The 57,671-nt window shown below is 35.3% G+C and carries 52 protein-coding genes, 1 pseudogene and 2 riboswitches (2 of these 55 running past the window's edge); of the genes and pseudogenes, 34 read left to right on the top strand and 19 right to left on the bottom strand.

The genetic code is table 11. The features are described from left to right. Positions 1-544, bottom strand: the beginning of a protein-coding gene (locus tag A6J74_RS15055) for a polysaccharide deacetylase family protein (RefSeq protein ID WP_000760986.1). Its footprint begins 566 nt before the window's first position; the window shows 544 of its 1,110 coding nt (coding positions 1-544); the start codon lies at positions 542-544; the stop codon falls past the left edge of the window. A gap of 202 nt (positions 545-746) precedes the next feature. Next, positions 747-1,943, bottom strand: a complete 1,197-nt coding sequence (locus tag A6J74_RS15050) for a NupC/NupG family nucleoside CNT transporter (RefSeq protein WP_001200495.1) — start codon at positions 1,941-1,943, stop codon at positions 747-749. 202 nt (positions 1,944-2,145) lie between these two features. Next, positions 2,146-2,247, bottom strand: a riboswitch (purine riboswitch). Positions 2,248-2,368: 121 nt separating this feature from the next. Between A6J74_RS15050 and rlmD the strand changes: the two genes are divergently transcribed. The 3 genes from rlmD to A6J74_RS15035 all read left to right on the top strand — a co-directional run bounded on the left by rlmD (position 2,369) and on the right by A6J74_RS15035 (position 7,125). Beyond that, positions 2,369-3,745: a 23S rRNA (uracil(1939)-C(5))-methyltransferase RlmD gene (rlmD, locus tag A6J74_RS15045; RefSeq protein WP_000105007.1), complete on the top strand. Its 1,377-nt coding sequence runs from the start codon at positions 2,369-2,371 to the stop codon at positions 3,743-3,745. 161 nt (positions 3,746-3,906) lie between these two features. Continuing rightward, the gene (locus tag A6J74_RS15040) at positions 3,907-4,896 is read left to right on the top strand and encodes a tRNA dihydrouridine synthase (protein ID WP_000566715.1); all 990 of its coding nucleotides are present in this window, start codon (positions 3,907-3,909) and stop codon (positions 4,894-4,896) included. 213 nt (positions 4,897-5,109) lie between these two features. After that, positions 5,110-7,125, top strand: a complete 2,016-nt coding sequence (locus A6J74_RS15035) for a GAF domain-containing sensor histidine kinase (protein WP_000947549.1) — start codon at positions 5,110-5,112, stop codon at positions 7,123-7,125. Between the two features lie 157 nt (positions 7,126-7,282). Here A6J74_RS15035 and A6J74_RS15030 read toward each other — a convergent pair whose 3' ends face one another. Further along, positions 7,283-7,510, bottom strand: a complete 228-nt coding sequence (locus A6J74_RS15030) for a hypothetical protein (RefSeq protein WP_225893358.1) — start codon at positions 7,508-7,510, stop codon at positions 7,283-7,285. Between the two features lie 126 nt (positions 7,511-7,636). Between A6J74_RS15030 and A6J74_RS15025 the strand changes: the two genes are divergently transcribed. Further along, the gene (locus A6J74_RS15025) at positions 7,637-8,155 is read left to right on the top strand and encodes a YehS family protein (RefSeq protein ID WP_001251732.1); all 519 of its coding nucleotides are present in this window, start codon (positions 7,637-7,639) and stop codon (positions 8,153-8,155) included. A 94-nt stretch (positions 8,156-8,249) separates the two neighbouring features. Further along, positions 8,250-8,957, top strand: coding sequence for a M48 family metallopeptidase (locus A6J74_RS15020; protein WP_000582098.1), 708 nt, complete (start codon positions 8,250-8,252; stop codon positions 8,955-8,957). 215 nt (positions 8,958-9,172) lie between these two features. Here the strand turns inward: A6J74_RS15020 and A6J74_RS15015 are convergent, their stop codons facing one another. Beyond that, positions 9,173-9,868, bottom strand: a complete 696-nt coding sequence (locus A6J74_RS15015) for a hypothetical protein (RefSeq protein ID WP_000217535.1) — start codon at positions 9,866-9,868, stop codon at positions 9,173-9,175. Between the two features lie 14 nt (positions 9,869-9,882). Then, a complete protein-coding gene (locus tag A6J74_RS15010) occupies positions 9,883-10,992 on the bottom strand; it encodes a mandelate racemase/muconate lactonizing enzyme family protein (RefSeq protein ID WP_000704469.1) in 1,110 nt (369 codons plus the stop codon). Between the two features lie 93 nt (positions 10,993-11,085). Here A6J74_RS15010 and A6J74_RS15005 point away from each other — a divergent pair, with 93 nt between their 5' ends. Next, positions 11,086-12,357 (top strand): hypothetical protein, encoded by a 1,272-nt coding sequence (locus A6J74_RS15005; protein ID WP_000584380.1) that lies wholly within the window; start codon positions 11,086-11,088, stop codon positions 12,355-12,357. Here A6J74_RS15005 and nhaC read toward each other — a convergent pair. Beyond that, positions 12,346-13,767 (bottom strand): Na+/H+ antiporter NhaC, encoded by a 1,422-nt coding sequence (gene nhaC / locus A6J74_RS15000; RefSeq protein WP_000711508.1) that lies wholly within the window; start codon positions 13,765-13,767, stop codon positions 12,346-12,348. The two genes, A6J74_RS15005 and nhaC, sit on opposite strands and share 12 nt — an antisense overlap. Positions 13,768-14,059: 292 nt before the next feature. Here nhaC and A6J74_RS14995 point away from each other — a divergent pair, with 292 nt between their 5' ends. Continuing rightward, complete coding sequence (locus A6J74_RS14995; protein WP_000853539.1) at positions 14,060-15,175, top strand: M20 peptidase aminoacylase family protein; 1,116 nt, start codon at positions 14,060-14,062, stop codon at positions 15,173-15,175. A 234-nt stretch (positions 15,176-15,409) separates the two neighbouring features. Beyond that, complete coding sequence (locus A6J74_RS14990) at positions 15,410-16,015, top strand: SAM-dependent methyltransferase (protein WP_001005641.1); 606 nt, start codon at positions 15,410-15,412, stop codon at positions 16,013-16,015. 35 nt (positions 16,016-16,050) lie between these two features. Here the strand turns inward: A6J74_RS14990 and ahpF are convergent, their stop codons facing one another. Together ahpF and ahpC are read right to left on the bottom strand one after the other, a co-directional pair. Next, positions 16,051-17,577 (bottom strand): alkyl hydroperoxide reductase subunit F, encoded by a 1,527-nt coding sequence (gene ahpF / locus A6J74_RS14985; protein WP_000599520.1) that lies wholly within the window; start codon positions 17,575-17,577, stop codon positions 16,051-16,053. A gap of 14 nt (positions 17,578-17,591) precedes the next feature. After that, positions 17,592-18,155 (bottom strand): alkyl hydroperoxide reductase subunit C, encoded by a 564-nt coding sequence (gene ahpC / locus A6J74_RS14980; RefSeq protein WP_000924420.1) that lies wholly within the window; start codon positions 18,153-18,155, stop codon positions 17,592-17,594. 593 nt (positions 18,156-18,748) lie between these two features. Between ahpC and mtnK the strand changes: the two genes are divergently transcribed. The 3 genes from mtnK to A6J74_RS14965 are packed head-to-tail and all read left to right on the top strand — an operon-like array spanning position 18,749 to position 21,724. Next, a complete protein-coding gene (mtnK, locus tag A6J74_RS14975; protein WP_000033270.1) occupies positions 18,749-19,978 on the top strand; it encodes an S-methyl-5-thioribose kinase in 1,230 nt (409 codons plus the stop codon). Positions 19,979-19,987: 9 nt separating this feature from the next. Beyond that, complete coding sequence (gene mtnA, locus A6J74_RS14970) at positions 19,988-21,031, top strand: S-methyl-5-thioribose-1-phosphate isomerase (RefSeq protein WP_002047071.1); 1,044 nt, start codon at positions 19,988-19,990, stop codon at positions 21,029-21,031. A gap of 51 nt (positions 21,032-21,082) precedes the next feature. After that, complete coding sequence (locus tag A6J74_RS14965; RefSeq protein ID WP_000926574.1) at positions 21,083-21,724, top strand: L-fuculose-phosphate aldolase; 642 nt, start codon at positions 21,083-21,085, stop codon at positions 21,722-21,724. Between the two features lie 45 nt (positions 21,725-21,769). On the opposite strand, the gene A6J74_RS14960 is transcribed toward A6J74_RS14965, so the two are convergent. From A6J74_RS14960 to A6J74_RS14950, 3 genes are read right to left on the bottom strand one after another with little or no spacing between them, the layout of a single operon-like run. Next, the gene (locus A6J74_RS14960; protein WP_000982878.1) at positions 21,770-22,777 is read right to left on the bottom strand and encodes a FecCD family ABC transporter permease; all 1,008 of its coding nucleotides are present in this window, start codon (positions 22,775-22,777) and stop codon (positions 21,770-21,772) included. Beyond that, the gene (locus tag A6J74_RS14955) at positions 22,774-23,814 is read right to left on the bottom strand and encodes a FecCD family ABC transporter permease (RefSeq protein ID WP_002105669.1); all 1,041 of its coding nucleotides are present in this window, start codon (positions 23,812-23,814) and stop codon (positions 22,774-22,776) included. Before A6J74_RS14955 ends, A6J74_RS14960 begins: the two co-directional genes overlap by 4 nt. A gap of 48 nt (positions 23,815-23,862) precedes the next feature. Continuing rightward, on the bottom strand, positions 23,863-24,780 hold the full coding sequence (locus A6J74_RS14950) for an iron-hydroxamate ABC transporter substrate-binding protein (RefSeq protein ID WP_000732581.1): 918 nt from the start codon (positions 24,778-24,780) through the stop codon (positions 23,863-23,865). 331 nt (positions 24,781-25,111) lie between these two features. Between A6J74_RS14950 and A6J74_RS14940 the strand changes: the two genes are divergently transcribed. Further along, a complete protein-coding gene (locus A6J74_RS14940; RefSeq protein ID WP_001078288.1) occupies positions 25,112-26,161 on the top strand; it encodes an NAD(P)/FAD-dependent oxidoreductase in 1,050 nt (349 codons plus the stop codon). A 263-nt stretch (positions 26,162-26,424) separates the two neighbouring features. On the opposite strand, the gene A6J74_RS14935 is transcribed toward A6J74_RS14940, so the two are convergent. Then, positions 26,425-26,793: a hypothetical protein gene (locus tag A6J74_RS14935; RefSeq protein WP_000235486.1), complete on the bottom strand. Its 369-nt coding sequence runs from the start codon at positions 26,791-26,793 to the stop codon at positions 26,425-26,427. A 180-nt stretch (positions 26,794-26,973) separates the two neighbouring features. Here A6J74_RS14935 and A6J74_RS14930 point away from each other — a divergent pair, with 180 nt between their 5' ends. From A6J74_RS14930 to A6J74_RS14900, 7 genes are all read left to right on the top strand, one after another. Beyond that, positions 26,974-27,213 carry a helix-turn-helix domain-containing protein gene (locus tag A6J74_RS14930; protein WP_002037874.1) on the top strand — a complete coding sequence of 80 codons (240 nt, stop codon included), beginning with the start codon at positions 26,974-26,976 and terminating at the stop codon, positions 27,211-27,213. 236 nt (positions 27,214-27,449) lie between these two features. After that, positions 27,450-27,974: an LSm family protein gene (locus A6J74_RS14925; protein ID WP_000051642.1), complete on the top strand. Its 525-nt coding sequence runs from the start codon at positions 27,450-27,452 to the stop codon at positions 27,972-27,974. A gap of 20 nt (positions 27,975-27,994) precedes the next feature. Next, entirely contained in the window at positions 27,995-28,438 is a 444-nt protein-coding gene (locus A6J74_RS14920) for a hypothetical protein (RefSeq protein ID WP_000446700.1), read from the top strand. Positions 28,439-28,616: 178 nt separating this feature from the next. Beyond that, positions 28,617-29,285 (top strand): LSm family protein, encoded by a 669-nt coding sequence (locus A6J74_RS14915; protein ID WP_001003899.1) that lies wholly within the window; start codon positions 28,617-28,619, stop codon positions 29,283-29,285. A gap of 237 nt (positions 29,286-29,522) precedes the next feature. Next, complete coding sequence (locus A6J74_RS14910) at positions 29,523-30,788, top strand: hypothetical protein (protein ID WP_000433167.1); 1,266 nt, start codon at positions 29,523-29,525, stop codon at positions 30,786-30,788. A 142-nt stretch (positions 30,789-30,930) separates the two neighbouring features. Beyond that, on the top strand, positions 30,931-32,157 hold the full coding sequence (locus A6J74_RS14905) for an ATP-binding protein (RefSeq protein ID WP_001046090.1): 1,227 nt from the start codon (positions 30,931-30,933) through the stop codon (positions 32,155-32,157). 230 nt (positions 32,158-32,387) lie between these two features. After that, positions 32,388-32,768, top strand: a complete 381-nt coding sequence (locus tag A6J74_RS14900) for a hypothetical protein (protein WP_000424106.1) — start codon at positions 32,388-32,390, stop codon at positions 32,766-32,768. 28 nt (positions 32,769-32,796) lie between these two features. Here A6J74_RS14900 and A6J74_RS14895 read toward each other — a convergent pair whose 3' ends face one another. Further along, entirely contained in the window at positions 32,797-33,429 is a 633-nt protein-coding gene (locus A6J74_RS14895; protein ID WP_000862990.1) for a cyclase family protein, read from the bottom strand. Between the two features lie 85 nt (positions 33,430-33,514). Beyond that, positions 33,515-33,627: riboswitch (SAM riboswitch) on the bottom strand. 151 nt (positions 33,628-33,778) lie between these two features. Here A6J74_RS14895 and A6J74_RS14890 point away from each other — a divergent pair. Beyond that, on the top strand, positions 33,779-34,888 hold the full coding sequence (locus tag A6J74_RS14890) for a PRK06851 family protein (protein ID WP_000147482.1): 1,110 nt from the start codon (positions 33,779-33,781) through the stop codon (positions 34,886-34,888). Between the two features lie 121 nt (positions 34,889-35,009). Next, entirely contained in the window at positions 35,010-35,792 is a 783-nt protein-coding gene (locus A6J74_RS14885; RefSeq protein ID WP_001208277.1) for a nucleotidyltransferase domain-containing protein, read from the top strand. A 116-nt stretch (positions 35,793-35,908) separates the two neighbouring features. Here the strand turns inward: A6J74_RS14885 and A6J74_RS14880 are convergent, their stop codons facing one another. Together A6J74_RS14880 and A6J74_RS14875 are read right to left on the bottom strand one after the other, a co-directional pair. After that, complete coding sequence (locus A6J74_RS14880; protein ID WP_001183101.1) at positions 35,909-37,210, bottom strand: MFS transporter; 1,302 nt, start codon at positions 37,208-37,210, stop codon at positions 35,909-35,911. A gap of 142 nt (positions 37,211-37,352) precedes the next feature. Then, on the bottom strand, positions 37,353-38,879 hold the full coding sequence (locus tag A6J74_RS14875) for an FAD-dependent oxidoreductase (protein ID WP_000199982.1): 1,527 nt from the start codon (positions 38,877-38,879) through the stop codon (positions 37,353-37,355). A 581-nt stretch (positions 38,880-39,460) separates the two neighbouring features. On the opposite strand from A6J74_RS14875, the gene desB reads away from it, so the two are divergent. Beyond that, entirely contained in the window at positions 39,461-40,546 is a 1,086-nt protein-coding gene (gene desB, locus A6J74_RS14870; RefSeq protein WP_000661221.1) for a Delta(10) desaturase DesB, read from the top strand. 52 nt (positions 40,547-40,598) lie between these two features. On the opposite strand, the gene A6J74_RS14865 is transcribed toward desB, so the two are convergent. The 3 genes from A6J74_RS14865 to A6J74_RS14855 all read right to left on the bottom strand — a co-directional run bounded on the left by A6J74_RS14865 (position 40,599) and on the right by A6J74_RS14855 (position 43,023). After that, positions 40,599-41,291, bottom strand: coding sequence for an amino acid ABC transporter permease (locus A6J74_RS14865; protein ID WP_000461553.1), 693 nt, complete (start codon positions 41,289-41,291; stop codon positions 40,599-40,601). Between the two features lie 93 nt (positions 41,292-41,384). After that, complete coding sequence (locus A6J74_RS14860; RefSeq protein ID WP_000823745.1) at positions 41,385-42,179, bottom strand: ABC transporter substrate-binding protein; 795 nt, start codon at positions 42,177-42,179, stop codon at positions 41,385-41,387. Positions 42,180-42,300: 121 nt separating this feature from the next. Next, on the bottom strand, positions 42,301-43,023 hold the full coding sequence (locus A6J74_RS14855; protein ID WP_000616929.1) for an amino acid ABC transporter ATP-binding protein: 723 nt from the start codon (positions 43,021-43,023) through the stop codon (positions 42,301-42,303). Positions 43,024-43,233: 210 nt separating this feature from the next. Here A6J74_RS14855 and A6J74_RS30795 point away from each other — a divergent pair. The 9 genes and pseudogenes from A6J74_RS30795 to A6J74_RS14815 all read left to right on the top strand — a co-directional run. Further along, a pseudogene (locus A6J74_RS30795) lies at positions 43,234-43,536 on the top strand (HAMP domain-containing protein); the annotation flags it as partial. A 39-nt stretch (positions 43,537-43,575) separates the two neighbouring features. Next, the gene (locus A6J74_RS14850; protein WP_404841222.1) at positions 43,576-44,526 is read left to right on the top strand and encodes a methyl-accepting chemotaxis protein; all 951 of its coding nucleotides are present in this window, start codon (positions 43,576-43,578) and stop codon (positions 44,524-44,526) included. A gap of 146 nt (positions 44,527-44,672) precedes the next feature. Further along, positions 44,673-45,122, top strand: a complete 450-nt coding sequence (argR, locus tag A6J74_RS14845; protein ID WP_000711836.1) for an arginine repressor — start codon at positions 44,673-44,675, stop codon at positions 45,120-45,122. Between the two features lie 269 nt (positions 45,123-45,391). Next, positions 45,392-46,624 (top strand): arginine deiminase, encoded by a 1,233-nt coding sequence (gene arcA, locus A6J74_RS14840; protein WP_000682324.1) that lies wholly within the window; start codon positions 45,392-45,394, stop codon positions 46,622-46,624. 30 nt (positions 46,625-46,654) lie between these two features. Further along, positions 46,655-47,653, top strand: a complete 999-nt coding sequence (gene argF, locus A6J74_RS14835) for an ornithine carbamoyltransferase (RefSeq protein ID WP_000930304.1) — start codon at positions 46,655-46,657, stop codon at positions 47,651-47,653. 99 nt (positions 47,654-47,752) lie between these two features. Further along, on the top strand, positions 47,753-49,168 hold the full coding sequence (gene arcD / locus A6J74_RS14830; protein WP_000503417.1) for an arginine-ornithine antiporter: 1,416 nt from the start codon (positions 47,753-47,755) through the stop codon (positions 49,166-49,168). A gap of 37 nt (positions 49,169-49,205) precedes the next feature. Then, a complete protein-coding gene (arcC, locus tag A6J74_RS14825) occupies positions 49,206-50,168 on the top strand; it encodes a carbamate kinase (RefSeq protein WP_000113957.1) in 963 nt (320 codons plus the stop codon). A gap of 200 nt (positions 50,169-50,368) precedes the next feature. Then, entirely contained in the window at positions 50,369-51,058 is a 690-nt protein-coding gene (locus A6J74_RS14820) for a Crp/Fnr family transcriptional regulator (RefSeq protein WP_001081910.1), read from the top strand. Between the two features lie 157 nt (positions 51,059-51,215). After that, positions 51,216-51,899, top strand: coding sequence for a hypothetical protein (locus tag A6J74_RS14815; protein WP_000251634.1), 684 nt, complete (start codon positions 51,216-51,218; stop codon positions 51,897-51,899). A 122-nt stretch (positions 51,900-52,021) separates the two neighbouring features. Here A6J74_RS14815 and A6J74_RS14810 read toward each other — a convergent pair whose 3' ends face one another. Continuing rightward, positions 52,022-53,356, bottom strand: coding sequence for an FAD-binding oxidoreductase (locus tag A6J74_RS14810; protein WP_000814877.1), 1,335 nt, complete (start codon positions 53,354-53,356; stop codon positions 52,022-52,024). 400 nt (positions 53,357-53,756) lie between these two features. Here A6J74_RS14810 and A6J74_RS14805 point away from each other — a divergent pair, with 400 nt between their 5' ends. The 3 genes from A6J74_RS14805 to A6J74_RS14795 all read left to right on the top strand — a co-directional run. Beyond that, positions 53,757-55,421, top strand: coding sequence for a glycoside hydrolase family 13 protein (locus A6J74_RS14805; RefSeq protein ID WP_001044719.1), 1,665 nt, complete (start codon positions 53,757-53,759; stop codon positions 55,419-55,421). Positions 55,422-55,626: 205 nt separating this feature from the next. Further along, positions 55,627-57,264, top strand: coding sequence for a PTS transporter subunit IIBC (locus A6J74_RS14800; RefSeq protein WP_000705554.1), 1,638 nt, complete (start codon positions 55,627-55,629; stop codon positions 57,262-57,264). Between the two features lie 4 nt (positions 57,265-57,268). Next, positions 57,269-57,671, top strand: the 5' portion of a protein-coding gene (locus A6J74_RS14795; protein ID WP_000772006.1) for an endonuclease/exonuclease/phosphatase family protein. The gene runs 389 nt beyond the window's last position; 403 of the gene's 792 nt are visible here — the first part of the coding sequence; it begins with the start codon at positions 57,269-57,271; its stop codon lies off the right edge, out of view.

The raw sequence follows: 57,671 nt of genomic DNA, 5'->3' as shown, positions 1-57,671 counted from the left end.
GTTTTTCGAATTGTTCAGGCGGTACGTATAAGCCGTAATCACCATCACCTGGTCCAGGGTATTTTTCAATCGCATGATACATCAAAAATGGTACATGTTGCTGGAATGTAATTTTAGATGTTACTAGATTTGTTTCCGTATTATCTTCTTTAATCCCTACTGTTTCAATTTGAAATTCTCCACGTTTTAAATGAAATGTTTTTAAATGAAGTGGGAGGGCAAAATCACGATCTTTTTCTTGTGAAGTAAAAGTTTGTTTGCTTTCAGGTCCATCGGCAGTACGCCAAATATTGTAACGTACTTGTTTAAATGAATCTCTTAAGTTTTTTGTATAAAGCGTGGTGTTTTGTGCGTTATATTCATACGAATCCCATGTGATAGCCCCTTGCGTTAAAGGGATTTCTACTGTTTTTGCTTGTGCTTTTTTTGGTTCAACTGCTTGTTCCGCTGTTGTTTCTTTTATTTGTTTATCACTAGCATTACTAGTGTTACAACCTACGAGAATAGCAGAGGAAAGTAAAGCGATATATGTATATTTCTTCATTCTATCATCCTTCTATTGTGTTTTAATTATAGTCACTTATACCCTTGTCCATCATATCATCATAGAATATATAGGGGAATACATTTTTGGAATAATTCGGAAAGGGGTCTTACGTTTTTTTGGAGTAGTTTATATATAGAAGATAGTAAAAAACTCCACTCACACTTCATTTAGAAAAATAGAAGTAAGGTGGAGTTTTTTATTAGATAAATAATCCAGCGATTGTCGCAGATAAAATAGAAGCAAGTGTTGACGCGAATAGCATTTTCCAACCAAATTTAGATACGACGCTTCCTTGTTTTTCAGAAAGGGCACGGATTGTACCAACAATCGCACCAATTTGGCTAATACTTGCGAAGCTAATTAAGAATACTGTAACGATTCCAACTGTACGTGGAGCTAATGTTGTAACTGTTTCTTTTAAATCAAGGATTGCTACAAACTCGTTTAATACAATCTTCGTACCCATAATACCACCAGCTGGGATAATATCTTGAGTTGGAATACCCATTAAGAATGCGAATGGAGCAAGTATATAACCGAAGATTTGTTGTAACGTAATAGCATGTCCCATTGCACCTGAAGCTGCGCTAATTACGTAGTTTACAACTTCCATAACACCGATGAAAGCAATCATTAATGCAGCAACGATCCCAGCTACTTTTAACCCGTCAAGCGCACCGTTAATCATTGCGCCAATAAAACTGTCTCCAAATAGAGTTCTATCAAATTTTTGAATCACTTCGTCTTCTTTTTTCGTATCAACTGGTGTTAATAACGAACAAACGATTAAGCTTGAGAATAAGTTTAGCGGAAGAGCAGCTAGTACATATTTCGCATCTAACATCATTACGTATGATGCTGTAACAGAAGCAGAAACGGAGCTCATCGCAGAACAACAAATAATAAACATACGGTTTTTGTTAAAATGCTGTAAATCATTTTTAATAACGATTAACGCTTCACTTGAACCGAAGAATACAGAGTTTACTGCGTGGAATGATTCAACGCGTGGTAAACCAGTAATTTTTGAAATTGCACCGCCGACAACGCGAACAATAAATGGTAAAACACCTAAATAACTAAAGATCGAAAGTAGTGCTGAGAAAAATACGATAATTAATAATACATTTAAGAAAAAGACAAAATCTCTTTGAATCCCATTAAAGAGAAAATCGACACCTGTCGTACCAAGTTTAATTAGTTTGTTGAAAACTTTACTAATGAAAATAATGATTTGTTGACCAACCTTTGTAGCAAACATAAACCAACCGATTAAAATTTGGAAACCAATCATAATTGCAATTGCGCGGAAGTTGATTTTACTTTTGTTGTTTGACAAAGCAAAACATAAACCTAAAACGACAAGAATACCGATAATGCTCATTACATATTGCATGTAGTTGCCCCTTTCAGAAGTTCGTATAAAGTTTGTACATAAAACGCTCGTTATATTACTAAAAATAAAACAAAGAGGTTTTATGTCATACGTAAGATGTCTGACCTTTTAGAAAAGTAAAAATAAAAAAAGACCCATATGGATTCACTTTCATCTATGAGAGAAAGCTAATCAATATGAGTCCTTTTTTGCGCATAGGCTAATATTCATTAGTTTTCCCCATAGTCCAGCAATTTAAGGTTGCCGGGTAGAAACTCTCGATCCATATTATCGAGTATATATGAGGTAACATCGTCCGTATTAAATTAGTAGTAGCGTAACATTACTAGAGAACTATCGTCAATAGCTTTTTTTCTTCCAATAGAAATAGACCATATAAGTATGATAAAATGTAACGCAGTGTTATGAAAAAGAGAGGTCGGAAAATGAGTACAAAAATGACGCCACCAGTTGAAAAAAACGAGTTTATAGATGTAGTATTTGAAGATTTAACACACGATGGTGCCGGTGTTGCGAAAATAAAGGGTTATCCTATTTTCGTTAAAAACGGACTACCAGGTGAAGAAGCACAAATTAAAATTATTAAAGTGAAGAAAAACTTCGCGTTTGGTCGTTTGATAAAACTTCATACAGAGAGCCCGTATCGTAAAGATGCAGAATGCCCAGTATACAACCAGTGCGGCGGTTGTCAGCTTCAGCACTTAACATATGAAGGACAATTACAAGCGAAAGAAAAACAAGTACGTGACGTTATGCAGCGTATCGGCGGGTTAAGCGATGTCCCTGTTCATCCTGTACTAGGCATGAAAAACCCATGGGTATACCGTAATAAAGCACAAGTACCGATTGGGGAACGTGAAGGCGGACTTGTAGCTGGCTTCTATCGTCAAGGAACGCATGACATCATTAATATGGAATCATGCTTAATTCAGGCAGAAGAAAACGATGCATTAATTCAAGAAGTGAAACGTATTTGTGAGAAACATGGTATCTCGGCATACAATGAAGAGCGTAACAAAGGAACACTACGCCACGTAATGGCTCGCTACGGACAAGTAACAGGGGAAATTATGCTTGTCTTCATTACACGTACAGCAGAATTACCAAACAAAAAAGCAATCATTGAGGAAATTGCAGCGAAATTCCCAGAAGTAAAATCAATCGTTCAAAACGTAAATACGAAACGAACAAACGTTATTTTCGGTGATACAACGACAGTACTGTACGGATCAGAATATATTTATGACTTTATCGGTGACATTAAATTCGCGATTTCAGCACGTTCATTCTATCAAGTCAACCCAGAACAAACGAAAGTGCTATACGATAAAACGCTAGAATACGCAAAGTTAGATGGTAACGAAACAGTAATTGATGCATATTGCGGAATCGGATCAATCTCTTTATTCCTAGCGCAAAAAGCGAAAAAAGTGTACGGCGTTGAAATCGTCCCAGAAGCAATCGAAGACGCAAACCGTAACGCAGCACTAAACAACATGACAAACGCTGAATTTGGCGTAGGAGAAGCAGAAGTAGTCATTCCAAAATGGTACAAAGAAGGCGTAATCGCCGACACAATGGTCGTAGACCCACCGCGTAAAGGTTGTGACGAAGCGCTATTAAACACAATCATCGACATGAAACCAAAGCGCGTCGTATACGTATCATGTAACCCAGCAACATTAGCACGCGACTTAAAAGTACTAGAAGAAGGCGGATATAAAACACAGGAAGTACAGCCTGTTGATATGTTCCCGCATACGACTCATGTGGAGTGTGTGGCTTGGCTTAAGTTGGTATAATAGAAAAGCAGTTGATATAGGAAAAATCTATACCATCTGCTTTTTGCTTTACAAAAATACCATTCATAAGCGATTTTAGTTAAAATAAATATTGCTGATTTTCACAAATTATAAATTGAGAGTTTGAAATTGCATTCATAATGAGAGGATTTGAATTTGAAATGATAGATAATTTTTGGCGTGAATTACCACGACCATTTTTCGTACTTGCACCAATGGAAGATGTGACAGACGTCGTTTTCCGTCACGTAGTAAGTGAAGCTGGCCGACCGGATGTATTCTTCACAGAGTTTACAAACTCGGATAGCTATTGCCATCCAGAAGGTATGAAAAGTGTACGTGGCCGTTTAATTTTTACAGAAGATGAACAACCAATGGTAGCACATATTTGGGGAGATAATCCTGAATATTTTCGTCAAATGAGTATAGGTATGGCAGAGTTAGGATTTAAAGGTATCGATATTAATATGGGATGCCCAGTACCGAATGTAGCATCGAGAGGAAAAGGTAGCGGCCTTATTCTACGTCCAGACGTTGCAGCAGAATTAATTCAAGCAGCAAAAGCGGGCGGATTACCTGTCAGCGTAAAAACGCGACTTGGCTTTAAAGAGTTAAGTGAGTGGGAAGATTGGTTAACGCATATTTTTAAACAAGATATTGCAAACCTTTCTATTCATTTACGTACAAGAGAAGAAATGAGCCAAGTAGATGCGCACTGGGAACTAATTCCGGAAATTAAAAAATTACGTGACCGCATTGCACCAAATACGTTAATAACAATCAATGGAGACATTCCTGACCGTCAAACTGGAATGGAACTTGCTGAAAAATACGGTATTGATGGCGTTATGATCGGGCGAGGTATTTTTAAAAATCCGTTTGCTTTCGAAAAAGAGCCAAGAGAGCATAGCAGTAAAGAACACTTAGATCTTTTAAGACTACAGCTTGATTTACAAGATCAATATGCAGAAGTACTGCCACGCTCAATCACGGGACTTCATCGCTTCTTCAAAATTTATGTAAAAGGATTCCCTGGAGCTGCGGAACTAAGAAATCAATTGATGAGCACGAAATCGACTGATGAGGTGCGTGCGTTGCTTGATAAGTTTGAGGCAAGTGTTAACACGGCTGGAGATAGTGAAACAGTGTAACTTTTGAAAGTTAGAGCTGCTGGGGTGTATCGATTTTATGAGCGTTTGTTTCAGTTTAATTAAGGTGAGCTGTATCATAAGTAATTGAGGTATTCTATGTAAAACAGGGGGAAGAAAAGAATACAGGAGAAAATCGGAAATGGCAGGTTGATCTTGATTTTCACTGATATTATCATGTTTATTTTATTATGCCTATAATTGGAGGCCATGTGAATGTTAAGTGATCAGGCGAGATATTCTAGGCTCGCGAATATAACAAAAATAATAAATACAAAATTAGAACTACGTGAAGTATTGCAGCGTGTAACAATGGCGATATCAGAGGAGATTGTTAGGTGCAATGCTGTTGGAATTTATTTACCCCAGGAAGATGGAACATTTAGAGGGTTTGCAGGAAAACCAGAGACCATAAATGGTGTAACGCTCGATACGCAAGTAATTGATCCTGAAATAGACTTACTGGCAAAAGAAGTTATTGAAACCAAAAAAACGATCTATATTCCTGATACCTCAAAGGATCATCGGCCGGATCCTAGACCAGTTGATGCGTTCAAAATTAAGTCCTTATTAGCCTTGCCTATCTCATTCGGGCAAGAGTTATTTGGTCTGGTTTTTTTATTTGATTATGGAACTCCAATGAACTTAACAGATTCAGAAATTCAAAGTGTTGAAGCTTATGTAAATATGGCTGCGGTCGCAATTCAAAACGCAAATAATTTAACACAAAAGGAAAACCTTATTGCCGAGAAGCAGTTGTTACTAAATGTTACCCGTGATTTATCAATGTGTTCCTCGATACAGGAGAGTTTTGATAAATGTTTTTTTTACTTAGGACAGATTTTAGAGAGTAAAAACGTGGCTGCCCACCTTTTAGACCCGTTAGACAAAAAAACGATTAAAACAACGAAGTTAAGTAAGGACTGTAATTGGACAGAAGTGGATTGGATGGAAAAAAGCTATGACGCCAAAATCCAAGAGGTTATTCAAACAAAAAATATAGATAGTAAGGGTCTTTTGATGATCCCATTGGTTTCAATGGGAGAAGTATTAGGGGTAATTGTTGTTGGTAAAGAGGGAAAATTTTATAATTACGATAATTCCCAAATTCAATTGGCAAAATCTATCGTTGATGCCACAGCTCCTACGTTTTCAAACTTGTTATATATGGATCAACTTGAAAGCATGGTGGAAGAGCGAACGAGAGAACTAGCTGCTGCTAATGAAAAAGTTACAAGTGTGATCGAAAGTATTACGGATGGATTCTTTACTTTGAATAATAAATGGGAATTTACGTACGTAAATAAGCATCAATATTTTCCACAAAGAAAAACAGCAAAAGATGTATTAGGCAAGAATATACGGGAGGTTTTCCCGAGTAGCGTCGACACAGTTATGTATAAGGAATTTCATAGTGCAATGTCAGAGCGAACTACAGTTCATTTCGAATTTCTTTCTATATCTGATGAATATTGGTACGAAGTTAGTGCATACCCGTATGATGATGGTATTTGTTGTATTTTTAAAAACATAACGGAAAAAAAGCAATATGAGCAGGAATTGAAAAGGTTATCAAACATAGATTTAATAGGGCAAATGGCAGCAGGTATTAGCCATGAGATTAGAAATCCAATGACAACAGTACGAGGATTTTTGCAGTTATTAAAAGAAGAGAACATCTATGAGAAACATAATAAATACTTTAATTTAATGATAGAAGAACTTGACCGCTCCAATTCTATTATTACTGAATTTCTCTCAATGGGTAATACAAAGAAATCGGATTTGCAGATGTTAGATTTAAATTTAATTATCCATGATACGATTCCTTTAATAAAGATTGATACGCATAATCAAAATAAATATATTCAAGTCGATACAAATGACATTCCGGAATTACTTTTAAATCGTAACGAGATACGGCAATTATTAATAAACCTATACCGTAATGGCTTAGAAGCGATGAGCACAGGGCAAGTTCTAACCATCAGTACCTACAAGGAAGGTCAAAATTGTGTGGTGCTTGCAGTGCGTGATCAAGGAAAAGGTATCAGACCTGAAGTATTAGAGAAACTGGGTACTCCATTTTACACGACCAAAGATAATGGAACTGGATTGGGGCTAGGTATATGTTATGCCATTGCTGCCCGTCATAATGCAAAAATAGAAATTCAAACAGGATCGGAAGGCACGACTTTTTTTGCAAAATTTAACTATGCAAATAATAAATAATAACCTCGTTTAGATTAGTTACGGTGAACCGTAACGCAAATAAAAAGTAAAACCTAAGTAAACATAATCAATATATTTCACCTGAATTTTGCGTAACATTCATGTTTGAGTTGCCCACTAAATTAGAGTTGCATAAAAAGAAATGGACTAACCTATATTAGGTTAGTCCATTTTCAAGTGTGTTAATTAATAGTGAATCTCCCTTCTGTACTTTTAGGAGCTTTTCGGTATTAGCTCCTGACTCTCCATATGTATATTCTGTTAGCATTGGGTCCTCATGTCCGAAATTTCGTTCAGCATTTTTATACCCAATTAAATAATTTAATTGGGTATAAATGGATAATACCAAGTGCCTAAACAACATATGTTGCTGTTTTAAAATCATCCCCAAAAGCATTAATCCACCTAAGACTACAAAACCTCCCCCTAAAATGTTAAAGTAGTAACTTGACGACATTAATTTATACATGCTAAAAGCATTACTATAATCAATATTTCAGGAGGCAAAACAATGGCAATGAGCAACAACGATATATTAAAGAGAGTAAGATATGCTTTAGATATAAGAGATATAGATATGGTGGAAATCTTTAAACTTGGCGGGATGGAAGTAACGAAAGAAGACGTAGTTGATATGCTTACAAAAATAAAAAGAGCTCCTCAGCATGAACCTGAAGATGCTGATATAATCGAAGATGAGTACGTAAAAACATGCGATATGATGATGTTAGAGGCATTTTTAAATGGATTTATTACTTTAAAAAGAGGAAAGCAAGATCCGAAACCAGGACAACCGGCACCTGTACAGAGCAAGGAGAGTGCCAATAACCTTCTTCTAAAGAAAATGAAAATTGCACTATCGTTAACGACTGAGGATGTGCTTGATATATTAGATAGCGTAGGAGTTACGGTGACAAAAGGAGAATTAGGCGCCTTATTAAGAAAGAAAGGCCATAAGAATTACAAAGAGTGCGGCGATAGATACGCAAGGAATTTCATTAAAGGATTAGCTGTAAAGTATAGAGGATAATGAGTTTGTTAAAGCAGTAAATGATATAATAAGTAGAGTAGGACGTTTGTATCCTACTCTTTTTTATTTGTAAAATAATACGCTAGGTGATGAAATGATACATACATATTTAGGTGAGACAATTAATTTTCATATAACTTATAAGAAGAAAAAGTCCGTGCGTCTTTTTGTAGATTCGTACGGAAATGTGGAAGTGCAAGCTCCAAAAGGGACACCTGTTGAATACTTAGTCCAGTTGCTAGAGGAGAAGTGGGATTGGATTCAGAGAACCCGTAAGGAAATGCAGGAGCGAGTGCTTGGACCACAGGAAAAAGATTATGATCAAGGAGAGGAATTTCTGTATTTAGGAAGTACGTATCCGATACAGATTTCTCAAGATACAAGTATGGAGCAAGACAATGCAGTGTTTGAAGGGGATAAGCTACATATTTATGTGAAAGAGCTTAAGGATGAGAAAATACAACAAGCTTTAAAACGATTTTATTATAAGCAGTGTAAAGCGCTAGTAGAGAAGAGTATTAAAGCGCATCAAAGTAATTTTAAAACAAAACCGCGATCTATTCGTATTACAGATAGTAGTCGTACGTGGGGAACTTGTGATTCTAATTTACAATTAACATTTAATTGGAAGCTAGCGATGGCACCACAGCGAGTGATTGACTATGTAGTTGTTCATGAAATGTGCCATATGGTTCATTTAAATCATGATCGTTCTTTTTGGCGCCTTGTCGGAAAGATAATGCCTGATTATAAGGAAATGGAGAATTGGTTAGCGTTATCTAGTTGGAAGATGACGATTTAGGAATATCGATTTTTGTCGGTAAATCGATATTCCTTGTCGAATCGTTGATATATTGTGAGTTTTGATAGATATATTTGAAAAACCGTTGATATATTGTAAGTTATGATAGATATATTCGAAAAATCGTTGATATAATTTCATTTACCACAAAATTGTTCAAAGGATCGAAAAAAGGAGATGTCACAAGGGACATCCCCTTTTTTCGAGCATATAGATTATCGCCCAAACTTCACAATGAAAGTATCTGCTGTTTTCTCCATCTCATACCCACGATACCCCTCCGAAAGCAAAGCCTGCTGTCCATTAGCATCACTCATTAGAATACTTTGAACATCTGTCCAATCTCTTTCTTTATCTCTGCGCAATTCCTTCACAAAAACATACCGCATACTACCACCATACTTCTCTTTCAGCGCAGCAATCTCCATCCCTTGCGCAAACTTATCCTTCAAACTTGGAATGTTAAAAGGAGCAACGGTGCAACATACATAATCATATTTGCTATCTTCTTTTTGCAATTCTTCCATAATGACTTTTGCTAATGTTTTTTGCATCCCATTTCCTCGGCAGTTCGGATGAACGTTTGAGATTTCTTGATAGATAACTCTTTGTAGTTCGCTTTCGTGTAATCCGATATCGAGTCCTAAATGTTCATCGTCGATAGGAGGGACGAGTAGAGCACGAAATGCGACGAGTTCATTTTCGATAAAAGCGCCAATCATCATGCCGTTTCCTTCTAGAATATATTGAAATTCTTCTTGTGAGAGTGGTTGTAAACGACTTTTATCTTCCAACGCTTCAACTATAATGTTTTGTAATGATAAAATTTGTTCGATGTGCTTTCTTGATAGTAATGTAACGTGAAATGGTTGTTCGTTTTGTTTTAATGTTCCTTCATATAGAACAGTCATGCGTTAGTCCTCCTTTAGCGTACAACGTCTTGAAAGACGGTTAGTTCTTGTAATGTATCTTCATTTATTTCAATGCCGAGTCCTGGCTTTTCGTTTAAGCGAATAAATGGTACGTCGTAATGTAAGTTTCCGATGTCTTTCGTGAACTTTAATGGACCTGTAAGTTCAACGCTCGTAATGATTTTTTTCGAGAAAGCGACATGGAATCCTGCGGAAGAGGCAACGGATGATTCGACCATGGATCCAACTTGGCATTCAATGCCGGCCATTTCTGCTTGATGAGCGAGTTTTACAGCGGGATATATGCCGCCGCATTTCATTAGTTTTATATTTACTTTATCAGCCGCGTCTAATTTAATGATTTGGCGCATTTCACGAGAACCTTTTAATCCTTCATCAATCATAAGCGGAAGGTCTGTTTTAGAACGAATGTGAGCCATTGCGTCAATATCGTCTGCGACAACAGGCTGTTCAATCCAGTCGATGTTTAAATGACCTAATGAACGAAGTGCCGTTAATGTGTTGGCGCTATTTTTCCATCCTTGGTTTACATCAACGCGAATCGCAATATCACTTCCTACACGTTCACGTACCGCTTCAATACGTTTTACATCTTCTTTTACATTCGTACCGACTTTCATTTTGAAAGATTGGTAACCTTTTTGAATCATGGAAGCAGCTTCAGCAGCCATGTCTTCTGGATCGGCGATACTTAAGACGTGAGTGACAGGGAAGTCTTCATGGTAGCGTCCGCCAATTAATTGATATACAGGTTGATTTAGTTTTTTGCCCATTATATCAAAACAAGCAATATCAATCGCGGCCTTCGCAGTAGGCACACCGTAAATTGTATTGTCCATCATATCGTGTATTTTCTCAATATTCATTGGATTTTGCCCGATGAGCGCAGGAGCAAGTGTATGTTTTAAAGTATGGAAAGTACTTTCCCATGATTCGCCTGTAACGTGATCATCAGCAACGCCCTCACCGTAACCGATAATGCCTTCATCTGTTTCCATTTTGACGATAACAGAAGGCATATCAGAATAAGAACCATAACTAATAACAAACGGATCGCGAAGCGGTAAACGAATTGCGTAAAGATGAATAGCTGTAATTTTCATTGAATAGAAACCCCTTCCTGTTTACAATAGTTTTATACATTCGATATAGTTGACGTTAAATAGTCGTTAATTAATAATAAGGAGTTAGAGAAAATGATAATAAAAATTGCAGTTGTCGGTTCAAAGGAGTTTATGGAGAATCTTTTCCCTATTGCTCATAAATTAGAAGAAATAGAAATTGATCCATATGTTTACCTTAATCCGGCAGAATCTTCTGAACTATTAAAGGGTTTAAAGCCTTGTGATGTTATCTTTTTCTCAGGTGCCTTACCTTATTATATGGCAAAAGAAATAAGAGAACAATTACGAATTCCAAGTACGTACTTACAGCAAGATGAGACAACGGTTGCATCTTCACTTCTTTCTGTCATATATCATCAAGGTATTCAACCACATAAAATTTCAATCGATTTAGTAGACCGTTCGTTTATTACAAATGTATGCCGCGATATCGGTATAAAAGAAAAGCCACAAGTGTTGGATTATGAAAATATGTTGTGGAGTAAAGAGGAAATAAATAGAGTCATTGATTTTCATGTAGCTAAATATCAATCCGGAGAGGCTCATTTAGCTTTAACTAGTATTCACGCTGTTTACGATGAGCTTCAAAAAATAGGTGTTCCTTCAGAGCGTATGATTGATCCAACACAGTCCATTATACATGGGCTAAAAGATGCAAAAATAAAAGCTGAGTTAGCAAAAAGCTATTCAGCTACTGTTGGTGCTTGTATTATTTCTTCCTTAGAATTACGAACGAGTTTGCTTGAAAAACTAGATGTCATTTCAAAAGAACTACGTGGTTCATTTAAACAAGTGGATGAAATGACATGCATTTTGTATACAACTCGTGGTGATATCGAATCGATTATTAAGACAAATGCGATACATAACTTGTTTGCGAGCGTAGAAGGAACGATAGCTATTGGATTTGGTTATGGAAAAACCGTGAAAGAGGCGGAGAAAAATGCAAAAATTGCTCAAAGTTTTGCAAAGAATAATCCAATAGATCGTTGTTTTTATATACTAACAAGTGATAAAGATTTATTTGGTCCGTTCCCGAAAGAACAGAGAGTACAAAGTTTGAAAAATGATCATCCGGAACTAATGAAAATAGCGAAAGAAACGAAGCTTAGTCCGGCCAACTTGTCAAAAATCATTCAATTTAGTCAATCGCATCCGTCATTGAAGTTTACAGCAGCTGACCTTTCTGAGTACTTACAAGTGACCCGGCGATCGACAGAAAGATTGTTAAAAAAATTAGTTGATTACGGGTATGCTCATATTTGCGGCGAGGAAATGCCCTATCAACAAGGGCGACCTCGCGCACTATATGAACTGAATTTACCGCTATTTTTAAGCTTCTAGTTGCGCTTTTTGTTTCTTTAGTAGTTCTGCTTTTTCAATGTCTGATAGTTTTACAATTGTGAAGCCTGTTATACCATAAATGATTGAGATAATAGGTACGATGAAATTCAAAATAGCATAAGGGGCATATTCAAATGCACCTACGCCAAGTGTAGCGAGAATAAATACACCGCACGTATTCCAAGGAACGAAGACAGAAGTTAATGTTCCGCCATCTTCTAATGCTCTGGATAAATTTTTTGAATGTAGTCCTTTTTCTGTGTATGCATTTGCATACATTCTTGAAGGAACAACAATTGAAATATATTGTTCAGAGCAAGTAAGGTTTGTTGCAAAACAAGATGCGATAGTAGAAGCGATAAGCCCTTTTGCTGATTTTGCTAACTTTAAAATTTGATTTACAATTGAGCGAAGAATACCTGTATGTTCTAATACTCCTCCGAAAGTCATAGCGACAATTGTCATAGAGACTGTATTCATCATCGAATCTAAGCCACCGCGGTTAAATAGTTCGTCTACTAGCTTGTTTCCAGTGTCTATAACAAATCCAGCTTGGAGTGCACCGACAGATGCTGAGACAGAACCACCTTGAATAAAGACTTGTGATAAGAATCCTAAAATAATACCGACGAGAATGGCTGGTATGGCAGGAACCTTTTTAGCGACCAATACCATAACGGCTACGGGTATGATTAATAGGAAAGGTGAAATAACAAAGTTTTGTTGTAAGACTTGTAATGTTTGATCGATGCTTTGCGCATCAATATTGTTATCACCGAAGCTTCTTCCTAAGAAAGCATAGACGATAAGAGTAATAATTAAACCTGGAATTGTAGTAAATAACATATGACGAATATGTGCGAATAAATCTGTATTTGTTAATCCTGCGGCTAAGTTTGTTGTGTCTGAAAGCGGTGACATTTTATCGCCAAAATAAGAGCCTGAAATAATGGCACCAGCAACCATTGGAGCTGGAATACCCATACTTAGACCAATGCCCATTCCGGCAACACCAATTGTTCCCATTGTAGACCAAGAGCTACCAATCGCTAATGCAACGATAGAACAGATAATGGTAATGGATACTAAAAATAGTGATGGAGTTAAAAGTTTTAAACCGTAATAAATCATTGTTGCGACGATTCCACCGCCAATCCAAGCACCGATTGTTAAGCCAACAAGAATAATAATGACGATAGCGGGTAATGCAAGACGAATCCCTTTATACATTGCTTCTTCAAGATCATTCCATTTGTAACCGTAACGCCAAGCGACGATAGAAGCAACGGTCGTACCGATAATAAGTGGAACGTGAGGGCTTTGTTTTAATACAACAATTGTAACCATCATAACTGCAACGGTAATGATAATAGGGATAATCGCTATTCCAAAAGGTATTTCTTTTTTCATAAATTTCCTCCTTGTTACGTATGTTTGTTTGTATTTTTTAGAATTGTCGTAAAATAGACGGTTATTAGGTTATGATAACTAAAAATATATGTAAGCGTCAACAAAGAACAGAAAATAAGGAATATTCTAGTTGTTTATTCAGTTTGTAATATAGATACAGAGTAAGCTTTTAAAAAGTTTAAAAATAAACAATTGACTTTTTTCTTAAAATTCAATATGTTCATAAAAACATCTGTTTTTCATAAGTATAATTAACCTGAATGGTTTGTAATTTGGGAAGGAGAATGGAGCTTTGAAAACATTAGAACTACAAGAGCGTTTAACGGAAATTTTTCAGCATTTACATGAAAACCCTGAAGTAAGTTGGAAAGAGTATGAAACGACAGCTTATATTACTAACTTTTTAAAAGAAGAAGGAATTTCATATAAAACATTTGATGATTGCCCAGGCGTAATCGCTGAGATTGGAAATGGGAACCCGGTTATTGCGATTCGTGCTGATATGGATGCACTTTGGCAAGAAGTAGATGGAGAATTTAAAGCGAACCATTCGTGTGGTCATGATGCTCATATGACGATTGTAATGGGGCTTATTTTACAATTGAAAAATATGAGATGGGATAGTGGAACGGTTAGATTTATTTTTCAACCGGCAGAAGAGAAGGGAAATGGTGCTTTAAAGATGGTAGAGAAAGGTGCTGTAGATGATGCTGATTTCTTATTCGGTGTCCATTTACGACCAATCGAAGAATTATCTTTGAAACAAGCAGCCCCATCTATTCGTCACGGAGCAGCAAGATTTCTAGAGGGTATGATTCATGGGGAGGATGCACATGGGGCAAGACCACACCAAGGTGTGAATGCAATTGATGTCATTTCCATGATTAATATCGGTTTGAAAAATATATGGTTGCCGCCACAAAGTTCATATTCAGTGAAGATGACGCGGTGCCAAGCTGGTGGAGATAATTTAAATATCATTCCAGGTAACGGCCATTTTAGCTTAGATGTAAGAGCGGAGAATAATACATTATTAGAAGAATTAAAGAAAAAGATAGAGCATGTAATAGAATCAGCCGCATCAATGGGATCGAAAACTTCATACGAATGGATTGATCTTGCTCCAGGAGCAGAGGTGTCAGAAGAAGCGGAGCGTTACATGCGTAAAGGCATTCTCGAAGTGTATGGAGAAGAGCAATGCACAGGGCCGCTTTATACGACAGGAAGCGATGACTTCCATTACTACACAGTGAAGAGACCACATTTAAAAGCTGTCATGCTTGGACTAGGAGCAGATCTACAACCTGGATTACACCATCCGTATATGAGATTTGATCATAGTTGTATTATGGATGGGGTAGAAATATTGAAGCAAACTGTATTGAAAGTGTTAGAAGACAGGGGCTAGAGAGCTCCTGTTTTTTTATCGTGAATTGACGGTAAATCGATATATTTGAAAAACCGTTGATATATTTTGAGTTATGATAGATATATTGAGAAAATCGTTGATATATTTGAAGTTACGATAGATATATTAAGAAAATCGTTGGTATAATTTCACGGACCTATTAATTTGATGAAAAATGAGCCTCCAGTACATGGTGTATAATAATAAGTACCATTTTTTAATAGGAGAAAACGAATGAACGAACAATATTATGATGCAGTTTTACATATAAAAACAGTCGGTGAGCAAAAAGGGTTTAACAAGTCTATGCATTATCACCGCTATGAACCGACGCCGTATAGCGGGTTAGATGAGTTATTGAATCAATATGAAATACGAAGTAGCGACCGAATTGTAGACTTTGGGTGCGGAAAAGGGCGATTAAACTTTTATATGCATCATAAATGTGGTGCTTCAGTAGTTGGAATTGAAATGAATGAAGAGTTTTATAAAGAAGCGATGGATAATAGAGATCGTTATGCACGAAAGGCACAAAACAGTAAGGGGAAAATTCAATTCCAATGTTGTTTAGCGCAGGAATATGAGATTGATCCACATGATAATAGGTTTTATTTCTTTAATCCGTTTTCTGTGCAAGTGTTTATGAATGTAGTCAATAACATTTTGCTTTCAGTAGAAGAAACGGGGAGAGAAGTGGGTATTATTTTATATTATCCTTCTGAGGACTATATTTTCTTCTTAGAAAATCAGACTGCGTTTGAGCTAAAGAAAGAAGTTAGATTGCCAGGTGCTTATGAGAAGAATGGGAATGAGAGGTTTTTAGTGTATACGTTAGGATAATAAAAAAGCAGATGCTAAGGCACCTGCTTTTTTTATTAGTTACGGATTAAGTAATCAAATGCGCCTAAAGCAGCGTTTGCACCTGAACCCATAGAGATGATGATTTGTTTGTACGGATTATTTGTACAGTCACCTGCAGCAAACACTCCTGGTACGTTTGTAGCGCCGTGCTTGTCTGTTACGATTTCACCGCGAGCGCGTTCAACTGTTTCGCCTAACCAGTCTGTGTTTGGCACAAGACCGATTTGAACGAATACACCTTGTAATTCAACGTGATGAACTTCTTCAGTTTCACGATCGATGTAAGAAATACCGTTTACTTTGTCAGTACCAGTGATTTCTTTCGTTTGAACGTTTTTCAGAACAGTTACGTTTGGTAAGCTGTTAAGACGCTCTTGTAATACAGCATCAGCTTTTAATTCTGGCATGAATTCAAGAACAGTTACGTGCTTAACAATACCTGCTAAGTCGATAGCTGCTTCAATACCAGAGTTACCTCCGCCAATAACTGCTACATCTTTTCCGATGAATAATGGACCGTCACAGTGTGGGCAGTATGCTACACCTTTATTTTTGAACTCAGCTTCACCTGGTACGCCAACATTACGCCAGCGAGCACCTGTAGAAACGATTACGCTCTTACTTTTCAGAATAGCGCCGTTTTCAAGTTCCACTTCAATAAGTTCTTTTTTCTCTAAACGTTTCGCACGTTGTAGATTCATTACATCGATGTCGTATTCTTTTACGTGCTCTTCAAGGCTTGCTACTAGCTTAGGACCTTCAGTGCGTTTTACGCTGATGAAGTTCTCAATACCCATAGTATCCATTACTTGACCACCGAAGCGCTCAGCAACGATACCAGTGCGGATGCCTTTACGTGCTGCATAAATTGCTGCACTTGCACCAGCTGGGCCGCCACCAACAACAAGAACATCGTATGGATCTTTATCAGAAAGCTCTGATGCATCTGGACCGTTACCCATTTTAGCTAAAATTTCTTCAAGTGTCATACGACCGCTTCCGAAAGATTCGCCATTTAGGAAAACTGTTGGTACTGCCATGATGTCTTTGCTTTCTACTTCCTCTTTGAATGCAGCGCCATCAATCATAGTATGTGTAATACCAGAGTTAAGAACGCTCATTACGTTAAGAGCTTGTACAACATCAGGACAGTTATGACAACTTAGGCTGATATAAGATTCAAAATGATATTCGCCTTGAATGTTTTTAATTTGATCGATTAATTTTTGTTCAACTTTTGGAGCACGTCCACTAACTTGTAGTAAAGCTAACACTAATGAAGTAAATTCGTGTCCTAATGGAATACCAGCGAATACTACACCAGTGTCTTCATCAGGGCGATTTACACTAAAGCTTGGTGTTCTCTCTAGTTCAACTTTTTCTACTGTAATCTTTGATGACATAGTAGCTAATTCATCTACTAGAGATAACATATCTTTAGATACATTATCGTCTCCTGAGCTAACTTTAAGTAAAATATCGTTCTCCATTAACTGAAGGTATTGGGATAGTTGTGTTTTTATATCTGCATCTAGTATCATTTTGATCGAACTCCTTAGATTTTGCCTACAAGGTCAAGGCTTGGTTTAAGTGTTGCAGAACCCTCTTGCCATTTAGCTGGGCAAACTTCACCTGGGTTGTTACGTACGTATTGAGCTGCTTTAATTTTGTTAACAAGAATGCTTGCATCACGGCCGATACCGTCAGCGTTGATTTCCATAGATTGGATAACGCCGTCTGGATCGATGATGAATGTACCACGAGCAGCAAGACCTTCTTCTTCCATTAAAACGTTGAAGTTTGTAGTGATTGTGCGAGTTGGGTCACCAATCATAATGTATTCGATTTTACCGATAGTTTCTGAGCTATCATGCCATGCTTTGTGAGTGAAGTGAGTGTCTGTAGATACAGAGTATACTTCAACGCCTAAGTCTTTTAGAGTTGCATATTGGTTTTGTAAGTCTTCAAGTTCAGTTGGGCAAACGAATGTGAAGTCAGCTGGGTAGAAACAAACTACACTCCATTTTCCTTTTAAACTTTCGTCAGTAACTTGGATAAATTCTCCATTATGGTAAGCATTAGCTTTAAACGGTTTTACTTCTGTGCCGATTAATAACATATTAAATTTCCTCCTAAATGTTGGTTTTGAGCATCAAAAAATAGTTTGCTCATAAAATATATTTTTTAATTAACTATAATAATTCTAATTCGATATTAATTATCATATAGAAGTGGTTATTTTGTCAAGAGAATAAACCAACTTTATACCAATTTAATTAATATTTATTCTCAATTAAGGTTGTTAGGGAATGAAAAGGTAATTTTCATGTCATAAATTTTCAATGAGTGTTTGAAAGAGTAGTGTGTATGTTAGAGACATGGTGTAAGTATAAATTCTTAGGAAGGAGATATTTCTTAGAAGTTGTAGATTTGAAAAGGAACTGCTTATTTCTATTTTACAAAGAATTGTGCGATAAATAAAATAAAATGAATCGGAATCTTTTTGAACAATTTTTGTCCGCTCAAATATATAATTAGGAAGTATATTGCAATGATAATTAGAAACATTGACTCAAAGTGCTAACAAGATATAATAAAATCTAGATATATCTTTCAAAAAGAAGAATATATAATATAGGATGAAAAACATTCAACCTATTATTTTTTTATAGCCTTTAGAAAACGCTTACAATTAGTGTGGGAGGGGAAACCATGTCTAAGTTCACGAAGTATTTTTTAATGGAAGATAAAGATGTGATTGCATATGTGAAAGAGAAATTATCTAAGTTTGAACATGCAAAGGGGTTACAGTGTAAAGAAATAGGTGATGGTAATTTAAATTATGTGTTCCGCGTTTGGGATGAAAAAGAGACCATGTCTGTCATCGTAAAGCAGGCCGGGAATACAGCACGTATTTCAGATGAGTTTAAGTTGTCGACGAATCGTATTCGTATAGAATCAGATGTTTTGCAGTTAGAGGAGGAGTTAGCACCTGGGCTTGTTCCAAAAGTATATTTGTTTGATAGTGTGATGAATTGTTGCGTGATGGAAGACTTATCAGATCACACAATATTACGTACAGCACTTATAAATCATCAAATATTTCCGAGGCTTGCTGAAGATTTAACTACTTTTATGGTAAATACTCTTCTATTAACATCAGATGTTGTAATGAATCATAAAGAGAAGAAGGAACTTGTGAAGAATTATATAAATCCAGAGTTATGTGAGATTACAGAGGACCTCGTATACTCTGAACCATTTACAAATCATAATAAACGTAATGAGTTATTTCAATTAAATGAAGGATGGATTAGAGAGCATATTTATAGTGATAAAGAGCTTCGTATGGAAGTAGCGAAACTTAAGTTTTCTTTTATGACGAATGCGCAGGCGTTGCTTCACGGTGATTTACATACTGGTTCTGTTTTCGTAAAAAGTGATTCTACAAAAGTTATTGATCCTGAGTTTGCTTTTTATGGACCTATGGGATATGACATTGGGAATGTAATGGCGAATTTAATATTTGCTTGGGTGAATGCAGATGCAACGATGCTACCTGGAACTGAGAAAGATACGTATATGGATTGGCTAAAAACGACGATGGTAGAGGTAATTGATTTATTTAAGAAGAAGTTTTTAGTTGCTTGGGATATTCATGTGACAGAAATCATGGCGAAGGAAGAAGGCTTTAATGGCGTATATTTACAATCTGTGTTAGAGGATACAGCTGCAGTGACGGGTCTTGAGTTAATTCGTCGTATTGTTGGATTAGCAAAAGTAAAGGATATTACTTGTATTGAGAATGATGAAGCACGTGCTAGAGCGGAGCGAATTTGTCTTCAAGTAGCGAAGAAGTTTATTTTACGAGCGAATCAATATAAAACAGGTACGAGTTTTGTAGAAATGTTAAAAAAACAGTCCATTCATAGCGCGAAGTAAGGAGAGAAAATGATGAAAGAGCAATTAATACCAATTCAATGGAAAGATGATGCTTTAGTTTTATTAGATCAAACGTTATTACCGAACGAAGTTGTCTATGAATCTTTCAAAACAGCTGAAAGTGTGTGGGATGCAATTCAAGTCATGAAAGTGCGAGGTGCACCAGCGATTGGGGTTTCAGCAGCGTATGGTGTGTATTTAGGGGTAAAGGAATTTGCTGAAAGTACGGTAGAAGGATGTATTGAAGAAGTAAAAAGGGTATGTGCATATTTAGCAACATCAAGACCGACGGCAGTAAATTTATTTTGGGCGCTGGAAAGAATGGAAAGTGTAGCGATAGATAATGTTCACTTATCGATTGCACGGTTGAAAGATAGATTGTTAGAAGAGGCAAAAGAGATTCATAGAGAAGATGAAGAAATTAACCGTCAAATTGGAGAACATGCATTAACATTATTCCATGATGGCATGGGATTATTAACTCATTGTAATGCAGGTGCGTTAGCAACGACTAAGTATGGTACTGCGACAGCTCCAATGTATTTAGCGAAAGAAAAAGGATGGGACCTTAAAATCTACTCTGATGAAACACGACCTAGATTACAAGGTTCAACGTTAACAGCATTAGAACTACAGCGAGCGGGAATTGATGTAACAGTCATTACCGATAATATGGCAGCTATGGTCATGTCACAAGGGAAGATTGATGCGGTAATCGTCGGCTGTGACCGAGTAGCAGCAAATGGTGATGTAGCAAATAAAATTGGAACATTAGGCGTATCTATTTTAGCTAAATACTATAACATTCCGTTTTATGTAGCAGCACCAACACCGACAATTGATTTAAACACACCGACAGGAAACGAAATTCCGATCGAAGAAAGAGATGCTTCTGAAGTAATCAATCGTTTCGGACAATATTCAGCTCCGAAAGGAAGTAAAGTATACAATCCAGCATTTGATGTTACGCCACATGCAAATATAACAGCAATTATTACGGAAAAAGGGATTGTAAAGGCACCGTTTACGGAGAATTTAAAAAATCTATTTTAGTAAATAGGTATATAGTCAGTCATCATAAGCTTCATACTTAGGGGGATGTATATGTTATTACAAAAAGAAAGAGAAGAAATTGTAGCGTACGGAAGGAAAATGATTTCTAGCGGTTTAACAAAGGGGACCGGCGGAAATATTAGTATTTTCAATCGTGAACAAGGCCTAGTTGCAATTAGCCCAAGTGGTTTAGATTATTATGAAACAACGCCCGTGGATGTAGTTATATTAAACTTAGATGGTGAAGTAGTAGAAGGTGAGAGAAAACCGTCAAGTGAACTAGATATGCATCTTATTTATTATAGGAATCGTGAAGATATAAATGCGCTCGTTCATACACATTCACCTTATGCGAAGACGATTGCATCATTAGGGTGGGAGCTTCCGGCTGTTTCATATTTAATTGCTTTCGCAGGCCCGAATGTACGCTGTGCACCGTATGAAACATTTGGTACGAAGCAATTAGCAGAGGCTGCTTTTGAAGGCATGATTAATCGCCGTGCAGTATTACTTGCGAACCACGGTTTAATTGCAGGTGCAAATAGTATAAAAATGGCATTTACTGTTGCGGAAGAAATTGAGTTTTGTGCGCAAATTTATTATCAAACGAAAAGCGTCGGAGAACCGAAGTTATTGCCAGAAGATGAGATGGAGAATTTAGCGAAGAAGTTTGAAGGATATGGGCAGCAGTAGAATGAAACGAAAACACCCTCAAGATTGCACTCTTGAGGGTGTTTTTTATGCTTTCTTAAGCAATAAATACATAAAGTAAGGAGCACCAATTAAAGCAACGACAATACCTGCCGGAATACCGTTAGGCTCAACGATGTTTCGTCCGATTGTGTCTGCTAATAGTAATAGCCATCCGCCGATTAAAAGGGCGATAGGCATGAAGATTTGATGTCTTGGGCCTACTAAAGATTTTGCGATATGAGGAGCCATCAGCCCGATAAAGCTAATTCCTCCTGTTACGGAAACTGCTGCAGCTGCAAGTGCAACGGCTGCAATTAATAAGTATCTGCGTTCTTTTTCAATTTCAATTCCAACGCCGATTGCGACTGGTTCGTTTAATGCTAAAATGTTTAATCGATTTGCTTTATAGAAAACAAATGGAATTAATACGATTAACCATGGGAGCATTGCGAAAATGAAGATCCAATCATCTCCCCAAATGTTTCCGGCAATCCATTTGGCGATAAAGTCGACTTTCATACGATCAGCAGATGAAATAAGGACAATCATTGCTCCAGATAGTGCAAATGAAAAACCGATACCGGTTAATGTTAATCGTATTGGCTGAAGCCCTGTTGATTGACTATATGAAAATACGTAAATTAAAACAGCTGTAAGAAAAGCCCCGATAAATCCAACGACTGGTAGTAAATAAAGAAATGAACCTACATCTATTGGAAAGTATAAAAAGAAAATAGAAACAGCAACACCAGCACCAGAGTTAATCCCGAGAATACCAGGTTCAGCTAAATCGTTACGTGTAATGCCTTGAAGGATAGCACCTGATAAAGCGAGTGCCATACCAGCTAATACTGTAATGATAATTCTAGGTAGTCTTAAAGAATATAAAACGAATTCTTCTTTAAATGAACCTTGTCCCATTAGCGTTGGGAGTAGTCGATCATAAGATAAAGATGCTGAACCGAGTCCCATTCCAATTACAATGGTTGTAATAGTTAGTATAAGTAATGCGAGTATAATAAGACGTTGTTTTCTTAAAATAGATGGCATCATGAGAATGTTTTTCCTCCTTTGCGAACAATGAATAGGAAGAATGGTAATCCTACAATTGCGACGATAGCAGCAACGGGTGTTTCATACGGAGCATTAATTGTACGTCCGATTGTGTCTGCAAGTAACATAAAGGAAGCACCAGCAATTGCTGACATCGGAATAATAAATCGGTAATCTGGACCAACAATAGGACGCACCATATGAGGTATCATTAAACCGATAAATGCCATATTTCCGACAAGCGCCACAGAAGCACCAGCAAGTAAGATAATAATGATAAACAAAATTGTTTTAATAACAATGATTTTTTGACCGAGTCCAACAGCAACTTCTTCACTGAAACTAAGGACTGTCAATTTTCTTGCAAATAAGATAGCGATAAAGATACTTATTGAAATGACTGGAATAATAATTTTCAATTGACTCCAAGTAGTTCCAATCACCCCTCCAGCAGTCCAAAGTGATACATCTTGTGAAATTTTGAAGTAAATGCCGACTCCTTCTGAAATTGCGAGTAGAAATGCTGAAACTGCAGCACCTGCTAATACAATTCGAAGAGGAGAAAGTCCGCCTTTTTTCACCATACCAATTCCAAATACCATAATTGCCCCAACCGCAGCCCCGATAAAGCAAGCTAATGTTAAGTACAGATAGCTTATGGAAGGGTTGAAAGCAAGTGTTAGTGCAAGTGCAGCATTTGCGCCACCCGTTAGCCCAAGTAAGCCAGGGTCTGCAAGGGGGTTTCGTGTTAAACCTTGCATAATTGCCCCAGAAACGGCTAGTCCAGCCCCTACAAAAATAGCAGCAACTTCACGTGGTAAACGTATTTCACGAATAATAGATATTTTGTCTCCTTGAGCCGAGGAAGTGAGTGCTAACCATACGTCTTTTATAGAAGTATCTGCAGCCCCTAATACCATTGCAACCATAAAAATTAGAAAGAATGCAATTATGCTCAAAATTAGTTTGTATGTAAAAGCTATAGAACGTGGATTGTCATGATCTTTTGTCATTCGTTTCACATCTTTTCTGTTCATAGAATAAAGGAAGAGGAATTCTTAAATTAAGAATTCCTCATGTTTGTATTATTTACCAAGAAAGCTTTTCTTGAAGAAGTCTAGTTGGAAATCTAATGTAAGTGGATCATTGAAATAGAATTCCATCATGTTTGCTTCGTATACGCGATTATTTTTTACTGCTGGAATGTTTTTGTATGATTCTGTCTCTTGGAAGGAGTTATCAGTATCTTTGTTTTTACTTACGATTAAGTAATCACCAGCAAACTCAGGTAATACCTCAGTAGATAATGCGTAGTAACCTTCTTTTAAAGCTTTTTCTTTTACTTTTTCAGGCATTTTTAATTTCATTTCTTGGTACAGAATTTCTGTTCCGCGGCCCCAGTTCTCCCCGTATACATAAAGCTGTTTATTGAAGTTTTCAACAACAGATACTGTTGCATCTTCACCAATTTTTGCTTTAATTTCTTTACCAGCTTCTTGTGCACGTTTCTTGAAATCATCAATCCAAGTTTTTGCTTCTTTTTCTTTGTTTAATAACTTACCGATTTCTAAATGTTGTGTTAAGTAATCAACTTTTCCGTAAGTGTATGTTACAGTAGGAGCGATTTTCTTTAACTTATCAACATTTTTAATATTTGATAAACCAATGATTAAATCGGGATTTAGTTCAGCGATTTTTTCAACATTTTCATCTGATACTTCAGCAACATCTTTAAGTTTACTATCAAAACGTGGGTTTTGTTTAGACCATGAATCTACCCCAACAACATTTACGCCTAATGACATTACGTTACCAGCGAATGATGATAAAACAACAACGCGTTTTGGATTTGCAGGAACTTCTACTTTACCATTTTCAGATTGGTATGTAATTGTTTCTGATTTACTACCTTTTGCATCATTCTTTTTGTCTGTAGAGCCGTTGCTACAAGCACTCATAACAAGAACGAAAAGAACTGTTAGTGAAATAAATAACTTTTTCATCGTCTTTCTCCTTTAACGTAGATGTATGTGTATACAATAATTTGTTTAACTGCAATCTTTTTGAAAGAGTAGTGGTAATGCAAAATAATTTATTAAAAATCTTGAATGTGAGATTTCACAATATAGTATTAACCATATTAATGAAAGAAGATGTAATCTCAATTTGCTAATTATTAACAAATTGATAATGATTATCACTATTGATTCTTTAAATAATATAATTTTATATAGGTGTATTGTCAATAGTAATTTTGATTGTAAATTTTGCGGAAACAGGTTATATTTTATTGAGAATGATAATCAATGATTGATAGCTGAGGAGTGAGCACGAATGAATCGAGAAGAATTGTTTGATGTAACTGTAATAGGCGGAGGACCTGCAGGGCTTTATTCAGCTTTTTATAGTGGACTTAGAGAGATGAAAACGAAAATAATAGAATTTCAACCACAGTTAGGTGGAAAAATACATGTTTATCCGGAGAAGATGATTTGGGATGTAGGAGGGCTATTGCCAGTTACAGGTGATAAATTAATTGAACAACTTGTACAGCAAGGGCTAACATTTAAGCCGGAAGTTGTATTAAATACAAAAGTAGAATCAATTATTCGTAATGAAGATGGAACTTTTACGTTAAAAACAAGTACTGGCGAAGAACATTTTTCAAAAACAATTATCGTCGCAACTGGAAGCGGTATATTGAAACCGCAAAAGTTATCGATTGAAGGTGCGGAGCGATTTGAAGTATCGAATTTAAATTATACAGTTAAATCTTTAATGCGTTTCAAAGATAAAACGATCATTATTTCTGGTGGAGGAAATTCTGCCGTTGATTGGGCGAACGAATTAGAACCAATCGCGAAAAAAGTGTATGTAACATATAGAAAAGAAGAATTATCTGGTCATGAAGCACAAGTAAAACAGCTAATGAACAGCTCAGCGAAGTGTTTTCTGAATACATCGATTACAAAATTAATTGCTGGTGATAATCATGAAGCGATTGAATATGTAGAATTAACGAATCATGAGACAGGTGAAGTTTCTCATTTACCTATTGATGAAGTTATTATTAATCATGGATATGAACGTGACATTACATTATTAGAAAATAGTGAGTTGGACGTTGCGATTATAGATAATTTTTATATTGCAGGTAATGCAAATAGTGAGTCTTCTGTAGATGGATTATATGCTGCGGGAGATATTTTGAAACATGATGGGAAATTGCATTTAATTGCGGGAGCATTCCAAGATGCTGGAAATGCTGTGAATAAAGCGAAACAATTTATTCAGCCAGATGCAAGTGAGTACGGAATGGTTTCTTCGCATAATGAAGTATTTAAAAAACGAAATCGAGAATTGATAAAGCAAATGATGAAATAATAAAGTGAAACTTTAATCAGTGGGGGCTATCCTGCACTGATTATTAACCTTCACCAATCGGGCTTTTACTACCCACAAATAGCCGGATAAAGGTACAAGTATACCCCCATTTACTTCTCTATTCAAATAGACGAGAGATGTAAATGGGGGTTTTCCTGTTTACTATATTTTCAATCATTATTATGACACCGGTTTCATCAGTTCATATGACATGAACATTTTATTTGTAAATCAGTCTAGAAAACAATGAATCTATGTTTTGTTTACGCTGTTCCTTTTGCTCGTTCATTAGGAAATGGCATATTTAGTATAGAAGCAATGTATTGTTTTCCATGTTTTCGAGCCAATGATTCTAATATTTGACGAACGCGTTTTGTAAGATGGCCTTGTTTTTTTATCGCTTCACAATATGCGTCGTAGAAAGCATATTTAGCCCATAGAAAATCATCTTGTTGGAATAAGAAATGATTTTTGTACCATTCACCAATTGTATGATAACAATTGTTTTCGTGTATTGCTACGCCTTGAGAAAGAATACGATCAGATAAAGATGTAGTTAAATGAGAAGTTGTATTTTCTGTTTCAACTTGTAATGTTTTTTCTAACATTGTAATGATGTGACGAGTAGCCATATGTTAACTCTCCTTTGTGTAAATGGGTGATACCATTCTATATTTAAAAAAATACTTACTATATTATTATACAATATATGGAATGGTTCTACCTGCTTTTTAAACTGCATTTACAAAATCTTTTTTATTTGTTTACAAAAATAAAGTAAGATACAGTATATATGAAAAAACAATAAAGGAATGAACGCATTGTATATAACAATAGAAGAAGCTGCGGAGTATTTGAATTTACCAAAATCGTATATTGAAGAGCTAATTCAGCAAAAGAAAGTTCGTGCGCTATTCGATGGAGAGCAATATTTATTAAATAAAGAACAATTCAACACGCATTTAGAACAAATGGAGAAATATAAACAATTAGTGGAAGAAATATTAAACGAACCAATTCCAGAAGATATGGACGTTAAAGACGAAGACTAAACTTTAGGAAATCCCGTATGAAGATATGCAGAAATGTATCTTCATACGGGATTTTTTTATCTAAAGACATCAAAATCCTAAGGAGCCCTCAGGATTTCTTAGAATTTTGATAGGTAGTAGTCTACCATGTTAAAAGCATATTTTTTTCGAGCTAGGACAAACATAGAGAACGTAACCTGTACAGATACATATACTATCAGTGCAAAAGCTTATAAATTAATGGAAGGGGTTTTCTCGTGAGTTTATTTCATTGGGATTTTTTGAAAGACTTAATTGGATCTTATGTAAGAGTGAACAGAGGTGGACCAGAATCTCAAAAAGGAACAATAGTATCATTAGGTGCGGACTACTTCGGATTAGAGAATGAAAAAGGAGAGAGCCATTACTACCAGCTTCGCCATCTGAAAAGCATTACCCAAAATACGAAAGATGGTGGAGTAGGTGATTTAGAATGGGTGGAAGAAGACATTGCAGAAGACTTTGAAACGCTACTTCAAAGCTTCAAATACCGCTGGGTGAAAATTAACCGTGGTGGACCAGAGAAAATTGAAGGTATTTTACAAGATGTTTCTGGCGGTTATGTAACATTGATTATTAAAGAAGAAGTTGTATTAATTGCACTATCTCATATTAAGAGTGTTAATTATAATGCACCAGTAAGTGGAGAGAGTAGTGATGAGAGTAGCGATGAGAAAAGTAATGAAAACAGCAATAATTCAGGTCGCGCTCGTGCACAAAGACAATCAAGTAGAGGAAGATAATAAGAAAGGAGGGTACAAAATTGGAGAGTGTATTATGCTGTGATCAAATCAAAGGTTTAGTTGGTGAGAATGTAAAAGTAAATCTTCGTGGACCGGAAAGTCGAGTAGGTGTACTGTCATTGTTAGGAAAAGATTACCTTACACTACAATTACCTCATGGAGAATTAGTGTATTATCAACTGAAACATGTGAAGAGTCTAGTCAGAAAAGTGAAAGAGGCACAAGGAGAATATGGTTCATGTTTTTATGCGGAAGAAGATACTTTTTTAGATGCATTAAATGACTTGAAGTATAAATGGATAAAGATTAATCGTGGTGGACCAGAGTGTGTGGAAGGTTTATTAAGTGATATACATGATGGAAATATTACACTAGTTAATGGTGATGAGGTCATTTATGTGATTAATTCCCATATTAAGAGTGTGAGTCAAATAGTTAAAAACAAAAAGAATGAAGAAGAATAATGTTTAATAAATAAAAGGGGCATTATGATTGAAAATGAAGAATGATTTCATATTTCTCTGTAATTATTTTTGGATATATGAAAAAGGGTTTCTTACTATTAAAAAACAGAACATTGCCCCTGATTATTTTTAGAATAAAAGAAAGGGAAATTGTAATTTCATAGGAAGGAGGATATAGATGAATGAGTTACACAAAAGTATTGGAGAAAATATATATGTTAAATTAATTGGTGAAAAGAGATTTAAAGGCGTATTAATCGATGTAGGAAATGATATTGTTGTTCTTTACAATGGACAAGACTACGTATATATATCTTTATATCATATCCAATATTATAAGTTTTTAAGACCATATGATGAAGAAATATTAAAACCTGATGTAGATTCTGTAATTAAAAGGGAATCTCCTTCAATTTCTTTGAGGAAAGTATTAAGCACATCTAAAGGGATTTTCACAGAAATTTATGTAGCAGGTAATGCTCCAATACATGGATATGTTACAAGTGTAATGAACGATTATATTGTTTTTTATAGTCCAGTCTATAAAACTGTATATATATCTTTAAAGCACTTAAAATGGTTAATTCCGTATAAAGAAAACCAAGTGCCTTATTCCCTCAATAAAAATGAACTCCCCGTAAATCCATTAAATATTACGTTAGCTCGAACGTTTGAGGAGCAACTTATTAAAATGTATGGAAAGATTATGGTGTTCGATTTAGGTGAGGAATCCAATAAAATTGGAAAAATGGCGAAGATCGATGAAGGACATATTGAAATATTAAAAGCGCGTGATGCAAAAATGTATGTGAATATTCAACATGTAAAATCTGTCCATTGTCCGTAGGCTAGTTGAAAGGGCTGGCTTTTTCTTTTATATGCAGAAGGAAAGGTCGGGCCTGTTTGTTTAGTTCGATTTGGATATGAGGGGAAAAATGAATTGAATATAAATTATGTTAGTATGATTTTTGAAGAGGCAATCTTGTGCTAAATTATAAAAAATATGTACGAGCCACCTTTTGATGTATTCAATTTATTTTTTGAGGAAGAACTGCTCAACTAATTTACTAAAGGGGTTTTATTTGTGGAGCCGTTTCCAAATTCGTTATCGATTACATTACTTGGTAGTGCTGGTGGAGCAGCGAAGGCAGTTTTAGCAATTTTAAATCAAGCGATAGCAAATGAAAAAGATCCAATTTATGAAGTGATAAAGAATGTTACATTTCATTTGGTTGATATAAAACAAAAAGATAGGGCTTATTATGATGAGTTGTTTCCAAATTTGAAAGGTCATTTGTCATTATATGAAATAGACCTTCAAGATGTAGTGAAATTTAAACAGCATTTAACAGAAAAAAGTACGAGTGTTGTTATTGATGTTTCGGGTGCAGATACGATCAGGGTACTGAGCTGTTGTAATGAACTTGGAATCTTTTATATTAATTCAGCTTTGGAAAATGAGGCAGTAGATCAGGACGATAGTTTACTTGGATTTCAGCTTACGGAACGATATACGAGGTTTGAGAAAGAGAAAGAAAAATTTACAAATACAAAAGCGATTATAGGTTCAGGTATGAATCCAGGTGTTGTTCAATGGATGGTTGTTGAACTTATGAAAGAACGGCCGAATGAACAGCCACAAGCATGCTATATTGTAGAACATGATACGTCGTTTTTGAATGATACGGCACTTATAAAGCCGTATACACTTTATACGTCATGGGCAGTAGAGCGATTTCTAGACGAAGCGATATGGAGTTATCCGATGTATATGAGTCATCATCGTCCTCTTTATTTTTATGAGGATGTATATGCTTCAGAGTATAAAGTGAAGTTAGGAAAAAGAGAGTTTTATGGTTGCTTAATGCCACATGAGGAAGTTTTAATTTTAGGGAAAAATTTCAACATGGAAGTTGGTTTTCTTTACCGAATTAATGAGTATACAACAAATGTAATTAGACAGAACTTAGATAAGGTAGAAGATTTATGGAACTGGAATCGTAAAGTATTCAATCCAGCGGAAGAAGAGGTTGCAGGAGAGGATCTAGTAGGTGTATTACTCGTTTATGAAAATGGCGAGACGTATATGTATAACGTAATGAATAGTAGCCAAGTTTTTCATAAATATAAAACGAATGCAACTTACTTCCAAGTAGGGTGCGGAATTTATGCAGGTTTGTGTAGTTTACTTTTAGATCACTTTGGACAAGGTGCTTATTATGTCGAGGAATTATTATTAAATACAGAAAGTAAGTACGGTGAATATTTAAATTTATATATGAAGGATTTTGTAATAGGGCATAATGATTTTACGGATGGACTGCTACATGATAGGGTCAGATGGATATAAGTTGTGACTAGAAAGGAAGGAGAAGTCTCCTTCCTTTTTAGTATTATAAGGTTACGTATTGCCCTGAAAGCAATTTCATACTTATAATTTAAGGAGATAACGGTGGGGATTTTTTTTCGTATCGATCAAGGGGAGTTTTTATATGAACAAATACAAGAGCTTGATTTATGAAGAAAGAAAAGCTTTAAAGGTATTTATATTATTATTCTATATTATATTTTTTTCATATGACGCTATATATTATTTTGTATATCCTGCTATGAATATTAATGGAACAACGGTAGGATGGCCAGAAGGAAGCCTTGGGATAGGCGTATATATATTTGTAATAGCATTATTCCCTATTTCAATGTATCTTCAAAAAAGAGGTTATGTATATTCTATAAAATATTTATTTTTATTTGGCTACATGTTTATCAATCTTATAAATAATTTAATGATTTATTTGCGAACGGATAGAGCTTTTGAACATGGTAGTATGGTAGAAATGTTATTAATTTTATTTGCACCGGTTTTCGTGAACAGAAAATATTTTTATTTAGTTTCCTTTAGTGTAATTGGAAAGTACGTACTTTTTACATTGATACTACAAGATCTAAAAGTTGTGATTCCGCTTGTCTTATGTGTATTCTATTTCATTATTTCACATTCTTTGTTGAAACGATTTCAATCTTATGTAAGAACGGTTGTTGAAATGATGAACAATATGAAAGAGACGGAAAATTTAGCTGTAATTGGGACTATGTCTACAACAATTGCGCATGAAATCCGAAATCCATTAACGGCTTTGAAGGGGTTTACGCAAATGCAAAAAGAAAGAAACCCTGAAGATATGATGAGCTATGAAATAATGTTACAAGAAATTGAGAGAATTAACGGATTTGTTAGCGAATTGATGTTATTAGGAAAACCGAAACCAACAAATTATGAATGGTGTAACATACGGGAAATCCTTTTATATGTTGTGCAGTTAATGGAAAGTTATGCGAGTCAATATAAAGTGAAAGTTTATTTGCAAATAGATGGAAACTTACCCGTTATAAACGGTGATGATAAACAATTAAAACAAGTGTTGTTAAATATTATTAAAAACGGAATAGAATCAATGCCAGAAGGTGGGGATATTCATATTCGGGCATATGAAAAAACTAAGGGGTATTTGTGTATTGCTGTCGAGGATCAAGGATTTGGTATAGAGGCAGGAAAATTAGAGAAGATTGGAAAGGCTTTTTACACAACGAAGGAGAATGGTACAGGGCTTGGTTTAATGATTACATATAAAATTATTAAAGAACATCAAGGGAGTATCACGATTCAAAGTAGTATGGGTGTGGGAACGAAAGTGGAAATTTATTTACCGACGATGTAGCGAAGTAGAAGAAAATATTTTTCAGAAAAGTGTTCTTCTTGTGTAAATATAAACATTTAATAAAATGTTTCAAGAAGGGTTTTTTTTATAAAATACTTCGTTTATAATGGAGGAAAATATCGACATGAGATTGGTTACTCATGTAACGGTTCGGTAGTGTTATGAAAAGAAAAGAAGGGGTGCCCGCGCATCCTTTTTTCTATGCAGATATGATGAAAGAGGTGGTATTGATGGAATTAACATTAAATTCGACTGTATGCTTACACACGATTCAATTTCGAAAAGAGCAAAAGAATTATATTGTAAAAGATACAATTACAGGAGAAAAATATGAAATGCCGCCACTTTGGATTGATGCATTGGCAATGATGCGTGACGGTTTTTTATTGGGAGAAATTGAGGAGAAATTAAAAGAAGAGTATCCAGCAGAAGAAGTAAATATACTAGCATTCACGAGGCAACTGTTAGAGCTAGAACTTGTTGGAATGGTAGATGGGGAAGAGATAGCTTGTACAAAGAAGAAAGAGAAAGATTATTTAGCTTGGGTACGTCCCCGGTTGGAACAATTTTTCCTTAATGTAAATAAAAAATATAGAAGCAAAGGTCAGTGATGATCTTTGCTTTTTTGTAGTCCATATTTTAAAAAATAACAGCGAATGCCCTTGCGAAAGCACCGTCACTATTTTTAATTTTTAAAGGTGCTGCTGAGAAAAAGAAACGTTTCGCTTTAATAGCATCTAGATTTGTTAAGTTTTCAATTAAGAAAATATTATTGCCTAACAGTATGTGATGAATGGGTGATGTTTCTGTCGTTACCTCATCGGGAGAAATAAAATCTAAACCGACTGATTTTACTTTTAATTCAACTAGTTCTTCAGCTAATTCTTCGGAAAGATAAAATGCTTCTTTCTCATAAGCTTCTGTATTCCATTTATTAGATAGATTAGAATGGAAAATGACAATATCGTCTTTTTTTATGTCGGCATTATGCAATACTTCTTTAGGGAGTTTTCTCTCTTGAACATGAGTGACATCGATGAGAACTGCTTCACCTACAAACTGATCAAGGGGCAATTGATCAATCGTTGTTGCACCAGAAATAAAATGCGCAGGAGCGTCGCAATGTGTACCGACATGAACGACCGAATGGAAATCTGTAACTTGATATCCCGTTTCTTCAACGCTTGTAATGGCTTCTAGTTGGATTGTTGGTGTTCCGGGAAATTGAGACATATTATTTTCAAACGTTTGTGATAGATCAATTACTTTCATTTTAAATACCTCCAATATATGTTTTTCAAATAATAAAAAGCCCATCTTTCATGATCAAGAAAGATGGGCTTTACATACTAGTTGCGTTTTATCTTCCAAAATGCAATGCATTTTGCAGGAATTAGCACCTATTCGGTTCTTATAAACTGAGGTTGCTGGGCTTCAAAGGGCCGGTCCCTCTGCCTCTCTTGATAAAGGTTTATTCAGTTTCGGAATTCGAAATATTCATGATATTTAGAATTGTAATTCATTTCCTTTTTTCATGCAATACAAATTAGGTGTTCACCCAAATAAAGTTGCTCGCATATTGTAGCTTATGTAAGTAGACTGTTGCGAAGGAGTGAGTGCAGTGACAGGGAATGTGTTAAATTATTATGCTGGTGGTAATACAGCTAGAGGATTTCATAATTTATACGAAGAGAATTTAAAAGGGCTAGATAGGTTGTTTATTTTAAAGGGTGGTCCAGGAACGGGAAAATCTTCTTTAATTAAGGCAATAGGTCGTGAATGGGTTGAAAAAGGATATGATATTGAGCTTTTGCATTGTTCTTCCGATAATAAATCGGTTGATGGTGTAATTATCCCGAAGCTAAAAGTAGGAATTGTTGATGGAACATCTCCGCATGTTATCGAGCCAAAAATGCCAGGAGTTGTTGAGGAGTATATCAATTTAGGGGTTGCTTGGGACTCAGATAAATTAAGAAAGCAGAAGGTGGAAATTGAACGATTTGTTTCAGAAGCAAGCAAAGCTTTTCAAACTGCTTACGCTTGTTTTCACGAGGCGCTAATTATACATGATGAGTGGGAGAAAATATATATTAATAACATTGATTTTAATAAAGCAAATGAACTAACAGATCAGCTGATTCAGAAGCTATTTACAGATAAAGGAGGGAAACAATCGCTTGTGAAACATCGCTTTTTAGGAGCAGCTACACCGAAAGGAGCAGTTGATTTTGTTCCTAATTTAACAGAAGGATTGCCACATCGTTATTTTATAAAAGGACGCCCGGGCTCTGGAAAATCAACAATGCTCAAAAAGTTATCGAAGGCAGCAGAAGAAAAAGGTTTTGACGTTGAAGTATATCATTGCGGATTTGACCCGAATAGTCTTGATATGGTTATTGTAAGAGAATTAGGATTTGCAATTTTTGATAGTACCGCACCACATGAATATTTTCCAAGTCGCGTGGGTGATGAGATTATAGATATGTATGCTCTTATTGTTAAACCGGGGACGGATGAGAAGTATGCTACAGAAATTCGTGACGTTTCCATTCAATATAAAGCAAAAATGAATGAGGCGATGTCTTTCTTAGCAAAAGCAAAATCAGTTCGTGATAAATTAGAACGAATTTATATTGCTGCTATGGATTTTTCAAAAGTGGATGCATATAAAGAGGAAATTCAAAAAGAGTTTGAACGAATTGCGGTTAGTGTAACAGAAAAGAACAAGTAAAAAATAAGGGATTTTGGTAGGCTGTCGGGAATTTTCTGACAGCTATTTTAGTATGTAGTAAGCTTAGTAATATATTTGTCGAATTTCCAAGGAAATAATCAAAAAATGGAGAGGGTATGAAATGAGAGAGAAAATTAAAGCGGAATTAGCAAGAATTGAAAAAGAGAATGATGTGAAAATCTTATTTGCAGTGGAATCAGGGAGTCGTGCTTGGGGATTTCCATCGAAAGATAGTGATTATGATGTTAGATTTGTTTATATGCATCCGGTAGAGTGGTATTTATCAATTCATGATAAACGAGATGTAATTGAGTATCCGATTAGTGATGATTTAGATATAAGTGGCTGGGATATTAAAAAGGCATTACAACTGTTTGGAAAGTCAAACCCAGCTTTACTTGAGTGGATTCGATCACCAATTTTTTATTCGAAAAACTCTAACTTTCCAGAGCAGCTTCAGCAAATGAGTGAAAAGAATTTTGATCCAAAAGCAACGATATATCATTACTTACATATGGCTTCAAAAAATTATCGTGAATTTTTGCAAGGCGAGAATGTAAAGTTGAAAAAGTACTTTTATGTATTACGTCCTATTTTAGCTTGTCAGTGGCTAGAAGAGAAAGGGACATTACCTCCAGTAGAATTTAATCGATTGATTACAGAACTATCTATAGAACGTAGTGTATTGAATGAGATTGAGAAGTTGTTAATAAAGAAAAAAGCGGGTACGGAATTAGATGTTGGATTGAAAATTCAAGTGTTAAATCAATTTTTAGAAGAACAAATTGATTATTATCAGCAATACGTGAAAGGGATTGAAAAGGGATTAGGGATTGATATTGAGAGTTTGAATACACTATTTAGAAATATGTTGTTTGAAGTAAATAAAAAAGAGCACAAGTAAATTTGTGCTCTTTTTTTATCCCGCTATTTGTGGGAGCCTTACTGCCCGTAAACGCCTGATTGGTGTGGACTAATAATCAGCTGGGGATGCACCACAACACTGATTAAAGTTTCACTTTATTTTGTAGGAATAAAGAAAACAGATATAGCTGCGATAAGACCTGCAAAAGAGAATAAGTAAAAATTCCATGCTAAGTCATATTGCATTGTCATAATAATACCGACAAGAATAGGTCCAGCAATTGCACCAACTCGGCCAAGTCCAAGTCCCCAGCCTAAGGAGGTAGCTCGTATATGTGATGGGAAGTATTGTGTTACATAAGCATTTAATATTTGAGTAATACCAACTGATCCAATTCCAGCAAGACCAATTAAAAGATAAATGATTGTAACAGAGGGTTTAATTGTTAGTAGTCCAATACATATGGCTGCCATAAGATAGGAGATGCTAATAACAATTTTTGCTCCTATACGATCGGCAATCGCCCCGGCAAATAATGCGCCGATAGCTGCAGTAATATTTAGCATAAGTAGAAATGATAAACTAGATCCAAGAGGATATCCTGCCTGACGCATCATCTGTGGTAACCAAGTATTTAAACCGTATATTAAAAACATTCCCATTATATAAGTGATCCAAAAAAGTAGCGTTGCTTTTATGTATTCTTTTGAGAATAACGTAAGAAATCCATTTTTCTTTTGTATATTAGATGGTGCTTCAGAAATTTCATCTTTTACATGGAATTCAATTTGAAAGCGATTAAGAATTTTGTTCACTTCTTCTTGTCGATTCCGCGATAATAAAAATTGAATGGACTCAGGTAAATAAAGAATAATGAAAGGAATGAGGAGTAGCGGAATCATTCCGATGCCAAACATAATTCTCCATCCGAAATCTTCTAACATAAACATGGATAAAATAGCACCTAACACGATACCTAAAGGATAGCCGGTAAACATAAGAGCATAAATAAAAGATTGCCGTTTTTTTGATGAATATTCAACAGTAAGTGCGGAAGCCGTTGGGATAACACCGCCTAATCCGATTCCTCCGATAAATCGAGATAGCCCAAATAATTCAGGAGAAGGAGCAATTGCAGCTAAGCCCATTGTGATAGAAAAAAGAGCTAAACAGCATATAAGTGTCCACTTTCGTCCAATTAAATCTGTAATGGTTCCGATTAGAATAGCGCCAATAAACATCCCAAATAGAGCATAGCTGGCAATTGTTCCAGCTTGAGCTGGTGATAGTGCCCAGCTGTTGTCTTCTAAAAGCTTTGGCAGAACGGCACCGTAAATACCTAAATCATATCCGTCAGCTAGAATGGCGAGCCAACAAATAAAAACAACAAGTTTTGTAATAGAGCTTGAAAAGATAGTTTCTGTAGATTCTAGATGAGGTGGAGCAGAAGGTTGCATAGTATTCACCCCTTTTATTTGTAGATGAATATATTATTTTATTTACTGTTAATATTCCCCTTCTTATGTCGAAATTTATATGAAAAGGTGTCATGAAAAACAAAGAAGTTCAACAGGATTCTTGTTGAACTTCTTTGTTTTTTTATTCGTTATCAACTCGTTTTAATGGTTGATCTGCTGGCCCTTCCATAACATCGCCATCAATTGAAAAACGAGAACCGTGGCAAGGACAATCCCAAGTACAATCACCGTTATTCCATTCAACTTCACAGCCGAGGTGTGTACAAGTCGTATCGACGATATGTAGTTTTCCTTCTTTATCTTTATAAGCACCTGCTCGTTTACCGTTGACATGTACAACGGATCCTTCGCCAACTTCAAGATCCTCTGGTTTACGTAATGCAGTTTCAAGTTTCCCTTCAATTAAATGTTTAGCAACATCAATGTTTTGAGAAAGGAATGTTTTTATATCTGGATTTGCATGAAAGCGTGATGGTGCAAACAGCTCTTTATATGGGCTGTGGACTTTTAGAATGGAATCCTTCAGTAAATGAGCTGCAGCAGTTCCTGTTGTCATTCCCCATTTGCGATATCCAGTTGCAACAAATATATTTGGATTGCTTTCGTTAATATGTCCGATATAAGGGAGCTTGTCTAGCGTAATCAAATCTTGCGCTGACCATCTATAGGGAACTTCATCTACTCCAAAAGTTGCTTCAGCAAAAGAATAGAGTGCTTCATAATGAAGCATCGTATTTATTCCCTGTCCCGTTTTATGGCTCTCTCCGCCAATCAAAATCAACTTTTCTCCATTGTTTGTTATATAGCGTAAGGAGCGTTTTGGATCATCAATACTTAAATACATGCCACCTGGATAATCTGTTTTTGCTTTTATTGCAAGAGCATAGGAGCGTTCTGCGTACATTCGCGTAAAGAAAAAGCTATTCGCATCATAAAAAGGAAAGTGAGAACAAGAGACGACATATTCACAAGTGATGCGATGCCCCTCTTTTGTAATTACTTGTGGATAATCTCCTTTTTCCACATCCATAGCTGTTGTTTGTTCATAGACCTTTCCTCCCATCTCCACAAACTTTTCTAAAAGTGTTTTCAAATAAAGGAGGGGGTGGAATTGCGCTTGATTTTTCATTACAAGTGCAGATTGTACTGGAATAGGAATCGATAGAGATTGAACATAGTCACAAGGTATATTTAATTTTTGATAAGCTTCATATTCTTTCGATAAATTTCTTAAACCGTTATCAGTAGTTGTATACAAGTATGAATCTTCATTTGAAAAATTACAGTCGATTTTATATGTTTGCACAGTGTCATTTATGAATTGTAGAGCATGATTATTTGATTCATAGTAAAGCCTGGCTTTTTCCACACCGAAATGATTTATTAATTCATCGTAAATAAGATCATGTTGTGCTGTTACTTTTGCTGTTGTATGCCCAGTCGTTCCGTTTAAAATACGACCAGAATCAATTAAAACAACATCGATGCCTTCTTTTGCAAGTAAATAGGCAGTAGTAATACCTGTAATACCAGCACCGATAATAGCAACTTTTGTCTTTATATTTTCGGATAAACGAGGGAAAGTAGGAAACTGAGTAGATTCAATCCAATAAGATAGCGGCAGTTGTGGAAATGTATCACTTGTCATTGCGGAAACCTCCTGATTTTAGAACAATTTTCCTTTTAATATTTCCATAATATATGAAATTCATGTGTGTTGTTTTAGAAGTAGTCTATTTTTATTAAAAGAGGTTATAAATTATTTTAATATAATTAATTAGATGGGGCATTATGAAGTGGTAGGATTTATATAAAACTAAATTCAAGTGATTCTGTTTGTTGATTACATAGGGAGTTATTGAATGAGATAGAGTCTATGGCGTTTAAGAAAATGTCTATATATAGTGGGTAAATCCTTATGGAATCTATACATTTTCTTTAGTGAAATAAAGTATGATTATAAAAATATAACCACCTTTTATTACTAGGTCATAAAAGGTGTTGACAATATAGAAATTCTATTGTTATGATTCATCATGTGGAAAGGTTGATAGAGAGTAAAAAGAGAAATGTTTTTCATTGATAATAAAAGCGAAAAATAAGTGACGATAGAGTGAGTATATTTTCCTTATAATAGATGCTTTTTGGATCATCTAGTAAAATCAATCTGGAAGCAAGAATTGATATATGTAAGTTGCGCAAGGCGCGGCATAAGAAAGGAGCAAAAGGATGAAGGAGCTTCATACGTTTGGGTGGTATGCAGCACGTGTATCACCACATTTGCCGAAAAAAGCATTTAAACCAGTGCCTACTCGTTTATTTGGTGGACTGGCTTATTTGCTTGTGGCATTGGCGGGGTTAATATCGATTGGTGTATTTGAATTGAATGTGTGGGCGAATCTAGGAATTGCGATTGTTCTTGGATTATGTTTTGCTTCACTTGGATTTTTAGGGCATGAAATTTTACATGGAACTGTTGTAAGAAAGGCATGGCTTCGTGATTTTTTAGGCGCGATTGCATTTATGCCATTATCAACAGGACCAAAACTTTGGAGAAAGTGGCATAATGCAACTCATCATGTTCATACACAGCATGAAGAGAATGATCCAGATGCATGGCCGACACTTGAGAAGCTTAAAAAAAGTAAGTTTTTAAGTTGGGTATATCGTATGCCTCTTCATGTACGTTCATTCTTTAGTTTCCTGTCACTAACAATTCAATTTACATTGCATTCAACTCGAATGTTCTTTCATTTTATAAAAGAATTTAAGTCATCGAATCAAAAATCTGTATGGCTTCAACTTCTTTTGCCTTGGACAGTTTGGATTAGTTTATTATTTATTATGGGACCTGGAAAATGGTTATTTGCATATGTGATTCCGTTGTTAATTGCTAACTTTATTGTAATGGCATATATCGCAACAAATCACCGCTTAAATCCAATTGTTCCAGTAAATGATCCGTTAGCAAACTGTTTATCAGTAACAGTGCCGCGCTGGGTAGACGTTTTACATTTCAATTTCTCGTATCATACAGAACATCATCTGTTCCCTGCTATGAGCTCTAAATACTATCCGTTAGTAAAAGAGAAGATTAAAGAAATGTGGCCGGAACGCTATCACGAAATGCCGATGACAAAAGCATTGGCAGCACTTTGGAATACACCACGTGTGTATTATCACGGAAGTGAATTAGTTGATCCGCATAGAGAACATTTCTACGGTTCTTTAGGAAATGGATTAGACCCTCATAATATTTCATATCGTGAGGAACATATAGAAGAAAAAGAGAGTATTAAAAAAGTAAATCAGTAAAATTTGATATATTTTGCAGTGAAAAAGCAAGCCATCTCAGGCTTGCTTTTTTTTATAAAGAAACTTCTTTTTTATTCTTTGTATGGACTTGGATAGAGTTTGTCTCTTTGCGCTGTAATCGTTTTTCTAAAAGGTTAACAAAATAAGTAAATAGGAGAACGAGTACGAGATAATATAAACCAACGATTACATATGTATCTAATTGTTGGAAGTTACTTGCGGCAATTGATAAACCCGATCCCCATAATTCGGACAGTCCTACGTAAGCAACAAGTGAGGAATCTTTCAATCCAATAATAAATTGATTACCTAGAGGAGGAAGAGATAGACGAAATGCTTGTGGTAATATAATTCGGCGCATCGCCAAAGGGTAAGGCATGCCTAAAGAGCGAGCAGCTTCTAATTGTCCACGGTCAACGGATTGAATGGATCCACGGAAAATTTCGGTAATATATGCACCGTTATGAATTGCTAAAGCAATTGCTCCTGCCCAAAAAGGGGTGAACACAACAACAGATGTAATACCAAAATAGAGAATTGCGATTTGAACAATTAAAGGTGTACCACGAATAATGGCGATGTAGACATGAGCGATACTATTTAGAACTTTATTGTTAGAGATTCGAAAGAAAGCGAATAGTAATCCAATTAATGAGCCGAGTACTAGGGAAGTTAATGTTAATTGTAATGTGACAATAGTAGCTTTTAAGAGTGTGGGGTAGGTAGAGATAAAAATTTCAAACATGCGTTTCACCTCATAGTGTATAGATTTTAGTAGGGAATGAAATACCCCACATAAAAAGTGGGGCATGATTTATGGAATCTTTGAATAGTTAACTTACTTCGTTTTTGCCTCTTCTCCAAGAATATTACGACCAAACCATTTTTTACTAATCTTTTCGTACGTACCATCTTTAATGATTTCATCTAAAGCTTTATTTACTTTTTTAACCATTTCTTTATCATCTTTGCGAATAGCAATTCCCATTTCATCAAGATTTAATGGTTTTCCAGCTTCTTTTATATTTGATTTACCTTCTTTAATCATTCGAAGACCAACCATTTGATCAGTGATTACTGCGTCCACACGCCCAGGCTCTAAGTCCATAAGAGCGGTAATATCACTATCGTATTCTGTAATTTGATCTGTATGTTTTGAAACAAGAGTTTTAAAGGTACTAGCTTTTACAACACCAATTTTCTTTCCTTTCAAATCTTCTGGAGAAGAGATAGACGTATTCTTTTTAGCTACGAAAATCTGGGCACCAGAGCGATAATATGGGTTTGAGAAACTAACAGCTTTTAATCGTTCTTCTGTAATGGCCATACTTCCTAATATCGCATCATATTTTTTTGATTGTAGACCTTGAATTAGCGTTTCCCACGGATTTGTAATAGGAGCGGGTTTCATTCCCATCTTTTTCGCGAGCGCCTCACCTATTTCTACATCAAATCCGGCAAGTTTTCCGTCATTTTCTTTATAGTTAAAAGGTTTGTATAATCCACTCATCGCATAACGAAATTCCTTTTCACCATTTGATGAAGTAGTCGAGCTTTCCTTACTACAGGCTCCCAGTATGAATGATGTACATAGTGTAATACTCGCAACAATGGTTAATAGTTTTCTTTTCATAAGACCCCTCCTATATATTGATCATACGGATGGTTTTAAGTATGTTATCGAGATATTTTATTTGGACAATTAGTTGTGCACCGTATGAATGTATTTCTTTACGTTTGAAATAGAAGTTACATTATAAAACGTTACGTAAAAACTGTTTTGCTCGTTCATGTGATGGAGCTGAAAAGAATTGCGCTGGCGGAGCATCCTCTACAATTTTTCCGTCATCCATAAAGATGACGCGATCAGCTACATCTCTTGCGAAATTCATTTCATGAGTAACAATCACCATTGTCATTCCTTCTTCAGCAAGTTCTTTCATAACTTGCAATACTTCTCCAACGAGTTCAGGGTCTAAGGCTGAGGTAGGTTCATCAAATAGCATAATTTTAGGATTCATAGCAAGAGCTCGTGCAATCGCAACGCGTTGTTTTTGACCACCTGAAAGTAGGTGAGGAGTTACATCCGCCTTATCTTGTAGGCCGACTTTTTGTAGGAGTTGATTCCCAACGTCCTTCGCGTCTGCTGTTTCCAATTTTTTTACGTGAATAGGTGCTTCTATGATGTTTTCTAGTGAGGTCATATGAGGAAAGAGGTTAAAGTGTTGAAAAACCATACCGACATTTTCACGGACTTTGTTTAAATTTGAATGCTTTGGATCAATTCGTTCACCTTGTAAGTGAATTTCACCTTCATCGTACATTTCTAAAAAGTTAAGACAACGAAGTAATGTACTTTTGCCGGAACCACTGGCACCGATTAAAACAACAACTTCTTTTTCTTTTACTTCTAAATCAATTCCTTTTAAAACATCAAGTGAGCCAAATGATTTTACTAGATTTCGAACTTGAATCATACAAAACCCCCAGTCAAAAATATATTTTACAAATGTTGCCCCTTATTTCTGTTATTAGTCATAAATTGTCAGAATCCTTTATTTTTTTCAGGGGATTTAATATTCAAAGAAATAATGATTTTTAAAATCACTATATCTTTCTATAACGAAAATATGGATAATAATATATAGGTAGTACTTATATTGCTTATAAGAAGGGGGAAAGAAGAGATGGGAAAAGAAAGAAAAACATTTTCCTTTGGCTTGCGTATACAGCTTATGTTATTTACTACAATTCTAGCTTTCATTACATATTCAACAAGTTTAATTTTCATTTACGTTATATATGATTATTTTCAAAGTTATGTAAGTCAAACTGTTTATAATATTATCGTTATGTTATTAGGTGTAGTATGGTCTGGAATTTTAGCGTATGGGGCAGCAATATTTTTAATTAAACCACTTCGAAAGTTGGAAGAAGCAGCAAGGAAAGCGGCTGAAGGTGATATTCGTGAAGATGTCCCATTGCCAAAGACCGATGATGAGATAAAATCTTTAAGTGTTGCATTTAATATGATGCTAGGGAACTTAAGGGGCATGGTAAAAAATATCGATACTACATTTTCGTATACAAATAATCAAGTTCAGCAAATTAGAAAACAAACAGGTGAAGCGACAAAGCAAGCACAAGGTGTGTCTGAAACCCTTGCGGAGATTTCTTCCGGTGCCGAGCAATCAGCAGCATCGATTCAAGCGATCGTTTCTACTGTTGATACAACGACTTCTATTGCAAATGAAGTAGAAGGAAAAGCAAAACAGTCTGACGAGTTGTCTTCAGAAATGGTTCAAGCTTTAGGACAAAGTACACGTGTCTTTACTTCTTTAATTCAAGGTATTCAAACATTGGCGAGAGAAAATGAAGATTCGATGGAAAATGTACAGAAATTAGAAGAGCGAATGAAACAAGTTGAACACATTGTTTCTGTTGTGAGTGAGATTGCTAGCCAAACAAATTTATTAGCACTCAACGCTTCTATTGAGGCAGCTCGTGCAGGAGAGCATGGAAGGGGCTTTGCGGTTGTAGCAGAAGAAGTACGTAAACTTGCTGATGAAAGTGATCATTCCGCAAGAAACATATCGCAGTTATTACGGAATATGCAAGATGAAGTACAGCAAGTCGCATTGAAAATGACAGAGCAGGTGAAGACAGCTAAAGAAGAGGCAAAACGCGGAGAAGCTACAGAATTAATTTTAAAAGAAATGTCATCAAGTGTTATGGAAGTAGCCGATGCAACTAAGCAAATTAGTAATTATATGAATGAACAAGTGAATCACATTTATCAAACAGGAGCACAAACAAAGGCTGTAGCAGCAATTGCGGAAGAAACGTCAGCTGGTTCACAAGAAGTGGCACGTGTGACGTTGCAACAGTCTAAAAATATGATAGCAATCGATCAATTATTAAAAGACTTAGAGAAGCAATCAGCGGATTTAAAACAAACAATTGAACGGTTTTCAATGTAAAAGGAAGAACAGAATGCTGTTCTTCTCTTTTTTATTTAGTTTGATTTAATATTTACAGTTAAACTATGAACGTTTCCGCAACATTCTTTTCTGTCCCTTTCGGATGAAAATTATAGCGAGCTATAATATTAAAAGGGGTGTCTTTTATGAAAAAAGAAAAAAGACAACGATTAATTAAACAATTTGTAAAGGAGTATGAAATAGAGAAGCAAGAAAGATTAGTAGAATTGTTAGCAAAAAAAGATGTATTAGTAACACAAGCTACAGTTTCTCGAGATATTCGTGAGTTAAATTTAACGAAGGTACCTTCTCAAGAAGGATTAATGATATATAAATTTTTCTCAGAAGAGCATTTACAAACTGATATAAAGTTAAAGAAAAAATTACGAGAGGTTGTTGTAAAAATTGATTGTGTAGATCAATTAATGGTTATTAAAACATTACCCGGTAATGCACATGTTATTGGTGTTTTGTTTGATGAGCTAGATTGGAAAGAAAAAATAGGATGTGTATGTGGAAATGATACATGCCTTATCATTTCTCAGTCAAAATCAGATAGGGAGATTTTAGAAGAAAGGTTAAATTTAATTATTTAGATGCAAAATCCTGTTTTTAATAAAAATTAAAAACAGGATTTTTGTTTAAATACGGAAGTTAAATATTCAACATATATGCGTAATATATGTGTTTTTTTATTGAAAAATCGGGATGAAGTGTTATAAAAATACAAATTCATATGATTTTAAAAAAATAACTTGTTTAATATTTCACAATGATAATGTGGATGCTTTCACAAAGATGAAGGCGCGTAGCATTTATTATGTACTTGTAAGACATCAAACATATTTAAAAGGAGGTACAACAAATGAAGCATCCGATACATGTTACTTCAGAGATTGGGGAATTACAAACAGTTTTATTAAAACGACCTGGTAAAGAAGTGGAAAACTTAACGCCAGATTATTTGCAACAATTATTATTTGACGATATTCCATACTTACCAATTATTCAAAAAGAGCATGATTATTTTGCACAAACATTACGCAATCGGGGTGTTGAAGTTCTTTATTTAGAAAAACTAGCTGCTGAGGCATTAGTAGATAAAAAACTTCGAGAAGAATTTGTTGATCGTATTTTAGAAGAAGGACAGGCTGACGTAAATGTTGCACATCAAACTTTAAAAGAATATTTACTTTCCTTTTCAAATGAAGAATTAATTCAAAAAATTATGGGTGGTGTACGGAAAAACGAGATTGAAACAAGTAAGAAGACACATTTATATGAATTAATGGAAGATCATTATCCGTTTTACTTAGACCCAATGCCTAATTTATATTTTACTCGTGATCCAGCAGCTAGCGTGGGCGATGGATTAACGATAAATAAGATGAGAGAACCGGCGCGTAGACGTGAATCATTATTCATGGAGTACATCATTAAATATCATCCAAGATTTGCAAATCACAATGTGCCAATTTGGCTAGATCGTGATTATAAGTTTCCAATTGAAGGTGGCGATGAGCTAATTTTAAATGAAGAAACAATTGCAATTGGAGTATCTGCCCGTACGTCAGCTAAAGCAATTGAACGTTTAGCTAAAAATCTTTTTAGTCGACAAAATAAAATTAAGAAAGTGTTAGCAATAGAAATTCCAAAATGCCGAGCATTTATGCATTTAGATACAGTGTTTACAATGGTTGATTATGACAAGTTTACAATTCACCCAGCCATTCAAGGGCCAAAAGGAAATATGAATATTTATATTTTAGAAAAAGGTCCAGATGTGGAAACTCTTAAAATTACACATCGCACTTCTTTAATGGAAGCATTAAAAGAGGTATTAGGTTTAAGTGAATTAGTTCTTATTCCTTGTGGAGGAGGAGATGCAATTGCTTCCGCTCGTGAACAATGGAATGATGGTTCTAATACATTAGCAATTGCGCCAGGTGTAGTTGTTACATATGATCGCAACTATGTATCCAATACGTTATTGCGGGAACATGGTATAGAAGTCATTGAGGTGCTAAGTTCGGAATTATCTCGTGGGCGTGGGGGTCCACGTTGCATGAGTATGCCAATTGTTCGTAAAGATATTTAGTATAAATAACGGAGAAAGTAGGGATGAAGTATGTTAATGACTAGACCAAATTTAAAAGGAAGAAGTTTTCTAGCTGAAAAAGATTTTACACAAGAAGAATTGCTATATTTTCTAGATTTAGCAGCAGAATTAAAAGAGAAAAAGAAAAACGGTGTCCCACATCATTATTTAGAAGGTAAAAATGTAGCGCTATTATTTGAAAAAACCTCTACTCGTACGCGATGTGCATTTACAGTAGCATGTACAGATTTAGGTGCGAACCCTGAATATTTAGGGAAAGGTGATATTCAGCTTGGAAAAAAAGAATCCGTTGAGGATACAGCAAAAGTGTTAGGACGTATGTTTGACGGAATTGAGTTTCGTGGATTTAATCATGAAACTGTAGAATCTTTAGCACAAAATTCTGGTGTACCGGTTTGGAATGGATTAACAGATATGTGGCATCCAACACAAACACTTGCAGATTTATTAACAATTAGAGAACATGTAGGGAAATTAAAAAATGTGAAGCTTGTTTACGTTGGAGATGGACGAAATAATGTTGCTAATAGTTTACTAGTTGGTGGAGCGATTGTTGGAATGGATGTACGTATTTGTACACCGGAATCTTTATGGCCAGAGCAAGAAGTAATTGATTTAGCAAAAAAATATAATGAACAGGTAATGATAACAAGTAATGTGGAAGAAGCTGTTGCAAATGCAGATGTAATTTATACAGATGTATGGGTGTCTATGGGAGAAGAAGAAAAATTTGCTGAACGTGTCGAGTTATTGAAACCTTATCAAGTAAATATGAAAATGATTAAAGAAACAGGGAATGAAAACGTGATTTTCTTACATTGTTTACCCGCATTCCATGATGTTGAAACGATGTATGGTGAGGAAGTTTATGAGAAATATGGGCTGAGAGAAATGGAGGTAACTGACGAAGTATTCCGCAGTAAACATTCAAAAGTATTTGATCAGGCTGAAAATAGAATGCATACAATTAAAGCGGTTATGGCAGCTACTTTAGGAAACATGGAGTAAAGAAGAAAGGGAGTCTTCCTTTCTTCTTTCTCCTCCTTTAGACACTATCATTCACTATTGCTTTCGTATTGTTATTGCAATTAAAGAGAGGTGAGTGGAATGGGTGAAGATAAGAAATTAGGGTTGTTTACATTAACGGCGCTTGTAGTGGGGTCTATGATTGGCGGTGGAGCATTTAATTTAGCAAGTGATATGGCAAAAGGTGCTGGTGCTGGAGCCATTATTATTGGTTGGGTTATAACAGGAATTGGGATGATTGCGCTTGGATTATCTTTTCAAAATCTAACTGTAAAACGGCCAAATTTAGATGGTGGTATTTTTAGTTATGCAAAAGCAGGATTTGGGAATTTTATGGGATTTAATAGTGCGTGGGGATATTGGCTATCTGCCTGGCTTGGTAATGTAGCTTACGGCACATTATTGTTTTCTTCATTAGGGTATTTCTTCCCAATCTTTGAGGGCGGTCAAAATGTAGCATCCATTATTGGTGCAAGCGTATTATTATGGTGTGTTCACATGTTAATTTTACGTGGAGTTCAATCAGCAGCACTTGTGAATTTAGTAACTACAATCGCAAAATTAGTACCTGTATTTGTATTTATTGTTATAGGAATCTTCGCGTTTCATATTGATACGTTCCTAGATGGATTTTGGGGACAAACTGGTTCTTTTTCATGGGGAGCAGTTGGCAGCCAAGTTAAAAGTACAATGCTTGTAACTTTATGGGTGTTCATTGGGGTAGAAGGGGCTGTTGTTTTATCAAGTCGAGCAAAAAATAGAAGTGATGTAGGGAAAGCAACGGTTATTGGCTTAATTGGTACACTCATCATTTACATTTTAATTACATTACTGTCTCTTGGACTTATGCAGCAAGCAGATATTGCTAATTTAAAAAATCCGTCTATGGCTTATTTATTTGAAAGTGTTGTTGGAAAATGGGGTGCTATCTTTATTAATTTAGGTTTAGTTATCTCTGTATTAGGTGCTTGGTTAGGTTGGACTTTACTCGCATCTGAAATTCCGTATTTGGCGGCTAAAGACGGAGTATTTCCAAAATGGTTTGCAAAAGAAAATAAAAATAAAGCTCCAATAAATTCATTATGGATAACAAATGGCTTAATTCAAATGTTCTTATTAACATTCGTCGTTTCCGATCAGGCGTATAACTTTGCATTCTCATTAGCATCTTCAGCTATTTTAATCCCATATGCTTTTTCAGCATTTTATCAACTGAAGCATAGCTTAAAGTCTGAAGAAGCGGATCGAAATAAAAATATAATAATTGGTTTGATAGCAAGTATGTACGGTGTGTGGTTAGTTTATGCAGCTGGTTTAGAGTATTTATTATTAACAATGACTTTATATGCGCCAGGTATTTTTATTTTTTACAATGTTCAAAGGCAAAAGAGTTCGAAGCAAATATTTACTCGAGTGGAATTAGCATCATCGGTAGCAATTGGTGCTTTAGCATTCTTTGCGATTTATGGATTAATTACAGGCAGTATTACTTTATAAAGCGTTGTGAAATCGAAATCAACTGGAGGGCTGAAATATGGCACGAAGAAAAATTGTAGTTGCACTAGGGGGAAATGCGATACAGTCTGGAAAAGCTACTGCGGGAGCACAGCAAGAAGCGTTAGAAAAAACAGCGGAACAACTTGTGAAAATAATGGAAAATGATGTAGATATAGTAATTGCGCATGGAAATGGTCCACAAGTGGGAAATATTTTATTACAGCAAAAAGCTGCAGAAACGGAAAAGACACCTGCAATGCCATTAGATACTTGTGGTGCAATGAGCCAAGGGATGATTGGATATTGGATGGAAAATGCGATTGAAAAGGCATTGAAAAAAAGGAATATAAAAAAAGACGTAGCAACGGTTATAACACGCGTTGTCGTGGATGAAAAAGATGAGGCATTTAAAAATCCAACTAAACCAATTGGTCCTTTTTATACAGAAGAAGAGGCCAGAAGATTAATGGAAGAAACAAAAGCAGTGTTTAAAGAAGATGCTGGCAGAGGGTGGAGACGTGTTGTTCCATCACCGAAGCCTGTAAGTATTCATGAACATAAAGTAATTAATTCTTTAGTTGAGGATGGAAATATAGTGATAGCTGTTGGTGGTGGTGGAATTCCAGTAATTGATTCTGAAGAAGGGTTAAAAGGAACTGAAGCGGTTATCGATAAAGATTTCGCTGCGCAGAAATTAGCTGAATTAGTAGATGCCGATACGCTCGTAATTTTAACTGCAGTTGATCATGTGTATGTAAATTATAATCAACTGAATCAAAAGAAATTAGAGCATGTCACAGTGAATCAATTAGAAGAATACATGGAAGAACAACAATTTGCTGCGGGAAGTATGCTTCCAAAAATTGAAGCTGCTATTAATTTTGTTAATACAAATCCAAAAAGAAAAACAATTATTACGTCTTTAGAAAAAGTATATGAAGCACTAGAAGAAAAAGCTGGTACTATTATTTCTAAACAGAATGTATGCATGTATGTTTAAATAATTATGTACGCTATTTATTAGTAAAAAAGAATGGAGTTAGTAACTTCATTCTTTTTATGTATTAATATTTTTTGTAATCATTGTTCATAAAGTTTTCATGATGAAATCTGAATATATAAGTTAGTTATGATAAAATTTAATTTGAATACGCTTTCTTGATTTTTCGCTCCAACATACAGCAAGAGAGAGGGAATCTTATGAATAGACGGAACGTAGTTAAAGATTTAAAGCAATTTGAATTATTTGCTCATTTAACAGAAAAGAAATTGAAAGGTTTGACGGAGTTTGTCTATTGGCGAACTTATAAAAAGGGTCAATTTTTATTTTTAGAAGGGGATTCAAGAGAAAGAATTTACTTCATGTTAGATGGTTTTGTAAAGTTAGAGCGGGTAAATCAAAGTGGAAATTTATTATATGATGACTATGTAAAGCGGTATTCTATTTTTCCTTATGGTGGTATGTTTACAGACAGAGGATATAACTATACGGCAGAAGCGATGACAGATGTAGAGGTATATTATATTCCGACAGTAATTTTTGAAGATATGGTGAAATCTAGTAGGACGCAATTAATGTACGTTGTTCAGCAATTATCATCAATATTAAAACTAAACGAAAATCGAGTGCAAAACATTACAATTCCTAATGCACAAGATCGAGTCATTCAAACATTAAATTATTTAATGCAAGATTTAGGAGAACAGAGTGGCGAAACGATTGTAATTTCATGCCCACTTACAACAATTGAAATATCGAAAATATCTGGTACGTCTCGAGAGACGGTTAGCGGCGTATTAAAACAATTAAAAAACGATAGTATTGTTACGATTCTGGATAAGAAAATTACAATACATAATCCAACATATTTTGAGGAAGTCTCTATGTGAAAATTGCATATGGATTTTCTAATTCATACTGTATATTAATAAAGTTCTTTATATATTTATAAGGAGCTTTTTTACGTTACCCTCTATAAAAAGATTGTATAGCATGGTAATAATAGCTAAAATCGATAATAAAAAAGTAAGGGGAAGGAGAGAAAGAATGGTCCGAATTGAGTATGATCGATTAGTAGATATTTGTTACAGTATAGGGGTTTTGTTATTATTAAAAATTCCAAACGATAATGAATTAATTGGGGAAAAACTATTCAATTTCTTTAATGTTCCGGTATATACATATACTTATATGGATTATAAAGTCTCAAATATAGTAATCGTTTCTTTCATACTACATGTAATCGCATTTATATTATTTGTAAAATGGTTAGTAAAAAAGAAATCTAGTACATTTAGAACAATGAATAAGATAAAAGTAGTAGGCATTAGTATTTTGATTTTAATGATGCCGTTTATGCTAAATAACATCCTCCAGACATTGAATAAAACATGGTACTACGCAGGAAAAACAGGGGTAGAGGCGATAGAATATAAAAAAGAAGATAGTCAATGTAGAATGGAGAAGAATGGAGGGGATATTGAACAAAAGTGCATTGTTACTTTAAAAAATTATCGTAATCATTCACAAGCATTAAAAATTGTTTTATATGATAATGCAACAGAAACTTCCAAAAGTTATCCAGTACCGAAACCAGTCTATTTACAAAAACATGAGACAAAACAATTGGAATTTCAAATTCCTGTTGCTTATAATAGCGGTATTGAAAAAGATAAAGTACCAAATATTAAATTACATTCATTGCATAAAAATGATGAGAAATACAATTAATCCGTAATTGAAAGTTTATGAGTAGGAGCAATAATTTGAAAAGATATAGAAAATCAACTTGAATCATCCAACATGCTGCGAGGTAACGGCATATTGGATGATTTTTTATTTTATCCCCTTTTTTACGTATGAAAGGGTGGGATACTTTGTTGAAAACGAAAAACATTGCAAGGATCATATATAGTTTTCACTTTACGTAATCTGTGAAAGTTAGAGCCATAGTAACTAGTTTGCCAATTTTTAATGTCGATATCGGGCCAATTGACATAATCACCTAGTGTATAAGGATATAAGCTTTCTCTTAAATCTTTAACCCAGCGTATATTTCGATTTTCTTCATCATCGCATTTCCAAGAGGTAATGTATTCTTGCGCAATAATTGCTTTGCGATGGAAATAAGCTGTTTCAGTAGGCGAAATATTTTCCACAGCACCTACGAGCGATTGGTGCCAAATACTCGCATCTTTATTTGGTGCATGAGAAAGAAAATATTGCATAATCTGAATGCCTTTAAGAGGGATAGGTTTATATACGTAGGAACCGGACCGTTTGAAGTTTTCAGGGATGTTGCCACTGTTAAAAAATTCAACAGCCTTTATATAAGGAACTTCATCTATAAAGAGAGAGGGGGTACCAGTTTCAAGAAGCGGTGATAATAAGGAATGGAGTTCAGAGGGAGAGCCAACAAACTCACCTTGTGCTTCAATTTTATTTTGTTGCTTTGCGAATAATTCAATTGATGAAGTGAGACGTTCATCTATATAAGGCGCCCAGTTTTGCCAAGCTTGAAATGCAGCGATAAAATCTTCCCATTCCCATGTGATGGAGAAGATTGATACATTTTTTATAGGATGTACTCGAAAAGTTAAAGAAGTAACAATTCCGAAGTTTCCACCACCACCGCCGCGGCACGCCCAAAACAAGTTAGGGTTTTCTTGTTCGTTTGCACGAATGATTTTTGCGCCCAATTTACCGCATGCTTGTACCATTTCAACTTCTACTAATTGATCACATGTTAATCCAAATAAGCGTGAAAGCATACCGATACCACCACCAAGTGTTAATCCAACAATTCCAACACTTGCACTTGTACCAGCCGGTATTGTAACACCATAATTCCAAAGTTCTTTATAAACCGTACCAAGATTTGCACCAGCTTCAATTGTTGCTGTTAATTTATTTGTATTAACAGTAATGCGATGCATTTCACTCACATCAATAATAAGTCCTCTATTTAAAAGAGAAAAATTTTCATAGCTATGACGTCCGCTTCTTAAGCGAAATGGTATATGACGTTCACGTGCCCATTTTAAGGCATTACACACATCATTTTTATTTTGGCAAAAAACAATAATACAAGGGAGTTTTGGAATACTTAAATTTAAATTTATTCGGGCTACGTCATAGTCAGGATCTGAGGGAACAACGATACGACCTGTTAATTTTGTTTGTTTCAATTTATCACTCCTTTCTAAAATAAGCAGTGCTTTTTATTAATATATGAAAAGCGTATGTAACGTGCGTGGACAAGAGCAGGTAAGAATGAGATTTACCTTTGTGAGAAATAAATAAAGTGAAGGCTAATAATCAGTGGGAGTTTTGTTCCTCCCCCACTGATTATTAGCCTTCACCAATCGGACTTTAACGGGCAGCCCGATCCCCGCCGAACTTCTTTGCTTTCGCTGAATTTTGAGGTGGGGTTCTTACTGCCCGGCCAATAGCGGGATAAAGCATAAGAATAAGGAATCTACATAGAGTTCAATGAAAACAGTTGCAAACTATTCATATTTTGTTATGATAGTGTTACGAAAACGTTTGCATAAAATTTCCGATGGGATGCAAAAGGAGAGAATGACTATGAATAAGACATGGTGGAAAGAAGCAGTTGCTTATCAAATTTATCCACGAAGCTTTATGGATTCAAATGGTGATGGTATTGGAGATTTACAAGGTATTATTGCAAAGCTGGATTATTTAAAAGATTTAGGTATAGATGTAATTTGGATTTGTCCAATGTATAAGTCTCCCAATGATGATAATGGTTATGATATTAGTGATTATCAAGATATTATGGATGAGTTTGGTACAATGGCGGATTTTGATGCTTTATTAGATGAAGTTCATAAGCGTGACATGAAGCTTATTATTGATTTAGTTATTAATCATACGAGTGATGAACATCCATGGTTTATTGAATCTCGTTCATCTAAAGACAATCCGAAGCGTGATTGGTACATTTGGCATGATGGTAAAGATGGTGCGGAACCAAACAACTGGGAAAGTATTTTTAATGGTTCGGCATGGGAATATGATGAAGTAACAGAACAATATTATTTACATTTATTCTCACGTAAACAACCAGATTTAAACTGGGAGAATAAAGAAGTTCGTGAAGTGTTATACAATACAGTTAATTGGTGGCTTGATAAGGGAATTGATGGTTTCCGTGTTGATGCAATTAGCCATATTAAAAAAGAAGATGGCTTCAACGATATGCCAAATCCAAAAGAATTAAAATATGTACCATCTTTTGATAAACATATGAATGTGGATGGTATTCAACCTTTATTAGAAGAGTTAAAAGAAAATACATTTTCTAAGTACGATATTATGACTGTTGGTGAAGCGAATGGCGTTAAGATTGAAGATGCTGAGCTTTGGGTTGGAGAAGAGCAAGGTAAATTCAATATGGTATTCCAGTTTGAACATTTAAGCTTATGGGATGCAGAAAAGAAGAAAGACCTTGATGTTGTAGGATTGAAAAAGGTATTAACGAAATGGCAAAAAGGATTAGAGAATAAAGGATGGAATGCTTTATATATCGAGAATCACGATAAGCCACGTATCGTTTCAACGTGGGGAGATGATAAACAATATTGGCGTGAAAGTGCAACAGCTCTAGGAGCGATGTATTTCTTTATGCACGGTACACCGTTTATTTATCAAGGACAAGAAATTGGTATGACAAATGTTCAGTTACCAAATATTGAAGATTACGATGATGTAGCAATTAAAAATTTATATCGAGAGAAAATTGCAGAAGGCGTATCACATCAAGATATGATGGAAATTATATGGGCTTCTTGCCGTGATAATTCACGTACACCTATGCAGTGGAACGATGAGATGAATGCTGGTTTCACAACAAATGCACCTTGGTTTGGCATGAATCCAAATTACGAAGAAATTAATGTTGAAAAGCAAAAAAATGACGAAAAGTCTATTTTCAATTTCTATAAGACAATGATTGCCTTGAAAAAAGAGCACGATGTATTGAATTATGGTACGTACGATTTACTTTTAGAGGACGATCCACAAATTTATGCATATACACGTACGTTACAGGATGAAAAAGTCATTGTAATTAGTAATATCTCAAAAGAGGAAGCTGTGTATAATGAGCCTTTATTCGCACTAGAACGCAAACGTTTGCTTTTAAATAACTATGAAGTTGCGGAACATGAACAATTAACTACAATCACGTTAAAACCTTATGAAACAAGGGTTTATCGCATTTCATAATACAAAAAGATGCTCCTTGAGCATCTTTTTTTATGAAAAAAAATAAATTTCTATTGCAATGTGAAAACGCTTTTATTAAAATAGATTTATGAAAACGGTTGCGTAACAAAAAAGATAAAGCAATATGAGGAATCGTTTTCATAAGAGAAACAGAAATTATAATTTAAATCATTATGTTGTTATAAATAAAGGGGAGGAAGAACAGATGAAAATTACGTCTTTTGATTTTTGGCAAAAGTTCGGGAAAGCATTATTAGTTGTTGTAGCTGTAATGCCAGCAGCTGGTTTAATGATTTCCATCGGTAAGCTAATTGGAATGTCTGCTGGGGATATTAACGCAGTTCATACTATTGCTCGTGTAATGGAAGACATCGGTTGGGCAATTATTACAAATTTACACATTTTATTTGCAGTAGCAATTGGGGGATCTTGGGCGAAGGATCGCGCAGGTGGTGCATTTGCAGCACTATTAGCATTCGTCTTAACAAATCGAATTACAGGAGCAATATTTGGCGTAAACGCTCAAATGTTAGCGGATTCAAAAGCGACAGTTTCTTCAGTATTAGCAGGAGATTTAGTTGTAAAAGATTACTTTACTTCTGTACTTGGTGCACCAGCATTAAACATGGGAGTTTTCGTAGGTATTATCACAGGTTTCTTAGGAGCTACTTTATATAACAAATACTATAACTATAATAAACTGCCACAGGCATTAGCATTCTTTAATGGAAAACGATTCGTACCATTCGTTGTAATTGTTTGGTCTACAGTCACTGCGATTGTATTATCACTTTTATGGCCATTTATCCAAAGTGGATTAAATGAATTTGGTCGCTGGATTGCAGCATCTAAAGATAGTGCGCCAGTTGTTGCGCCATTTGTATATGGAACGTTAGAACGTTTATTATTACCATTCGGATTACATCATATGTTAACGATTCCGATGAATTACACAGAGCTAGGCGGAACATATACGATGTTAACTGGCTCAAAAGTTGGACAAATTGTAGCAGGACAAGATCCATTATGGCTTGCATGGATTACAGACTTAAATAATTTATTAGCAAGTGGAGATACGAAAGCATATAACGATTTATTAAATAACGTTGTACCAGCTCGTTTCAAAGCTGGACAAGTTATCGGCTCAACAGCAGCGTTAATGGGAATTGCTTTTGCGATGTTCCGTAATGTTGATAAAGAAAAACGTGCAAAATATAAACCAATGTTCTTATCAGCAGCATTAGCAGTATTTTTAACAGGTGTAACAGAACCAATTGAATTCATGTTCATGTTTATTGCACCAGTACTATATGTTGTATATGCTATTACAACAGGACTTGCATTTGCATTAGCAGATTTAATCAACTTACGTGTTCACGCATTTGGATTTATTGAGTTAATTACTCGTACACCGATGATGGTTAATGCAGGACTAACAAGAGATTTAATCAATTTCGTTATCGTTTCATTAGTATTCTTCGGTCTTAACTTTACATTATTCAATTTCTTAATTAAAAAGTTCAATTTACCAACACCAGGACGTGCAGGTAACTATATTGATAATGAAGATGAGTCATCAGAAGGAACAGGAAATGTACAAGATGGTTCATTAGCAACAAAAGTTATTGATTTATTAGGTGGAAAAGAAAATATTGCTGACGTAGATGCTTGTATGACGCGTTTACGTGTAACAGTAAAAGATTTAGATGTTGTTGCACCAGAAGCGCAGTGGAAACAAAATGGTGCTTTAGGACTAATCGTAAAAGATAAAGGTGTACAAGCAGTATATGGTCCGAAAGCTGACGTATTAAAGTCAGACATTCAAGATATGTTAGGTGCGTAATAATATGAAATTGCTAACTTTAAACTGTCACTCTTGGCAAGAAGAGAATCAAATGGAAAAGATAAAATATCTTGCTAAAGTCATTCAAGAAGAAGAATACGATGTCATCGCATTGCAAGAAGTCAGTCAGTCGATACAAGCTGAAAATGTATGCGGTAACAAGAAAAAAGATAATTTTGGACTTTTACTATTAGAAGAGTTAAAAGCGTTACATGTAAAAGATTACAATATTACTTGGGATTTCTCTCATATTGGTTATGATGTGTACGAAGAAGGATTAGCGATTATAACAAAGCATACTATTATAAAAGAAGATACGTTCTTTATATCAGAAAATAAAGATACAACGTATTGGAAAACACGTAAAATTGTAAGTGCAACAATTGCTTATAATGGTAAGGATATAA

Source organism: Bacillus sp. FDAARGOS_235 (assembly GCF_002073415.2).
GTDB classification, from domain to species: domain Bacteria; phylum Bacillota; class Bacilli; order Bacillales; family Bacillaceae_G; genus Bacillus_A; species Bacillus_A toyonensis.
Note: the sequence above shows the minus strand (reverse complement) of the source record. Positions and strands in the feature narration are given on the sequence as shown.

Excerpts from the sequence above, each read along its gene's own strand:
- A6J74_RS14960 (WP_000982878.1), bottom strand. The coding sequence starts at position 22,777 with ATGATGCCATCTATTTTAAGAAAACAACGTCTTATTATACTCGCATTA.
- arcD (WP_000503417.1), top strand. The coding sequence starts at position 47,753 with ATGGGTGAAGATAAGAAATTAGGGTTGTTTACATTAACGGCGCTTGTA.
- A6J74_RS15040 (WP_000566715.1), top strand. The coding sequence starts at position 3,907 with ATGATAGATAATTTTTGGCGTGAATTACCACGACCATTTTTCGTACTT.
- A6J74_RS14885 (WP_001208277.1), top strand. The coding sequence starts at position 35,010 with ATGAGAGAGAAAATTAAAGCGGAATTAGCAAGAATTGAAAAAGAGAAT.
- rlmD (WP_000105007.1), top strand. The coding sequence starts at position 2,369 with ATGAGTACAAAAATGACGCCACCAGTTGAAAAAAACGAGTTTATAGAT.
- mtnA (WP_002047071.1), top strand. The coding sequence starts at position 19,988 with ATGATGAAAGAGCAATTAATACCAATTCAATGGAAAGATGATGCTTTA.
- mtnK (WP_000033270.1), top strand. The coding sequence starts at position 18,749 with ATGTCTAAGTTCACGAAGTATTTTTTAATGGAAGATAAAGATGTGATT.
- A6J74_RS14965 (WP_000926574.1), top strand. The coding sequence starts at position 21,083 with ATGTTATTACAAAAAGAAAGAGAAGAAATTGTAGCGTACGGAAGGAAA.
- A6J74_RS15035 (WP_000947549.1), top strand. The coding sequence starts at position 5,110 with ATGTTAAGTGATCAGGCGAGATATTCTAGGCTCGCGAATATAACAAAA.
- A6J74_RS14800 (WP_000705554.1), top strand. The coding sequence starts at position 55,627 with ATGAAAATTACGTCTTTTGATTTTTGGCAAAAGTTCGGGAAAGCATTA.
- A6J74_RS15025 (WP_001251732.1), top strand. The coding sequence starts at position 7,637 with ATGGCAATGAGCAACAACGATATATTAAAGAGAGTAAGATATGCTTTA.
- A6J74_RS14860 (WP_000823745.1), bottom strand. The coding sequence starts at position 42,179 with ATGAAAAGAAAACTATTAACCATTGTTGCGAGTATTACACTATGTACA.
- nhaC (WP_000711508.1), bottom strand. The coding sequence starts at position 13,767 with ATGAAAAAAGAAATACCTTTTGGAATAGCGATTATCCCTATTATCATT.
- A6J74_RS15020 (WP_000582098.1), top strand. The coding sequence starts at position 8,250 with ATGATACATACATATTTAGGTGAGACAATTAATTTTCATATAACTTAT.
- A6J74_RS14855 (WP_000616929.1), bottom strand. The coding sequence starts at position 43,023 with ATGATTCAAGTTCGAAATCTAGTAAAATCATTTGGCTCACTTGATGTT.
- desB (WP_000661221.1), top strand. The coding sequence starts at position 39,461 with ATGAAGGAGCTTCATACGTTTGGGTGGTATGCAGCACGTGTATCACCA.
- A6J74_RS14865 (WP_000461553.1), bottom strand. The coding sequence starts at position 41,291 with ATGTTTGAAATTTTTATCTCTACCTACCCCACACTCTTAAAAGCTACT.
- A6J74_RS14950 (WP_000732581.1), bottom strand. The coding sequence starts at position 24,780 with ATGAAAAAGTTATTTATTTCACTAACAGTTCTTTTCGTTCTTGTTATG.
- A6J74_RS14820 (WP_001081910.1), top strand. The coding sequence starts at position 50,369 with ATGAATAGACGGAACGTAGTTAAAGATTTAAAGCAATTTGAATTATTT.
- A6J74_RS14875 (WP_000199982.1), bottom strand. The coding sequence starts at position 38,879 with ATGACAAGTGATACATTTCCACAACTGCCGCTATCTTATTGGATTGAA.
- A6J74_RS15030 (WP_225893358.1), bottom strand. The coding sequence starts at position 7,510 with ATGATTTTAAAACAGCAACATATGTTGTTTAGGCACTTGGTATTATCC.
- ahpC (WP_000924420.1), bottom strand. The coding sequence starts at position 18,155 with ATGTTATTAATCGGCACAGAAGTAAAACCGTTTAAAGCTAATGCTTAC.
- A6J74_RS14905 (WP_001046090.1), top strand. The coding sequence starts at position 30,931 with ATGAACAAATACAAGAGCTTGATTTATGAAGAAAGAAAAGCTTTAAAG.
- argF (WP_000930304.1), top strand. The coding sequence starts at position 46,655 with ATGTTAATGACTAGACCAAATTTAAAAGGAAGAAGTTTTCTAGCTGAA.
- A6J74_RS14915 (WP_001003899.1), top strand. The coding sequence starts at position 28,617 with ATGAATGAGTTACACAAAAGTATTGGAGAAAATATATATGTTAAATTA.
- A6J74_RS14935 (WP_000235486.1), bottom strand. The coding sequence starts at position 26,793 with ATGGCTACTCGTCACATCATTACAATGTTAGAAAAAACATTACAAGTT.
- A6J74_RS15015 (WP_000217535.1), bottom strand. The coding sequence starts at position 9,868 with ATGACTGTTCTATATGAAGGAACATTAAAACAAAACGAACAACCATTT.
- A6J74_RS15005 (WP_000584380.1), top strand. The coding sequence starts at position 11,086 with ATGATAATAAAAATTGCAGTTGTCGGTTCAAAGGAGTTTATGGAGAAT.
- A6J74_RS14805 (WP_001044719.1), top strand. The coding sequence starts at position 53,757 with ATGAATAAGACATGGTGGAAAGAAGCAGTTGCTTATCAAATTTATCCA.
- A6J74_RS14930 (WP_002037874.1), top strand. The coding sequence starts at position 26,974 with ATGAACGCATTGTATATAACAATAGAAGAAGCTGCGGAGTATTTGAAT.
- argR (WP_000711836.1), top strand. The coding sequence starts at position 44,673 with ATGAAAAAAGAAAAAAGACAACGATTAATTAAACAATTTGTAAAGGAG.
- A6J74_RS14990 (WP_001005641.1), top strand. The coding sequence starts at position 15,410 with ATGAACGAACAATATTATGATGCAGTTTTACATATAAAAACAGTCGGT.
- ahpF (WP_000599520.1), bottom strand. The coding sequence starts at position 17,577 with ATGATACTAGATGCAGATATAAAAACACAACTATCCCAATACCTTCAG.
- A6J74_RS15010 (WP_000704469.1), bottom strand. The coding sequence starts at position 10,992 with ATGAAAATTACAGCTATTCATCTTTACGCAATTCGTTTACCGCTTCGC.
- A6J74_RS14940 (WP_001078288.1), top strand. The coding sequence starts at position 25,112 with ATGAATCGAGAAGAATTGTTTGATGTAACTGTAATAGGCGGAGGACCT.
- A6J74_RS14955 (WP_002105669.1), bottom strand. The coding sequence starts at position 23,814 with ATGAACAGAAAAGATGTGAAACGAATGACAAAAGATCATGACAATCCA.
- A6J74_RS14900 (WP_000424106.1), top strand. The coding sequence starts at position 32,388 with ATGGAATTAACATTAAATTCGACTGTATGCTTACACACGATTCAATTT.
- A6J74_RS14815 (WP_000251634.1), top strand. The coding sequence starts at position 51,216 with ATGGTCCGAATTGAGTATGATCGATTAGTAGATATTTGTTACAGTATA.
- A6J74_RS14850 (WP_404841222.1), top strand. The coding sequence starts at position 43,576 with ATGATGCTAGGGAACTTAAGGGGCATGGTAAAAAATATCGATACTACA.
- arcA (WP_000682324.1), top strand. The coding sequence starts at position 45,392 with ATGAAGCATCCGATACATGTTACTTCAGAGATTGGGGAATTACAAACA.
- arcC (WP_000113957.1), top strand. The coding sequence starts at position 49,206 with ATGGCACGAAGAAAAATTGTAGTTGCACTAGGGGGAAATGCGATACAG.
- A6J74_RS15050 (WP_001200495.1), bottom strand. The coding sequence starts at position 1,943 with ATGCAATATGTAATGAGCATTATCGGTATTCTTGTCGTTTTAGGTTTA.
- A6J74_RS14895 (WP_000862990.1), bottom strand. The coding sequence starts at position 33,429 with ATGAAAGTAATTGATCTATCACAAACGTTTGAAAATAATATGTCTCAA.
- A6J74_RS14880 (WP_001183101.1), bottom strand. The coding sequence starts at position 37,210 with ATGCAACCTTCTGCTCCACCTCATCTAGAATCTACAGAAACTATCTTT.